This is a genomic window from Fluoribacter dumoffii NY 23, from assembly GCF_000236165.1.
Classification (GTDB): Bacteria; Pseudomonadota; Gammaproteobacteria; order Legionellales; family Legionellaceae; genus Legionella; species Legionella dumoffii.
This window is the reverse complement of sequence record NZ_CM001373.1, coordinates 1-51,300: the sequence shown is the minus strand read 5'-3', so window position 1 is coordinate 51,300 and position 51,300 is coordinate 1. Positions and strand designations below refer to the sequence as shown.

Here is a 51,300-nt window from a genome sequence, read left to right as displayed (position 1 = left end):
GGAATCCCCAGTTCCATTGAGCGTCTAATTCAGTGTCGATAGAAACGCCTGTTGGAGCAAAATCCAGATCTAATGTAACATCGTTATCGGTCATTGTTTGCAATACTAATGCCTGGCCGCCAATGTCCCATCCAGTGCTTGGGCAAGGAACAGTAACATTACCTGGTGTGCAAACAGGACCCATAGTCCCTGCAAACAGTGAACTGCTGCCCAAAGCTAAAATAGCTAAAGTTGTTTTCTTTAAACTTAACATGCTTATGTCTCCGCATAAATTATTATTATTTCCTATTTCATTGATAACTCTCTACTAGGAGTTGTCATTAGCATGCCTTCGTCGCTTCAGGTCGATGCATGCAACAGTGTGAGTATTAGCAGTGGAATAGAATAAGTCAAGAAGATTTAATAAAAAAATTTAATATTTTTCAAGTAGATATGCCTTTTTTATTCATTGGATATCTTTTTTGAGCAGCATGGCAATTCTTTGGATTTTTCTGCACCAGTTGTTCTCATGGCATCTCAATCCAGAAACTTGGGTCACAAAGGGCAGAACAAGGTTTATTACTATAGTGAATATATTAAAACTTGCAAACACTTTTTTTATTAAATTCCTCAATTAACAAAATAAATTGAGTTATTTTCTTCCCCTGCTTATTTCTTAACAAGAGTAATAACGACCCTGCGATTTGCTGCCCGCCCTGCGTCTGTATCATTTCTTGCTATCGGATCCAGCTCACCAACCCAGGTTACATAAAGTTTTTCTTTAGGCACCCCAAGTTTTAGGAGATAATTTTTGACTTCACGGGCTCTTTCTTCAGATATTGCATTGTTATATCCTTTACGACCATTTGCATCAGCATAACCAATCACTCTTATTTCTTTTATTTGAGGATCTGCATCCACATATCGAGCAATCCGACGCAATTGTTCCTTATAAGCATCAGTCAAATCCCTTCCATCTTCTTTATAATGAAACACACTCTCCCTTATTTGTTGATAATCAAATGGCAACAGATTTCCAATACACTCTTGATACCGTGAGTAGGGTTTCTGAAATCCGACTGGTGAGAGGGCAACTGTTGTGGTGAAACCGGTTTCGGCACGATAACTGAAATTTGGTTCATATCCTTTCAATAAAAATGCCAGCAGTTTCAAAGCAGCCTCGCGTTTGAGATAAAGGCCGAATTCGCCCGGTTTGACTACCATTTGCCCTATCAATGCTGGAGGAACTTCCGGTTTCCAGACGGGGGCTTTTATAAAGATTTTTCCAGGGAGAAACCGTTGTACTTCATCCCAAGTACGCAAAATAAAATGAGGCGGTTTTGCCGCATATTGTTCGAAATAGGCGATGCCGTAATTTGGAATAGTAAGTGATAACCCGCATCGGATTGGATTGCGGCTAACACGCCATCCCTTTGCCCCTAATGGGTTTGCAAAATGCATTTGCGTCATTGAATAACCCGAGCTAAGTGTCAGTAAGGCACTCAAGGCAATGCTTGTTAGAAATTGTCCTTTGTGATCTACAAATGCCATCTTTTTTTCATTCCTGCAGCTTTTTTCGTGATATCCTTAGATATCGGCAAAAACGCAGGAATCTTTACTATGCAAACTCTAATAATTACTCGTCCTGACGATTGGCATGTCCATCTGCGGGATAACGAGATGCTGCAACATACGGTACCCGATAGCGCACAACATTTTGCTCGTGCGTTAATCATGCCGAATCTTAAACCGGCTCTGACTACATTACGCTCCCTTGACGAGTACAGAAACAGAATTTTGCAGGCGCTTCCTGAAGGAAATGCTTTTGAACCTTATATGACTTTTTATCTAAACGACTCGGTGCATGCCGAGGAATTTCACCTTGCAGCCGCAATCCCGTACATCCTGGGAGCGAAACTGTATCCTGCGGGGGCGACAACAAACTCGGAAGCCGGGGCAAAATCGCTCAAGGATCTTTATCCGCTCCTTGAAGTCATGCAGAACAATAATCTGGTACTGCAAATCCATGGGGAAGTGACTCATAGTGATATTTTTGAACGTGAATCTTTATTTATTGATGAGTACTTAAAGCCCATTGTCACCAACTTCCCCAAGCTAAGGATTGTCCTGGAGCATATATCGACCCAGGCTGCGGTTGACTATGTAACCGAAGCTCCGGCAACTGTCACCGCGACAATTACCCCTCATCATTTATTATATAATCGAAATAAATTGCTCGCTGGCGGACTCAGGCCGCACTATTACTGTTTACCTGTCTTGAAACATGAAAACGATCAAAAAGCGTTGCAGCATGCTGCCTGCAGCGGCAACCCCAAGTTTTTTGCAGGAACAGACAGTGCACCACACAGTGTAAGTGCAAAAGAGAGTGCCTGTGGCTGTGCCGGAATTTACTCTGCTCCATTCGCGCTCGCTTTATACGCTCAGGTCTTTGATGAAATGGGTCAACTCAAACAACTTAATGATTTTCTCAGTCGTTTTGGCGCTGAATTTTATCAATTACCTATCAATGAACAACGCCTTGAATTGATTAAATCCCCGCAAACGATACCCGATTTCCTACCTTTTGGTTCCAGTCAGGTCGTTCCCATTGCTGCCGGGGAAACCATTCAATGGAGTGTGCATGAACTTGCCTAAAAATTTCCCCTGCATGAACTTAAAAGAACGCTTTCGGGGTTTTCTACCTGTGGTTATCGATGTAGAAACCGCAGGGGTAGATCCCTACAAAAATGCCTTGCTGGAAATGTGTATTGTCCTCATTTTAATGGATGAACAAGGCAATCTTTACCGGGGTGCCAGTTATTTTGAACATATTTTACCTTTTCATGGGGCCGAACTGGATGAGAAATCTCTGGAGTTCAATCAAATTGATCCCTACCAACCGCTACGTTTTGCCATAGATGAAAAATCAGCTTTGGAAAATCTGTTTAAACCTATTTTTGCGGCGCTCAAGAAAACCCAATGCCAGCGCGCCGTCTTGGTCGGCCATAATGCCTGGTTTGATTTATTGTTTATCAAGGAAGCAATTAAAAGAACGGGGGTCAAATCGCCATTCCATGCCTTCACTTGCTTTGATACCGCAACACTTGGTGGATTCATTTTTGGACAAACGGTTTTAGCCAAAGCGGCACAGGCAGCAGGAATCCAATTTGATGCTCAGGAAGCACATTCAGCTATTTATGACGCAGAAAAAACAGCAGATTTGTTCTGCCACATGGTTAACCTGTGGAAAGGTATGCGGGAAAAGAAATAATTTGGATGGAAGAGAGTTAGAAGGCATAACAATAAATTCCCGGGCCACTGCATGCAGCACCCGGGTTTATCAACAGTTTACAATGTTTCAGAATGCTCGGATAAATAAGCAGCAACCCCTTCTGTGGACGCTTTCATCCCGGCTTTACCTTTTTGCCAGCCAGCAGGACACACTTCACCATTCTCTTCAAAGTGTTGTACTGCATCAATAATTCTTATAAGTTCATCCATATTACGGCCAATTGGCAAATCATTAACGATTTGTGAACGAACCATGCCATTCGTATCGATGATGAATGCACCGCGGAAAGCAACACCTGCCGCTGGATGCTCAACACCATAAGATTGGCAAATACTATGGTTTATATCAGCTGCCATAGTAAATCGAACAGGTCCTATACCTCCCTTATTTACAGGAGTATTTCTGTACGCATTATGCGTAAAGTGTGAATCAATAGATACAGCAACCACTTCAACATTACGGCTTTTGAATTCTTCGATACGATGATCCAAAGCAATCAATTCAGAAGGGCATACAAAAGTAAAATCAAGAGGATAAAAAAACACGAGACCATACTTACCTTTTAAATGCTCGTGTAAATTAAATTTATCCATAATTTCACCATTAGCCATAACAGCAGCTACGGTAAAATCAGGGGCTTTGCGTCCCACTAATACACTCATTCTATGATCTCCATCATTATAGTTATATTTATGATATTTTACGCTGTTATCGCATCTCGCAGCATGGTTTCCAATTCGCCTTGTTGGAATAACTCAGCAATGATATCGGAACCACCGATTAACTCTCCCTTCACATACAATTGAGGAAAAGTAGGCCAATCAGAATACTGAGGTAACGTTTGGCGAATATCAGGATTGGCGAGCACATCTACATAGGCAAAATCTACACCACACGCCTCGATGCATTGTACCGCACGCGCAGAAAACCCGCATTGGGGCATTTTCGGCGAGCCTTTCATATAAAGCAGAATCGCATTATCTGCTATTTGCTTTTTAATTTTTTCTAAAGTATCCACGCACACACCTTAAATTGTAAAATGAATTACACCATTATCGCGAAAACCCGTAAGGGCCGCAACCAATAAAATTTTTTAGCAGGATAGAGTAACAGATCCTGCTCTAAAAGCCAACTAATGCTCCATTTGATCTAATAATACACAATAAAAATCTTAAAAAACGTTCCCTGTTGCAAATTAATTCCGCTAATTTTCCGCCAATGAACAGAGTAATTATCCACTGAATACTGCTTTTTTTTACATTATGGATAATCTTCATTGAATATCATAGCCTTCCTGCTACACTTATCCCCCAGAATAAAAAAATTGGAGATTAGGATGACCTTTACATTGCCTGAATTACCTTACGCCAAAGACGCGTTGGAACCCCATATTTCCCGTGAAACACTCGAATATCATTATGGCAAGCATCATCAAGCTTATGTCACTAATTTGAATAAATTAATTCCCGGGACTGAATTCGAGTCCATGAATCTGGAAGAGATCATCAAGAAATCAAAAGGCGGGATCTTTAACAACGCGGCACAAGTTTGGAATCACACATTTTATTGGCATTGCCTAAGCCCTAACGGTGGCAATGAACCCCAAGGCAAATTAGCCGAAGCGCTTAACAAGCATTTTGGCTCGTTTAGTGAGTTTAAAGAAAAATTTACCCAAACTGCGATCTCTACGTTTGGTTCTGGATGGGCTTGGCTTGTACAAGAAGATAATGGCGATCTAAAAATTATCAGCACAAGCAACGCAGGTACACCAATGACTGAGGGCTTAACTGCCTTATTGACTTGCGATGTGTGGGAACATGCGTATTATATCGACTATCGAAATGCACGTCCTGATTACGTCTCAGCATTCTGGAAGTTGGTCAACTGGGATTTTGTATCCAGCAATATGAAATAAATGAATTCTTTTTACTGAGCAACTTGCTGCTCATGTAGCGTGAAAAAGAAAGTTATGGCTATAATGTGCTCTCACCTTATCTCTCCCTTCCGGGAGAGATAATTATGAGTGGAGATCCTTCAGTTTTAAGGAAAATATTATGGCTTTAATTACAAGTTACAATCCCATGCCGATAACTTTTACTCATGGAGAAGGAGTTTGGTTGTATGACGAACAAGGAAAAGCCTATCTTGACGGTTTGAGCGGGATAGCGGTTTGCGGTCTAGGACATGCCCATCCTGAGGTAACAGAAACGATACAGCGGCAAGCGGCTAAACTCATCCATACGTCCAACACCTTCCACATAAAAGAACAAGAATTACTCGCAAAAAAACTCACCGCCATGACGGGAATGGAGCAGGCTTTTTTTGCCAATTCAGGCGCTGAAGCCAACGAAGCAGCCATCAAGCTAACCCGCCTTTTTGGCCATAAAAAGGGAATAGAAACTCCTTCGATCATTGTTATGGAAAGAGCATTTCATGGCCGCACTATGGCAACTTTAACGGCATCAGGAAGCAGAAAAGTACAAGCAGGTTTTGAGCCTCTGGTACCGGGATTTATTCGCGCTCCTTTTAATGATTTAGAAGCCATACACACTATTGCTGCAAATAGAGAAGATGTTGTTGCGGTAATGCTGGAACCGATTCAGGGAGAAGGTGGAATTTATGCTGCAGAAGAAAGTTATCTTCGCGCTCTTGCCAAACTCTGTGAACAACATGACTGGATGCTTATTCTCGATGAGATTCAAACTGGAAATGGCCGGACAGGAAAACTTTTTACCTACATGCACTATGATATACAACCTGATGTCCTTACTACAGCCAAAGGTTTGGGGAACGGGATGCCTATAGGTGCTTGCCTGATGAGTAAGCGGGCAAAAGACTTGTTTAAACCAGGAAATCATGGCTCGACTTTTGGCGGAAATCCCCTGGCGTGCGCGACCGCGCTTACTGTATTGGAGATCATAGAGCGCGATAAAATTTGTGAAAAGGTTACCAAAAATAGTGCCTTGCTCATGGAAAAATTAATCAAGAATCTTGGTGAACATCCAGGTGTAAAAGGAATTCGCGGTAAAGGTTATATGATTGGCATTGAACTCGATCGACCTGCTATGGATGCCCGTTTACTGGGACTTGCCAATGGCATTTTGTTTAATGTGACGGCCGATACTGTAGTACGGCTTTTACCCCCATTGATTATTACCGAAAAGGAAATTGATGAATTGGTTCACCGCTTAACCCTAACCATCAATCAATTTATTCAAAGTTAATGCAGCCTCTCTGGTCTGGGCTCACCACAGCAGAGCCCAGATTCTGCATCCATAAAAAATTAAGCTGCTTTTTCTTAAGTTTTACTGCAAGTTGTCTTGTTGCATCAATTCAAAAAAATCGATAATCGTGTCATGTATTTTTGTCAATGTTTGATTCTGGGACTTAAGATGCAAGCAAGTATCTTGTCCTCCCTCTGCCTTCTTTAATTTTTGGCAAATAAGATCATACATATGAGAATCCAATTTCTTTAATTCCGTCAAACTTTGATTAATTTTTTCAAGGAGCGTTATTTTTTTATTTTTCCTGGAGGCAAGTAACCTGTTCTCCAATCGGTCCATCAATTCATGCAACTCATGTTCCCTGCCACTACAGGTAATACGCATGAAGCCATCGTGTTTGGACAAACCAAAATAAGACAATGGGGTGATCATCACATTGTCTTGGAATAATAAATAATATGCCAATTCCTCATCGGTGCTGACCCTACCTGTTTTCTGTAACACCCGCGCTGCGTCCTTTGGCAAAGATAAACCAAACATGTCGCTAAAATCGGCAAGAACATAGAAAGTGGCTTCTACATGATATAAGGGATCTGGCATTGCAGCCCCCATGTTTTTCAAACGCTCGACTACATATTCCACCTTTTTTTTATAAAACGCGGCGATACTCTTTTTTTCTTCCACTCCAAAATTTGCCATCGTTTCGGCATAGGCTGCTTGTGCCGAGCGGGGCGCATGAATAAAATAGCTGATATTTTTATTAAGCATTTCATTCATCAAACTGGATTCAAATACTAACAGTATTGCCATCCGTTCCCCTGCTGCAGACAAGGCTTTGGTTGCTGAACGCAAGATGACCACGCGTTCTTTTAAATCAGGGGCAATTTTTAAAAAGGAAGGCATCTCTAAAAAGCTCATCTCGGTATAAGCTTCATCAAAAATAATGTACAAATCCGGATACTGGCGCAAAACCTCAGCAATTTTTATTAATTCCCCTTCATCAATGATATTCCCCAAAGGATTTGATGGGTTACAAATCAATAGGGCTTTCGGCCAGCCATGATCCATTTCAGCTAACGTATAAGCCTCTTTGATACTTTCCTCTACGGCTTGGGCCGTGAGTTTATATCCAGGTTCATCCATGACATGAATGGGGTGCAAACAATGGGAAGGATTATTGGAGTATGCACTGTAATAAGGGAATGGAGTGATAATTCGGTATCCTGGCACATCTTCATAATGCGTATTAAAGGTTTCAAATAATACGCGTAAGGCTCCGATACCGCCTACCGTAAACAAAATATTCTCTGCCTTTATTTCCGCTTCATACCACTGCGCCATAATATCAGCCATTAATTTTCGGGGAGCGTAATCGCCTCGTGGATCCCCATAATCAATGGCAATATCCTCTTCGACCTGCTGGGACTCTATTCGCCATTTTTTCGTTAAATCATCCAGCCTTTGCCAATAAGATAGATAGGAGGCAATTGTATGAGAATTTATGGGATAAGTGGGCTTCCCAAGACCTGCGAAGATTAATTTTTTAGCTGCAGGTAAATCCTGGGTTTCATCCTTTAAGGTATTTGCCCAGAGTGCCAACAGCATAACCTTTTCGATTTTATTAGCACAATGTCCATCAGGGGTTAACATAATCTCACCAGATAATAAACGAGCCCTATTATACCAGAATGCAAATAAAACATAGCATCGATTTTCAGAACAGTTTAATCAATAAAAATCCTGTTTTAATAGAAAATTAGAGTTTATTTAACTATGCTATGCTTAAAAATATAAATACTTCTTTGGTTTTATGTGGATTTGAATTCCAATTGGCAAAACCCTGGAATACGTAACTCTGCGTATTTTAAGATTTGGGGATTCGACATGCGCTAAATCAGAAAATATTATTTATGGAAGAAAATGGCCCAGAAAGATATATCCAACTCAACCAATTTGGCAGCTGATTTAGCAGCATTGCAGGAAAAAATCCATCAATTGGAAGCCCAATACATCCAGTTAAAAAATCTGCTTAATGCGTTGCCTGGGGATATCTACTGGAAAGATTTAAATGGTGTATGGGCCGGGATGAACCAACGATGTGTTGAAAGTCTCTACCGCATGAAATTTATTAAAGATTGCAACGAAAATGAGGTGATTGGTAAAACGGATTATGAGCTGTTTAGCCAACAAAGTGCTGATCTTTTTCGTGCTAACGATCTGGAAGTAGTCGAAAAAAATGTTGAATTGTCGCGAGAGGAAAAAACCCTTCTGCCCTCCGGCGAAGAAGTGATTTTACTTTCTACCAAAAGACCTTTGCTGGATAAATACGGAAAAACTGTAGGCATAGTAGGCAATACCATTGATATTACTTACCTAAAAAAAATTGAAATCGAACTCACCAAAGCCAAAGATAAAGCGGAAGCAGCGAATCGTGCCAAGGATGAGTTCATTCGCCATATGAGCCACGATATTCGTACGCCGCTTAGCGGAATAATCGGGATGTCGAATGTTCTGGAGCAAGAGGCACAAAATTTTCAGGAAAAAGAGCATGCCCACATGATCCATATTAGCGGCGAGCGTCTTTTGGCCCTGCTTAACGGAGTCCTCGATATTGTTGCAACAGGTAAGCAGCAGGAAAACGTAGTAAATGAATCCGTATGTAATGTTCATGATTTGATTCGCAGCATCACCGATCTTGAGTTTCCAACTATATCCTTAAAAAAATTGGAATTATTAGTAAGCATTGATCTCAATACTCCCGAATGGATAATTACTGATGCGGAAAAATTGCATCGAATTTTATTAAATTTGTTAGGAAATGCAGTAAAATTCACTGAAAAAGGTTTTGTTGAAATTGGCGTGAAACCAAAATCCTTTGGCCATGGAAAAACATTCCTGGAGTTTTTTGTTAAAGACACGGGGCCAGGTATTAAACCTAAAGACAAGGATAAAATTTTTAAAAGATTTTACCGTGCAGTACCTGCTGATCAGGGAATTTACTCCGGGCATGGCGTAGGTTTGCATATAGTGAAGCGATACACGCAATTATTAAAAGGAAAGATACGCGTCGATTCAATACCTCATACGGGGACTGTATTCACCCTCACAATTCCAGTGCTCCTTACAGAAAAACCCGCAGAGGAGCAGAACCCTACTGCGCTGCCGGTGAAAAAAAATAGTTTGGAGAAAGAAAATAATCCACCTTTTGTACTGCTTATCGAAGATAACGCGATTGCCTTAAAAATGATAGAACATCTTTTGCAACAATTTGGCATTCGGTTTTTATCGGCGGCTACGGGAAGCAAAGCCCTGGAGTTATTCCAGTTGCATCAATTTGACTGGATATTAAGCGACATTGGCCTGCCTGATACCACCGGGATAAATCTGGCAAAACAATTTCGTTTACATGAACAATCCCATAATCGGTCTCGCACGCCAATCATTGGATTGACAGCCCATACGGCAACGGATGTGGAAAATGAATGTTTGCAAGCGGGAATGGACCGGGTGATTACAAAACCTCTTCGCAGCAATATGCTGGAAGAGCTCGTTCGTCATTACAGCAACCCCGAACTATCCCCTCCTGTTTTAACTTCCACCAAGGAAGAGCTCCTGGGGATCAATGAATATCCGTTATTTGATATGGTCCATGGTATAAACAATTTGGGTTCAGAAATCGCCCTCAAGCAAATACTGCCGCTCTTCATTGAAGAAAATACCAAAGATTTAATAAAAACAACGCAAGCGTGGGAAAAACAAGATCTCATCGAGATTCACAAGATAACGCATAAAATGAAAAGTAGCGCCCTTTATTGCGGTACCATTCGTATGCGGCATGCATGTGAGGCCTTGGAAAAACATTTTCAAAATAATCCGAAACTGTATCCGCAAACACTGTACCAGCAATTTCTCCAGATCCATCAGGAAACCATTGCAGCAATAAAGAATTGGATACATCAATGAGCCTATCGCACTTCCCGCAATCCTTGGGTATTAAAAATGGCTTTTTAAAAGCGGAATTTAAAGAAAAAATTGACAGTGACTTCAAACCCGGGATTAATCCGGTTACCATATATCCAAAATGTCTCAAAAGAATGTGCCGCAAATGAATATTCTTGATACTCTTATATACGAAGTGGACAGCGCCTTACGTACTTTATTTCCCCCGGCCAAACGTATGAGTACACGTCCTTCACCCGCAGAACAACTTTCTGATACCCAACTGACCTCAAAAGAAAAAAAACATGTTGCCGGGCTTATGCGTGTCAATCATGCAGGAGAAGTTTGTGCCCAAGCCTTGTACCAAGGTCAAGCGTTAACTGCGCAATTAACCCATATAAAAAAGCAAATGAGTGATGCCGCAGCTGAAGAAATCGATCATTTAGCCTGGTGTGAAGCACGACTGACCGAGTTAGGCTCACAACCGAGCAGATTAAACGCTTTTTGGTATGGGGGATCTCTTCTGCTGGGCGCCATTGCAGGTTTGGCCGGAGATAAAGTCAGTCTGGGTTTTGTCGCAGAAACCGAGCGCCAGGTCTCTGCCCATCTCCAATCTCATTTGGATAAATTGCCCATAGACGATAAAAAATCCCAAGCAATTCTTAGTAAAATGAAAGAAGACGAAGAGCAGCATGCAACTGCTGCATTGAATGCCGGCGCGATTGAACTTCCTTATCTTGTGAAACAGTTAATGGGAGTTGTCTCTAAATTAATGACGCGCAGCAGTTACTATGTATAATAGCCTGATTCATAAAACGGAGCAAAATCCGAAATCAAGAGGTTAAATTCCTGGGAGTTAAGCTTTTTAGACTAGGCAAAGTTTGGACGCAAGGAAAATATCGGATATGGACTCAGCCTTTTTATTTACACTCTTTGTTATCTTGATGGCCTATGTTTTTGATTTTATTAATGGCTTTCATGATGCAGCAAATTCTATTGCAACTATTGTTACCACTAAAGTCCTGACTCCGAGGCAAGCAGTAATCTGGGCTGCTTTTTTCAATTTTATTGCATTTCTAGTTTTCAATCTTACTGTGGCAAAAACCATTGGCAGTGGATTGATTGATAATGATTTTGTTGACGCCCATTTTATTTTAGCTACCCTCATTGGCGCAATATTCTGGAATCTAGTCACCTGGTATTATGGCCTTCCTTCCAGCTCATCGCATGCACTTATTGGGGGATTGGCTGGTGCTGCAATAGCCAAAGGAGGGTTTTCATCACTTAAGCTTACAGGTTTTCTTAAAGTTCTTGGCGGAATTTTCATCTCCCCTGCGCTTGGCTTGTGTATTGCGCTTCTCGTTACCTACTTATTTAAAAAATTGATACGCAATAAAAACAAAACTGAATTCAAACTCTTCAAAGGATTTCAGTTATGTTCCTCTGCATTACTTAGCTTGACCCACGGCAGTAATGATGGACAAAAAACCATGGGGATTATTTCTATACTGCTTTTTTCATCAGCATGGATAGAAGGTCCATTTTATGTCCCCTTCTGGGTAGTCATCACCTGTCAGGCAGCGATTAGCCTTGGTACTTTGGCCGGGGGATGGCGTATCGTACGCACCATGGGCACGAAAATAACCAAACTCGATCCTCTAAAAGGCTGTGCTGCAGAAACGGGGGCGGCCATCTCGCTTTTTATAGCAACTCATTGCGGCATTCCTGTCTCCACCACTCATACTGTGACTGGATCTATTGCGGGAGTCGGTTTAGCTAATGGAGTTGATGGACCTCATTGGCCGGTAATCAAAAAGATTTTCTTCTCCTGGCTAATTACCATTCCCGCAGCAGGAATTATTTCTGCGGCATTGGTATTAAGCCATATTTAATCCTGTTTTTTGGCCAACGCACTGTGGGAGTACCCGTATATAAAATAAAGAACGAGTCCTATAGCCATCCAAATCACAAAACGCATGAGCGTAATAAAAGGCAAATTAATAATTAAATAAAGACAAGTGGCCATTCCCAGAATAGGGACATAGGGTATCGCCGGAGTTTTGAAGGGGCGGTGCATCTCAGGATTTTTGTAACGTAAATACAAAACGCCAGCACAAACAATAAAAAAGGCAAATAAAGTTCCTACATTCACTAACTCGGCCAATACATCCATAGAAATAAATGCAGCCAGTGAGATCATTAGAATACCGCATAAAAAAATAACCCTTACAGGCGTGTGGGTATATGAATTTGTTTTGGAGAAAATTTTGGGTAAAAGACCATCGCGGGTCATCGCTAACACGATTCGGGTTAAACCATAAAACAATACCAGCATGACCGTAGTCAAACCTGCTACGGCACCCACACTGATCAAACTGGCTGCTGATTTATATCCTAAAGCCAATAAAGCATGGCTGATGGGAGAGGCGACATCGAGTGTGCTGTAGTGAGCTATCCCGGTTAATAATCCTGCAACAATAATATATAAAATAGTGCAGATGAATAAGGAGCCAATTATGCCAATAGGTAAATCCCGTTGCGGGTTAATCGCCTCCTCCGCAGCCGTAGAGACTGCATCAAATCCAATATATGCAAAAAATATTAATGATGCCCCTTTAATAACTCCTTCCCAGCCAAAAGGTAAAAATGGCGACCAATTCGGTAGTCGAACCTCTCCTGAGGCAATCACAATAAAAAGTAAAACCACAAAAAGCTTGATCATCACCATCATATTGTTAACCCGCGTACTTGATTTCACACCCCACATCAGTAAAGCGGTTAAAATGGCAATAATCACACACGCCAACAGATTAAAAATCCCGCCTTGTGACGGTCCATACAAGAAGTCTTTAGGGATATGGATTTTTATTGCCAGGAGGAAATCATTGGCATAACTGCTCCATCCAACAGAAACTGCCGAGACCGAAATTGCATATTCCAGCAATAAGTCCCACCCTACAATCCAGGCGATTAATTCACCAAAACCGGCATAAGCATAACCATAAGCACTGCCGCAGCCGCCTATTGATGAAGCCAGTTCAGCGTATGATAAAGCGGAAAAGACGCATGCAAACCCTGCGATTATATAAGAAAAAATAACCCCCGGACCTGCATCCCTGGCTGCCACAATCCCAGTCAAAATAAAGATTCCTGCCCCAATAATGGCGCCTATACCCAGAAGGGTCAAATCAAAAGCTGATAAACACTTAACAAGATGTGATTCACCTTCCAATGATGTATTGATCTCTTTTTTACGAAACAAGTCCATGTTATGCTCACACCTTATATTTTATAAAAAATAAGCAAGAATGCTCCAAATCACAAATAGGAAACCCTGATCTAAATTATATTGGTAGTATAAACCCCGCTTAGGTTTTTAAATTAAATGAAAAACTTTATCTTAGGAATGATCATTATTGATCTATTAACACTGTTTTCTTTTAATGCTTACAGTAGTAATCCATCCCTAATTTCTTCTCAAACTTTATCTTATAACAAAACTCATGAAATACACACCACTGAGGTAAATGCCCCGCAAGAACAAAAAGACCCTAATACGAGTTTGAACCCGGAAGAGCCCAAAGGCTGTAAATATTGGCTTCCTTTGTTTAAGCCTCTTTGTCGTCGCTTACATCAGACCTGGACTGAGGGAAATACCGATCTTTATCTTTCCGGCTATGCCTGGCACAACCGCTTTACCTATTCCCCCGAAAGAATTCGGGAAAAAAAATACAATGAACTTGCCTGGGGGGGAGGACTTGGAAAAGGATTTTTTGATGAAAAGGGAAATTGGCACGGCCTTTATGCATTTGCTTTCCTTGATTCACATCGTAACGTAGAGCCCACCGCGGGCTACGCCTACTTAAAAGTAGCGCATCTGACTAAAGATTTTGGAGCGGGATTGGGATTTTCAGTGTTGGTTACGGCACGTCCCGATATTTTGCATAACATTCCTTTCCCGGGAGCAGTCCCCTGGGCCGGGGTATTTTATAAGAAACTTTCCCTCAAGGCAGCCTACATACCGGGCTCATCCACGAATGGTAATGTGCTTTATATTGTCGGAACTTATTCGTTTGATAAATAAACTTATGGCAGTGGAGCAAAGCGAAACCGGATTTTATTGAATTTCGCCCCCCTTATCGCCATCTGCAGACAACTGCTTTTTTCAAGAGAATGTGCTATGTTTTAATAACTTCTATCAGAATCTTTTTAAAATGAAATCATTTATTGAACAAGCACAGTTTTATGCAGCCTATCATCAAAACGTCAAAACCCGTTATACTCACATGGCTGGAGTTCCTCTAATTATTTTATCTTTGATGATTTTGCTAGGCTTCATAAAAATCATTATGCCAGGTGTTTTTGCAACGGACCTTGCCTGCTTGGGGACCTTAATCGCTTTAATTTACTATTTTCGTTTAAATTGGCAGCTCGCTTTGGCACTAACGCCCATCATGATCCTTCTCCTGATGATCGCTAATTGGTTTAGCCAGGACGGTCCTACAACCCTGGGCATATGGGCTTTTGTAGTTTTTTTTGTCATAGGTTGGGGATTGCAATTTTATGGTCATTACCTGGAAGGCAAAAAGCCGGCATTTATGGATAATCTAAGCCAGGCCCTCATTGCACCTTTGTTTCTGGTCGCAGAACTGTTTTTCATGGCTGGACTCATGCACTCTCTAAAGGTGCAAATATACGGTACTGAAAAAGATACTTTATAGTTCTCTCGGTTGGATTTGAAACTGCTTAAGGGTCGGTCGAAACTCAGCGTACCTCCCTTACCGCATTCCATCCAAATTCAACCGTTTTACGAAAAATCGCGGACGCAATCTTTATTCCTGCCCTTCAGAGTAGATCGTTTTACTTTCCAAATGAATCTTACGAAAAAACTGGTGGATAAGCGGAGAAAGGATTATTACCATAATCGCAATAAATGCCAGCCCGCTAAATAAGGCATAACATCCCGCAAAGATTTTTCCAGAAATGGTGACCAAGCTGGAGGCAGGTCCCATCCCGGAAAGTATCATGGCAGCGTTCATGAACGAATCGACCCACGACATTTTTTCCCAATGATGATATCCCAACATCCCTACAAAGAGTGCTGCAGCCGTCATCAATAACCCAAAGAATGCATTACGCATCATATGCTGGTATACATTAGCGGGTGTCAAGATATTCTTTTTCCTTCTCTTTTTCATGTTTACTCCCTGTATGCGAATCCAGTTCAAGTAGGGGCAAATTGCGTCATCATTATTTTAAAACAGTGATGAATTTTTTGGTTTCGCTTAAAGTCCTGATCTATAGTTTGCGCACTGATATCTTGAACCGAATACTTTTCCTTGAGTAGCGGCTCCAGTTTAAATTGCCGCAAATTGGTTGAAAAATACAAAACACCATTAGGATTTAACAATCGCATTGCCGAGTTCACCAAAACAACATGATCCCGTTGAATGTCCAAGGTATCAGTCATACGTTTGGAATTGGAAAAACTGGGGGGATCTAGAAAAATAACATCAAAACGCTCGCGGGTCACTCTCATCCATTCACGACAATCAGCCTGCACAAACTGGTGTTTGGATAAATCAAGATGATTGAGTTTGAAATTGTCTTCAGCCCAGCGTAAATAAGTATTGGAAAGATCGACATTGGTGGTTAATGCGCCAGCTAATGCGGCATGTACACTGGCGCTGGCGGTATAACAAAAACAATTAAGAAAACGTGTTCCAGGTTTTAATTGGGCGAAATTTAAGCGCATAATGCGATGGTCTAAAAATAAACCTGTATCCAGATAATCGTATAAATTAACTTTTAATTTGGCTTGACCTTCAGTAACAACCATCGATTTTTGACTTTGTCCTAATTTTTGATATTGCTCACGGCCCTTTTGTGGCTTCCGTTGTTTTACTATTAAATGATTGGGTTCTAATTTTAATAACCTGGGAACAACTTGCATTACTTCCAGACTACGTTTCTCTGCTTTATGAGCTGGAATGCTTGCAGGAGCAGCGTATTCCTGAAGCACGGCATAATCATTATACACGTCAATTGCATAGGCATATTCAGGTAAATCTGCATCATATATACGAAAGCAGGAAATATTGTTTTTTGTTGCCCATTTTTGCAGATGACGGTAATTTTTTTCCAGTCGGTTAAGAAGCATCTGGGCACTCTCAGACAAAGCAGCATTGCTCAACCCCCCTTTAAGTTCATTGGCGCTATGAATGTCCAAACAATAAAGCTTGCATTCCAGGGCTCCGTTATAAAGGGTATATTGTTTACTGGCACGTAATCCTAAAGACTTTGCTAGAATAGGGTTTGAAGTCAAAACGGCTGCCTTCCAGCCCTGATAATGTGCATGCAAAACTTTACCCAGCTGCTGATAGAGAGGAACCAGATGGGTTACATCGCTTAGACGCTCACCATAAGGTGGATTACATACGACCAGTCCTTTGGTTGTTGACGCTTCAATTTCTTTTAGTGCTTGCGTTTTGAATTCTACCAGGGGGGCAACACCTGCACGTTCGGCATTTGCCCGCGCTATGGTAATGATTTGGTGGTCTGCATCAGTACCTAATAAAGTTACTGGTACAGGTTTAACTTGTTGCAAGGCTTCTACCCGCATTTTTTCCCATAATGAGGATTGATGCTGCGCCCAATACTGCAAGGACTGATCTTGCCGCAATAAACCAGGGGCAATATGCGCTGCCATCATTGCTGCTTCAATCACCAAAGTTCCGGCACCACAAAAAGGATCATGCAACGCATATCCTTTAGCAGCCAATTCTGGCCATTTGGCCCGCATCAGTAGTGCAGCCGCGACATTTTCCTTTAAAGGAGCAGCCCCTGCTTTGCGGCGATATCCCCTTTGATGCAAGCTGTATCCCGTAAGGTCAAAACTTACGGTGACGACGTCATTTTTTAAATAAGCATGAATAAGGATTTGCGGGTTTTCCTTATCCACAGACGGACGGCTATGATTGAGCCGGCGGAAATGATCAACGATTCCGTCTTTGACTACCTGCGCGCCAAACATGGTATTGCGAATCTGCTCGGAGGAGCCATGGAACTCGATGGCAATGGTTTTATCCTGTGAAAACACGGTTTGCCAATGAAATTGGGTACACAGCTGGTGGAGTGCTTGTTCATTACCAGCATATCCACTAAAAAGAATTAATTGCACCCGATTGGCTATTCTTGACCAGAGACATAATTTATATAGAGTCAATAAATTAGCTTCCCCATAAACCCCTTGCGGATTGACGCGGGTAACCATCAAGCCTAAAGCTTTTAATTCTTCTTCTAATAAATATTCAAGCCCGCGGGGGCAACTTATGAATAAAGAATAGTTCATTCTATGGATGACCTCAAATAGCGGAATAATGCTTTAGCAGCGCCGGAGTTTTTTTCTTTCTGTTGATCATCAACAGCTTTTTTGATGAGTTGTCTTAAATGCTGAACATCTTCCGGATGATAAGCTTCTACAAATGCAGTTAAAGCGTCTTTACCGCCGTTGATCAATCGATCACGCCAATGCTCCACTTCATGGAAAGATGCAGTTTGGGCACTTTCTTCCGCAAGCAAACTCTCATAGGCAGCTAAAATTTCTTCATAATCGGCAGCACGCATCAATTTTCCAATTAATTGAGCTTGCCTTCTTTTAGCACCATGACTCTTAATTGCCTTAGCTTCAATAATTGCTTTGTATAAATTTTCGGGAAGGGGCAGTAAATCAAGTTTGGCTAAACTTAAGTCAATCATTTTTACGCCCATTTTCTGCAAAAAATCGGCTTCTCTTTTTTTCTGTGATTTACTAACTGGTTCGTCCATAGGGAATTCTTTAACCTTAAAATGTGGCCATCATACTATATACTTTACACCCTCACCAAATGAGCGTGTAAAGTAGGGATTATTATTCTGCAGCTACAAGAGGGGATGGTCTTGGAGTTTGAACAAAATTTTTGCTGGGTCTTGATTGCAAATAGCTGCGGCCTACAGCAAAGAAATTATAAATCAGGATGAATAGCAAAAGTAGATGCAGCCAGGTAATGGTTAACTGCATAAAGACTGGGATAGTGATCAGAACGCCTAAACAACCGGAAAGACTCAGAATCAAGGTTTTCTTTAACGGGATTTTATTGTGTTTTAAAAACACCAAAGTAGTTAAGGGTTGCTGCATGGCTCCAGCAGTGGTCATAATTGGGAAAGCTACTGCAGGGGAAATATTCATCAGGAAGAGCACCCCTTGTACCATTACAAATAATCCCACACCTACTGAAGTTAAAGCACCGCAAACCACCATTGCCAGGAAACCTATTATTAATTTCCAGGAGCTTAATTCCGTTAACTCACCTCCAACAGGTAATAAACGGAACTGGTGTGAAATTAAGAGGAGGATAATCAGCGCAAAACAGCAAATCATCGCCAACCGAATCGCTTGCTTACTTAAGTGACTCACGACAAAACCACCCAGTAGGCCGCCGACACAGGTCCCCATAACTAGAGTGAGGAGGGTTGTTAAATCCACATCAATCAAACCCATGAAAAACAAGGACTCGATAGTACCGGGAATAACCTGTGCTCCATTATTCACAGCAGGCATTTCATCATCGCGGAAGGTACCCATCATTTTTGCCAGGGTGACATTCACAGCAAAACTACCGATACCCAAAGTGTCGGCGATAAAAGCAATTACTCCGCTGATGCCTAGTTTCAGGTATTGCATTAAAGATAAAGGTTCAGCGGGCTGACGAAAGAGCTTGAAAACCATCACGGCTACGCAAAGCAGGCTTAACACCAAAATGCTTAGAGTGATAAAAAAGATGACCATTTAGCTCCCAACCTAAATAAATATTGAACCGATAATTATATACTAATTCCACTGTCCAGCAAATAACATGCAGAGCAAAAAAAGCGCTTTGTGAATTAAGCAGAGACAGAAATTCGGCTGCACCCTATTCTTAAAAAAAAATGACGCATTTATGCATCGAAAGAGCCGGCTAAATTCAGAAGCCAGGCATAAACCTCGCTGCTGAATTTCCCTGGCGAAAGAGATATTAAATCATCCGGCAACTGTGAGTATCCACTCCGACTTGATCAAATACGGATTTGACCATTTTGTGATTTACATTTAAATCCTTTGCAGCATAAAGTACTCCACAAGCACCTTTAATAAAGTTGGTTGTCGGCGTCCAATATTTACTATTGGCAATAATCATCATCTGATATGCCTGTTTGATCCCTATGTTCTTGGCCAATAAATAAAACGCTTTATTAAATATTCCACTTGCTGTGTGCACAATAAAACTTTGTCTTTCTTGAGGATTAGGAATACGGGATTTAGCATAGGCAACCAATTCAGGATAACTAATGGCGCAATAGGCCCCATGACTTTGGGCCAAATTCTTGTCCAAACAATCAGCGGAACTGCCATCTGAAGATGGAAAATCCATAAAGCGTAATGCTTTGCCAAAAGAATCGCGGACTATAGTTTCGCCAATTCCCCATGTTACCGTATCTGGCTCCAAATAAAGTTTATTATAAAGTTGGGGAAATTTTTCCAGAAGATAAGCACGTGCTGCTTGCCCGGCCATATCAGATAGGGATTCATTTAGGGCTCCGGACTCATCATGGTATTCAAGACCCGAATGTTGTTCGGTAAAACCATGGGTGACTTCATGCCCTGCTACGTCTAGAGAAACCAGGGGATAAAAGTCCTCCCCATCGCCAAAAGACATGAACTGTCCGTCCCAAAATGCATTATCATAATGTTGTCCAAAATGTACACGCATAACTAACTGCATTGATGTACCATCGGGATTTTGTAATGCATTGATCCCATACCAGTCCTTATACATATCCACGATAGTCTGGCCAAAATAATAGGCATCATTGGTTGGGGAAAACGCCCCATTAATGTTTTCTTCTACATTATTGCTGCAGGGATATTGAAAAGGCGTGCTCAAAAGATCATTCCAATCCCAGGCAAATTCCAGATTAACCAGTTTTACCTTGCTTGTATTCATGATGCATTGGCTTCCCTGCTGGAACACTTCCAAAAAAGGTAAGCCATCTTTTCCATACCAATACTCGTGGACCTTTTCATTTCCACCAGGACCAGCATCCAGATAATTTTTTATATTATTCCATTGCTCGAGGATATCGCCAGTGTGTGCATCGATGATAAAAATTGGCAGTGCCGGCTTATTATCGCCCTGGTTTGTTTTAAATGATACTTGGTAAACCAGCTTCAATTCATTCTGATTTGCCCTGATTTGCAGCTCGCCTAACTCCTCATAAACAGGCATGGGGGAATTAAAACTAAACCAGGATTTTTTAGCCAGTTCAATGGCCTGATTTGGACTCAGCGCGGGTTGAATATTCAGTTGAATGTCATTGAGCAAATGTCCGTTAACTTGTGCATCCTCTTTAGTGACCATAATTTGCGCACCCACAACAGGGATTCCCCGATACATCTGTTGGTAGCGCATGATGGTTTTTGCGTGCTCCTGGGTCTGATTGATTTGCCGCAAAGTATTTTTTTCTTCTTTTGAAATCGCTGCAAAAGGTGCAGTCATTTTAGTTGTTTTTTTTAGTGAAAATTGCTTCAAACTGCTTAAGGGAGCCTGATATAAATCCAACTCGGTTACCGCAAATGCATCATAAGTGATAAAAACAAGAGAAATACCCAGAAGTTTTTTTATCATAAAAAGCACCAAAAAAATTACAATAGCAGCATAATGGCATGAAAATAAACAACCCACAAGCTAAGTGTGTGAATTTTGTTCTACTGAGAACCTGATAAAATAAACGTTTATTTTTCAATAAATCAATCACTATAAACCATACTCTTGCAAAATGGACGGGGCCTGTATATGGTTGCATAATCTACGCGCCTGTTACTTATAAGGATAAAATTCATGCGTTGCTTTATATCAAAACGACTCTATTTTGCTCTGCTTTTCATTTTGCCTTTACACCTCATATGGGCTGCGGCTACGGCAGGAGAACTGGCCACCCTAAGCATTAATAGCGAAGATACCGTTGGGGTTTGCGCTACTTCCCTGCAAAATTGCGTCATCCAGATTAGCCTGAATCGCCCTCAGTGCCTTCCTAAACCAGGTGCAGTTACCATAACGAACAATTCCAAAATCGTCGCCAAGAATATCCGGGCTTCTTCTTCAGACAGTAACTTTATTAATTATGTTATACAAAATAATGGCTGCCCTTCCTCGTTATCGCCGGGACAAAGTTGTACGATTTCCTTCTTTACCAATACTTCCATAGCTTTTTTAATTTCGAATGTATTAGTTAAAGGTACAAACACTAGCTCGACCTTTTTCGATATGCGGGCATTGACCTGTGTTAGCTCCCAGGCAAGATTGAGCGCCTCGCCAACTTCCGTCAATTTAACCTACGCTGGTGCCTCCAAAAGCGTTACGGTGACCAATAGTGGAAATGCAGGTGCAAATAATGTACAGGCTACATTCAATTCCCCCAGTCTTGGCATTTCAGTAACCAGTAATTGTCCTTCTGTCTTGGCTCCCAATGCCTCTTGCCAATTCACATTCACCCCCGGACCCAATGCAGGCAGTACTTCAGTAACTATTGCAGGCTCTAACACCGTAAACTCAGTAACGATAGGGATTACTGAAACAATTCCGCAAGCAACCCTCAGCGTCTCCCCCACAACACTGAATATCCACGCAGGAGGTGAAACGCAATCCGTAACCGTAACCAATATTGGTACTCTAGATGCATCAGTGGTGCAGGCCTCTCTAGCACCTTCGCCTTCTCTAAATATCGTCGTCACCAATAGCTGTCCAAGCTCCCTAGCCCCAAACACTTCATGCCAAATTACCTTTCAATCAGGCAATGTTACAGGAACTACCACAGCAACAATTTTTGGCGCGAACACCTCAAACTCCATTCCGGTTACCATCAATGTTATCCCGGTTGCTGCCACCACAATCTCTGTGCCTACGACTGCTATTATCCCCCTGGATGATCCTGCGGGGATTAATGTTACCGTTTTGAACCTAACCAGCAATCCAGCCTATAACGTGAAAATAAATTTACCTTCAGCCTGGACAACGGTCAGTAGTACAACGTGTCCTGTTATCGGAGGTAATGGTTCATGTACTATAAACATTGCTTCCAACGCTTTTTCACCTGCTGTTGCCCAAGGCGGAATATTAGTTGATGGAGATAATATCAGTTCTCCCCCTAGCATCGCCTTAGCATTTTCTTATTTTGATTATTTAATTTATTCTGTACAAGGCCTATTCAATATTTATGTAGTAAAGGATGTTGATGAGAGTTCTGGCTATGTCTGGAGTCTAAATACAACTTCTATTCCTGGCATCACCGAAACGTCTACTGTAAGTGGGGGCGATGTATGCGATGGCGCCACGGATGGATCCTGTGATACCAATCAAATTTTCTCTTTTTATCAACCCCCCGCCACACCTCCTGATAATGCCGCTACGTTATGTTATCAAATTACAAACGACAATAGCGGCTCAGTAATGCAAGGGACGTGGTATTTACCGGCAATCTGTGAGCTGGGAATATATACTCCAAGTTTACCAAACAGCTCAAATGCGGGTTGTCCCAGCGGCATAGAAAATATTTTTTCAAACCTATATAGTTTAGGATTTTTGACGGACTTGACGGGCCGATATTGGAGCTCTACGGAATACAGCAGCCCCCAAAGCAATGCCTGGTATCAGGAGTTTTTTGGCAATCAACAAAGTACCCAGGGAGTTGAAGTCAGGCCTAGCCTCCACCGTGTGCGCTGTGTTCGGGCGTTTCTCACGGTTTAATCGGAAAATAACTTTAGGATCAACAGGATGATTATTAAATGCATAACCCTCTTTTTTCTTAGCCTATATGCTTTTTTTTCTCCAGCTCAGGCAGGGATGATCGAACGATATCTACAAAAGATAAATGAAGAAAAAACTCCTTTGCTTGCGGAGCAAACCATTAAGCTCGGTTACTTCAAACAATTAATTGATCATAATAATCCTGGAACAGGTAATTTTTACCAGCGTTACTATATAGATGAATCCTATGGACCTGAAATGGATGCGCCGGTGTTTTTTTATATTTGCGGTGAAGCTGCGTGTAGCAAACGTGCTTTAAATGGTGCAATCAGAAATTACGCACAGAAATTCCATGCCAAACTGGTTGCCCTCGAACATCGTTATTATGGGGATAGTTTACCTTTTAATACCTTGTCCACGGAACACTTGCGTTTTTTAACTACAGAAGCAGCTTTAGATGATCTGGCTGCTTTTCAACGTCATTTAAAAAATGAAAGAAACTGGAATGGAAAATGGGTTGCCTTTGGCGGTTCTTACCCTGGCTCATTATCAGCTTATTATCGTTTAAAATTTCCCTATCTGGTTGTAGGTGCCTTAGCCTCATCAGCCCCTGTAATGGCAAAAGAAGATTTTATTGAATATGACGCCCATGTCACCCAGGTTGCCGGCCTCAAATGCGCCGCTCAAATGCGCGAGGCAGTCAACGAAGTAGAGGCAAGCTTGTCGGATGCAGCGAAATGGAAAGAAATGAAGGAACTATTTGAGGCATCCGCCGTGGATGATCCAGTGGATTTTTTATATTTAATTGCCGATACAGGTGCGGCCGCAGTGCAATATGGGATGCGTGACGAATTTTGTACCCGTCTGGCAACAAGCCCCACTCCGCTTCAAGGCTATGCTGAATTTGCTAAAAATTTATATAAAGCCATGCATATTAATGCAGTAGAGATGACAGCACAAGGAGCCATGAGTGAAAATCCAGCTGCTTATAAGGACGGTTTGGGAATGCGCCAATGGTACTATCAATCGTGCAAAGAGTATGGTTATTGGCAAAATGCCCATCCCAATCCTGCTTTTTCTACCCGCTCTTCATTAATAAACCTGGACTACCATCATAAAATATGTGAGCGCTTGTTTGGCCTAACCCAACCGGTTAACACCGAAGAAATCAATAATACTTTATACATCCCTTTAATGGACACTTTAACTTCCAATATTTATTTTACGAACGGGGAAAACGATCCGTGGTCTACTTTGTCTTTGGCAGAAAAAAATGGGAATGCGATTAATCCCAAATTAACTTATCACTTAATCCAGGGAGCAGCTCATTGCGATGATTTACATTCTCCCTCTGCGATTGACTCAGATTCATTAAGGGAGGCTCGCAAAACAATGGAGATATTATTAGCCAACTGGCTTAAAAAAGATTGAAATCCACATTTCCCCAGCATTTTCTTCAAGGGAGTAAAACAATTTAGAGATGTTTTACTCCCTAATTTTAGCGAGTAAGCAAGAACAATCCTTCGTGCGCTGGAGAAACATTTCCAAGAGACAGGGATCTAGGTTTCTGTTCCACCAAATTAGAATCTGCCACTACGAAAATCGTCCATAGCCTGAATTATTTCTTCCTGGGTATTCATAACAAAAGGACCATGACGGGTTATCGGTTCATGAATTCTTGCTGCCGCGATTAAAATGCATTGGCTTGCTGTCTCACTCTTCAACTGCAAAACATCACCGGCACCCAGTTTTGCCAATGTCTCATGTTGTACTAATTGTTCTCCTATACGGACAGTTCCTGAAACAACAAAAAGAATGGCTTGATAATCATTGGGGATATGTTGCTGGATGCCCGCAGCCGGTGGCAAAATAATATCAAACAATAAAGGTCGCGTGGCAATTCCAGAGATGGGTGAAGCCGTTCCCTTATCGGTCTGCCCGGCAATAACTTTAATTTGTCCACCACATTCATGTATTTCTACTGGCAATTGACTACTTTGCATTTCTTGATAACGGGGAGCTGTCATTTTCTCTGATGCAGGTAAATTTAACCAAAGTTGAAATCCATGCAACCGACCATTGGCTGAAGGCATTTCTGAATGGATAATACCCTTGCCCGCAGTCATCCATTGTACATCTCCTGCACTAATAACCCCTTTATGCCCTTTATTATCTTCATGAGTAATGCTGCCTTCGAGCAAATAAGTTATGGTTTCAAAGCCACGATGGGGGTGAGCAGGAAATCCAGCCATATAATCTAAAGGCTCTGCACTGTTAAAATAATCAAGCAAGAGAAAGGGCTCAAAATCATTAGTCCTCTCAATTCCGATATAGCGATGTAATTTCACCCCCGCACCCTCGCGCACCAGAATCCCTTTGATTAATCGCTCTACTTTAATCTCGCTCATGAGCATACTCCATGTTAACTTGCGAACAAGCTAAATTCTCCGCCATTGCACTATAGCATAGTCCAAAATTTATTAGGGGTATAGAAAGCAAATTTGTTCCCCATACTCACTGTTTATTTTAATTCCCGTAATAATCATTTTAAACCTCTTCATGAGTATATCTACAAGGTCATTTCCATGCATAAGGAGAAACATGACTTGTTTTATCCTCAAGCCTGGCCTTGATTTTATGAAAAAAAATTTTCCTTTTTTGAACAAAATTTTTCCTGTACTATGCTTATAAAACAAGCAGATTTTTCAAAAATCTTGCGTTTACCTAAAGCATAATATGAGGAACTCAAATCATGAGGAGCATACTCAGTCTTCGCTCAAGTGCATTAAGTCAAACTATTCTAAGAGAAATTAATCCTGCGCAGCAGGTCGGTAAATATGGGTCAATCTTTAGTTCTCCCAAAACATCAATGCAAATCCCGAAGACCATTGAAGTACCAGTACACAGGGAAAATGCAGGCTTTAAGCAGTTGCTTGGCAGTTTAATCAGTGATGAGGATATCGTCCATCGAGGAATGGCAAGCTTTAGTGAACTCAATAGTATTGCCCTTCATGGGAAATTGGGAGGAGGGGATTACGCGAAAAGGCCAGCATCTTTAAATATCGCTGAATTCATAGAAAATCCGAAGAGCAGTTTGTTACTCTCGACCTCGCCCGATCCACATACCGTCAAGGAATACATGATAGGGTTTCAACTTATCCGTGCGAAAGGTGCCATTACCTCCATGGGTTTACCCTTCGTATTTATTCGGCCCCAAATTGCAAGTCATATTGATGTAGAGCAGTTTAATTATCAGCAAAATATAATTGAGGAAGACTTAAAATTGGGGAACCGTACACGAAGCGAAGATATTTTTGATTTGGCTCAAGGAAATAATGAAACCACTGTAGTTTTGGGGGCAACACCCGAAGATGATTGGCATCCAACCCATAGACATCTTCATACCTTAAAGCTGGTGAAAAATGCTTCCGGACGCATCTTGCAGGGCTTTATGAGAACTGAAGGGGAAACATTTGATATAGTAACTATTACAAATCCCGAATTTTGTAAAAGTTTAATGTCGTTACAACTGTTCACAACAGCCTTCGGGAAAGGCGAGAAGTTTTTGGAGTATCTCGAGAGAATGAACAAACGAGCCCAAGAATTAGGGTTGATCACCGGAGAGCAAAGAATTTTAACCATGGAAGATGTTTGTGTGCTGATGAGATCCCCTCAATATCGGGAAACTTTGGAAACATTTACCACAACCGGCCAAACCAAAGTATTGGAAGGTATCCCTAGTGATATTCCTGTTGGTGATCCTAAAAAACTTCTGGAATATGCGGTCCATGTAATGGATTCAATTCCAGAAAAAATGCCAATACCCGAAGCTCTTTCCGAAAATACCCTGCATTTAAAGTCATAATCAGGTCCCTGAAATCTTTAAAGCCTCTGGAATATCGGAGGCTAGGATATTTTATCACTTGCAGGTAATCAAGGTTCTTTAACCCCTTTAAACGCGCTCTGTCAATGGTTCTTTTATAACTCGATTAAGCCCCGGTTCTCTGAGCTTAAAATGCTTTCTACAGGTTGAAGAATACATATCATTACCTCCGATAACGACTTGTTCCCCTTCCGTGATCACCTCACCATTGGCGTTTAAGCGTAAAATCATTGTCGCTTTCCGACCGCAATGACAGATAGTTTTCAATTCAACGAGCTCATCTGCCCATGCCAGTAGATACTGACTTCCTTCAAATAATTCTCCACGAAAATCGGTACGTAATCCGTAAGCAAGGACGGGAATTCGAAGTTGGTCAGTAATTTCTGTCAATTGATGAACTTGTGCACGGGTTAAAAATTGCGCTTCATCGACCAGGAGGCAAGCGTATTTTTTCTCTTGTGCCAAGACTTGTTGGTACAGATCATCCGTTGGATTAAATATCAGCGCTTGCTCGGAAAGTCCAATGCGTGAATGAACTATTCCCTGCTGGTAGCGGTTATCTATTGAGGGCGTAAATAATAATGTATTCATTCCCCGTTCGCGATAATTATAACTCGATTGTAAGAGAACGGTACTTTTTCCAGCATTCATTGCTGCAAAATAAAAATAGAGTTTTGCCATGGAAATTAAAGTTTTTTAAAATAAACTCATCATACCTAAATTTGCTATTCTTAATCTACTCTGTAGACCTAATTCATTAAATCCAGTGATTTTGCATCAAATTTTTTATATAGTACCCCAATAAATATTTTTTCCCCTCAGCACTTACCTATAGAATAAAGTAGTGCTGAAATATGGCATGAGATAACAATGAATTCAAAAATAAAAAACTTATTACGCGCATTTGTTTTAATGAGCCTAGCCCCGTTAAGCCAAGCTGACGTCCTGCTTAAAGATACTCTGGGGAATACCATCCCTTTTTCATCTTTGAAAGGTAAATGGGTACTCATTAATTATTGGGCAGGATGGTGTAAAACCTGTATCGATGAAATTCCTGAGTTGAATCGTTTTTATGAAAAGCATGAGAAAGACCCTGTCGTGTTATTTGCGGTAAATTATGATGGGCTTCCGCTACATAAACAAAAAAAACTCATTCAAAAATTTAATATCCGCTATCCTTCTCTGGCGACAGATCCAGCCTTTGCTTTAGGATTGGGTGATATTATTGGCGTGCCGGTTACTTTTGTTATCAATCCCCAGGGAGAGCTCGCTAATACCCTTTACGGTGGTCAGGACCTTAAAACCCTGGATATGGAAATAGGAAAGGGATAGTGGGGGCTAATCCCTCTTACAGAGCCAGCCATGTACCTACTGCCGCTCGCAGGGGGCTGGCGCGCAGACAAAATTAATGCTTCTCCTCTGCGAACAGCCGATGTTTTTGTTCCTGGGTAATGCGAATTTTCAACAACCAATCCCCATCTTCAGTATGTGATTCACTTAAAACCGCTCCTAAATCGTAGAGTTGTGCGCGTAATTTTGCTTGGGTTGCTCTAAGTACCACATCTTCAATAAGGATAGCCCCATGCAACTGACTACTAATTGTTTCTTTGAGTAAATCCAGACCAAAATTTGATGCGGCAGAGATCCATACTTTACATTTGCCTTCCTGACAATCTGCCTTGGGCGTATATCCTTCTTTCAAGTCAATTTTATTGAATACCAGAATTACAGGGATATCATGCACTCCCAATTCATCGAGTACCTGTTCAACTGAGAAAACATTATCCCGCCAATGAGGATCCGAAATATCGATTACGTGCAATAATAAATCTGCCTGTTGAGTCTCTTCTAGTGTGGCACGAAACGCTTCTACCAATTGATGGGGTAAATCCCGAATAAACCCTACAGTATCCGTTAAAATCACCGAGGAAGAACCCGGCAAATTGAGTTGACGCATGGTAGGATCCAGGGTAGCAAACAACTGATTTGCCACGTAAATGTTTTCACCAGTCAATGCATTAAACAAAGTGGACTTTCCAGCATTGGTATAACCGACTAAAGAGACGGTAAGCAAAGAGGCTTTACGCCTGGCCTGGCGGTTTTGATCCCTATTGCCGCGCACTTTTTCCAAACGTTTATTAATGTATTTAATGCGCTCTCGCAATAAACGACGGTCTGTTTCCAACTGCGTTTCCCCAGGGCCGCGCAATCCAATTCCCCCTTTTTGCCGCTCCAGATGAGTCCAGCCGCGAACCAGTCGAGTTGATAAGTGCTGTAATTGAGCCAACTCGACTTGCAGTTTTCCTTCAAATGTTCGCGCCCGTTGAGCAAAAATATCGAGAATCAATCCGCTTCGGTCCACTACACGACATTCAAATAAACGTTCCAGATTGCGTTCCTGGGAGGGGGATAACTCATGGTTGACAAGCACCAGTTCCGCATCTAGCGCTTTAACAAGTTGGGCTATCTCTTCCGCCTTTCCTTTGCCTATATAATATTTGGCATCCGGAGTTGCCCGTGTACCTAAAACACAATCCAGTATTTCTGCATTTGCCGAAAGCGCTAACTCTTCAAATTCCTGTAATGCCTTGTCTGCATCAATTCCTGGTAGTGCTAATTGCACCAATACCGCTCGCTCACCACCTTGAGGACGTTCAAACACTAAGCTTTTCTCCAAAAAAATGTTTTTATTACTTCAGGTTGTAATAAAATGGAACATAACCAATCTCTGTGATAATAAATTGGAGGTCCCTTCTCCTTAATTCACTTTAGAAGTTGACTAACCAACGAAGTATTATCTCAAAAGCGGCGAAAAAACACCATGAGGAACATTTGGACATAAAATCCGCCTGGAAAAGACAAAAATTTGCCGATTCAATTAAAAAATAAACAAAATAATTAATGTTAAATTAATGTACAAGATTTATAATATGAATATCTGGATATAGTGGTGCAGGAAAAACCAGACCGTTAATTAATAGTGAAAGGTAAATTATGAGCAATATATTCCAGTTAATTAAAAAACTAGAAACTGATTTAAGAACTATTAATAGAGGTCATGCATTACAGGTCAACACTAAGTTGTTAAATCAGGAACTCTCCGATCAAGTGTTTGTAAATCCTGCTCTTTTGCCCAAATCAATAAAGGCACCTGAATCAGGCTCGGTAGCATCCGCAGAGCAACTGGATGAATATTCAGCCTTAGTATTACAAGCGGTGTGGAACATTGCCGCATCCAGTAGCGGCGGGTATGCACCAGCAATCATGAACCAATCAACCATAAGTTCTTCTTTTTCATTTTTGGATGATAGTTGGGTTCCCAAAATTGTGGATCAACGTACCTATGAGGTGGGAAAAGCCTTACAAAATTTTCTGGTAGAAGCGCTCAAACCCGAAATACTGGAACAAATTCCAGGGAAGGTTATCACTACAGAAGTGCGGAAACCTGCTGAAAGACTTTTAGGGAATTTAAAAAAAATACTGGATCGCCGCTTACAAATTTACGAAATCCATAAAGACCCCAATGAAGTTGAGCAAAGTGTGGCTTTTTTAAAGATAAAACAGGAAAGAAGAAAGCTTTGGGAGCAACAGGAGGACTCGTTAAAGACAAAAATCCGGGAAGTGGAAAAAATTTTTCAAACAGTAAGCCCGCTTTTAAACATAAATCTTTCTAATGACCCGGCAGAGCTGGAAAAATACCTGCAAAAACTGCAAGAACAACTCGAAAAAGTAGACCGCATGCTTAAAGAGCTCCAACAAGCAGTACAACAATTTGCTGAGTTCAATGAGCAATGGCATGAAGAAAACTCAAAGTTGGGTTTACCCCCTGAAATAAAAACCTCCCCCCTAATCAGAGCTCTAGCTGAAGGGGCGCAAGAGGAAAAAATTGTTGCCCTCTGGAGAGGATTGTATAACCAACACATAGACTCTACAGATATCTATAATGAGAGAATTGGCAATGCTCTGCAATCCAATTATCAATTCCGTCAAATCTATTTTGATAATGCTAAGATTGCGGCTCAACTTACTTCCAGCCTCTCTGATAAGGAGAATGGACTACTTCACATGCAAATTAAAGAAGTCACTTTATTAAAGCAGTATGTTGAGAGTATGAAGGATGCTCCAGTAGTGACACCAGTCCAAAAACCAGCTTCACTAGTCGGTGAGCCGCCTGAAATGGACTTGCACATTGTGCCTTCGAATCTGGCAACGCCTAACGAGCGCTTATCCGCGGATCGAGAATCTTATAAAAGTGCTATTGGTGAACTTCGCATGTATCTGCAAGGGTTAGAAAAACAAAAACAAGAGCTCGAATCCTTATACCCGATTCCTGAAGGGGTTGAACTTAGCCGCTTTCATGAAAACTTTATTAGAGCTCGTCGGGAAAAACTATCTCCTCTTATTGAAGAAAAAGAAGTTCAAATCAAGGCCACCCAGGAGTTAATACAAAATGCAACACGGGAAGTGAAGAGACTGGAGCGCGAAATCACTAAATTAAACAGGGGCCAAGCTTTAGACAAAGCCAGTCAGCGCATCAATCAGTCCTTCAATGAAAGCTCCACTCTCGGGCGAGATTTGGTTCGCAAGAGTTTTGCAGACTCTAAATTTAAAATGCGATACGAGCAGGAGACTGCCGGTATTATTAAAACCTATGCCCCACAGTTTGAAGATATAGAGAAAAAAATTGGGAAAACCGAAGCGGTAATTGAGGATATAACAGAATCTATCGATAGTCTTCACGCGAAAAAAAGAAACCGGGAGAGTTTTCTAAGACAGGCCAGGGACGAATTAAAACAATTTAAGAGTGCATTAGAAGAGGATAAAGGTTTTTATATTCCTTCTGCGAAAATTCCCAAAGACAGGTTATTGAAAAACCTGGAGTGTACTAACCCTGAACTCATTAAATTCTTTGATGACTTATATCAAAGGGAACAAAAAGGCAACGCCTGGCGCGGTTTTAATCGTTCCTACTTGAGCGATCTGGTGACTCATTATACGAGTTATATGGCAGAAAGCGATTTAGAGTTTGATTTGTCCACAACCATCGATTACATCACCCGCAAAATGGAACTCATCGATATGGAGCTTAACGGTAAAGAAGAAGCACCGCAAAGTAACTTTATTCCTGATGAAACCCTTTGGACTCTCCAGGTAGATTCTCAAACAATCACTGACCAGAAACGTGTACATGAAGAGACTCTCCAACAACTTAAAACCCAAAAAACTGAATTACAGGCAGAGAAAGAAGAAAAATTAAAACCTTGGGAAACAGAAAAAACAACACGGGGACAAATACTTAGCAAAGCACAATTAGAAAAGCACATGAGTGAGGTAATTAACCGGCAAGCAGTTTTGGCGTTAACAATGCTCAAACTGGAATTTGCTCTCGGTGATATTGAGGATAATGAGAAACTTTTGGATAGAGAATTCCAGGAATTTGCTCAAAGTGAAAATGAAGCGCTGATAGAACGCGCAGATGCTTTTGGTGAGAAACTTAAAGAAATTAGCAGCTCCCTAACAATGGGGAAAAGGAATGAAACTGTTGATGGTTGGGTGAGCCAAATTGGAGCCAGCCTCCCCTCCTTGCAGAAGGACTGGGAAAGTATTCTTGCAAGGGCAAAAACCACAGTCCCACCTACAGAAATAGATCCCGATTTGCCTTTCGAACTCCAGGAACTAATCAAAACGTACACTTTAGAAGAACAAGGGCTCAAAAATGTTTACACCCGATTGTCCACCAGTTTTGATGATAAGAGGACTTCCTGGCCTCAACTCAAATCCCTTGCCCAAATTCAAATAAAAAGCGCTGAATTATTGCAAAAGACAGCCTCTTTAGAAAATTATACTTCCGAAGAAAGAACTCAATTGGATATAGAAATCCAGAGCTTTCAAAGTGAGATAGAAAGCGTCATGAGAGAAATTGCCGGCAATAAAAATCCTTTGGTCAAGGATAAATATGATGCAACGGTCCTCTTGACTGAAGAACTCTCCCAAGTAAGCAGATCCATTCATGATTTGAAAGACTTGGCACAAATCAATCACATCTATTCCGGATTAGCAGAGCGAATAAAACTACTTAAACCAGAGAGCGTCTTAGCCCGCCGGCAATTACTGAAAGAAATCAATGCCTTGCCAAAAGAGTTGCAAGAAACTGTAGAGAACATTCATCAAAATAAGAATCCTGTTGTCCACAAAGCACTTGTCGAGGTACGCAAAAACCTTGACCGGCTTAATATATTTAAAGAGATCCATACACCGAGCCAATCTACCCTTTTTGGGAGAAACGTTACCCTATCAAGACCCGTTAATCCCTTTGCGGAAAAAGATGATATGCCTATCCCCCAAGAGGAATTTGCTCAAGATGCCCAAAGTATCTCTCAAGCCACCATAGAAAAACGTGTTGATGAAGTTCAAGCAAAACAACCTAGTCTCGATGAGCAATTTGCACAGGAAGATAAAGGGTACATAGTAAAGCACCTAAATCAGGTCATTGAGGGATATACAAAACTTAAAGATACCTTAACTTTAACAGCAAAGGCCAGACAAGCTTTTTATCAGCAAATTATTCAATTTGAACAAAGCGAACTGGTTACTCTTGTAGAAGATTTTCGTTCCAGCAATGATCCGGAACTTGAAGATTCTATGGTGATAGAAAAGCTTGCTCAAATTAAAAAACTAGCGGATGCGCTTACTCCGTTTAAAGAGCAATATGACGACGCAGCCACCAGAAGAGAAATTGAGTTTGACGAAAAACGGGCACAAGTCGGCGCCAAATACTTTGGAAAAGGCGCTATTTATGACAATTATCTCGAGGAGCGCAGGGAAACATACTGGTTTAAGGATCTTATAAGTTCTGCAGCTGCTTTAGTATTAGGATGCTTTGGTTATAAAACCGAGGCCCAGGAACGCGAAGAATATCTTCAGGAATTAAAAGCAGATTATCAGCAATATAAAAACAATCCCAATGAGGAAAATCTCAAGAGATTACAGGGCAAAATTCAGGAAGGACTTGATAAGTTCTCGCCAAGAAGCAGCAAAAACGGCGCCGAGGCTAAATCACTAAAAGCCAAGCTGCAGCAAATGCAGGCTGACGTTTACGAGGTGGCCAACAAATTCGCTGTTAAAGAAGAAAAATTGGAATTACCTTCAGTAGCGGAAACTTTCTCGAATGTTTAGTGAATGTTTTCATCATGAATAAACCTCTCTGAAACTCAATTCCTTTATCCTGTCATAGATGGGGGGGAATTGAGCTTCAGTGCCAATCTAAGTTTGCCTCCCCCTTGTTTAAAAGTTCCGTGGAATCAGAAACTGTTGCAGAATAAACTGCAATTAGGGAAAAGAAAGGTTTCTCACGAGTAAATAATGTAGTGCTCTCTGATAGAGCACCGTGTTAATTAGCCTTTTTTCATTTCAGGAGCAGATTCATCTGTATTCTCGTCTCTGCTCGCAGCCAACTCTTGTTTGTAGTCGTTCATGATCTGCTGAGGTTCAGTTAATGATTCATGTAAATTTCGCATTTCTTGTCCCGAGGTGGTCCTTGAAAAAAAGGTTGTTCCTTTAATGGCACGGCTTAGGCCGGTAAAGGTAAGAGCATTCAAGGCTTCTGCCAGAGTTTCTACGATTGCTATTATCAAGGAGCGCCTACGCACATCGACGACATCCAGCATATTCCTGGAAACCTTTTCTATTTTCGCCTCGAAATCCTTTTTTAATGTGGGTTGATTTTGACCGTCAAAAACAGTTTCATATAAACCTGTCCGATATGAATGTTCTGCCGCTGCAAATGACTGTGCTTTGGCTTTAGCATCTTCTGATTGATCTTTCTTCCAGCGGTTTGTTATTTTCATGCATGCGTCTTCAATTTTAAAGAGGGAATACCTAAATTTTTCATTATTTAGAAACATGCTGAACACGTCCCTGGCTTTTATGCCCTTTGTATCATCGCCAAGCTGCAGTAAACAGAGGGTTTCAATCATTTTTGCGCGTGCTTCTGGAACGAGTTTTTTATTTCCATCAATTGCAAACAAAACTTTTCTAAAGTTTTCTGCAGTAGGAGTATCTATAACAGCCCATTGCAAAGCCACTTTCTTTTGCTCACTTAAAGCCAGAGGCATTAATATATTTATCGCCTTCGATTTCTCACTTACTGGGTCTAATAATCTTTCAATTTGTGCCCTGGAAATAAAAATACGTTCTTCAATAAAATTATGCCATATCTTGTTATTTAATATCCCTGTTAGCGCCCCAAAATCGTTAGCCTTAAGTTTTTCTAACATCAGCTCTCTTAGGATAGGATACTCAATTAATTTAACAAATGAAGATGCTAATTGGGTATCAAAAGCAAAGCGATCATATTGATTTAAAAACCCATGTGTTTTTAGTTTTCCTGCTAATTCAACCAAAACTTTATTGTGCTGACGGATAGGCGCATTATCTGTAAGTAGTTTAAATTGATCACTGTTTAATGAAGTGACTGTTTGTGGAAATTGTTCTTTTAATTTTTGCAGTTGCAATGCTTCAAGATTAATCTTTTGCAGTGTATTGCTGTGTTTGTTGTAGTAAAACAGTTCCTTTGCAGTAAGAATATAATTGGAATTCCTTTTTTGCTTCAACTCTTCGAAATCAGGACATTCATCTGCTGTAATGAGTCCGCAATCTTTATCGGCACTCATAGGAGGAAGAGCTTGGACAATTGCTTTAAAATGTTGATCTTGTATAGCTAATCCATATATCTCATTTCCAACCCCAATTGCATTTAATAGTTTATAAACTACCGTTGCTTCAGTAAGTGACGCTTTGTCAGTATACTTATCAGATAAAAACTCCACCATTTGGCCTTTGTGGGCACTACTTTTAGGGGTATTTTTCAAAAACTCCAGTACGTCCCTGAATGCCAGCTTCTCTACATCAGGTTGTTTAAATAAAAAATCCAAGGCCATGGAAGTGATTTCTCTGGAGTATGTATTTTGGACTCGCCTACCTTCAAGCCATTTCAGCAACTCAATCACATTTGGCTGTGGATTTTTTAAAAGGTTGGGAAAGCTCTCTCCGGGATAATCGTTATAACCTAGTACTCTTAGAGCAGGAAGTCCAGGTGCAAGCTGAGCCTCCGCCAACTGCTCTTTTAATAATTTCTCACTCCCGGCAACAGCACACCACTTATGAATTAATTTCAGGAAGTCAGTGGTGTCAGCTGTAAACTCCTCAAATGAACGCAGAACGCCTAATTCATCCAAATCTACAGCTAATTGATATAAGGCATTTTTTCGTAATGGATCTTGTTCTGAGCTTTCTAAAATCTCCTGCAGCTTCGCTGAGAGTCTCCCTTGTGGCGCAAGGATTCTCTCACCCAAAGATTTGGTCACTTTTATATTCGCAGCAAGTAAGGCATTTAATATGGGGTTTTTAAGTATTTGTGCAATGGCTTCTGCGCCTTCCTGATTTATTTTTTCATGCAAAATTGCTTGTAATCCTTCACTTTTTACAAACTGATTAAATGCTTTTACTGAATTTAAATCATTAGATAAGGCAGAGTAATTAGCTATTAAACCCAGCTTATCAAGATTAATTGCCAATTCGATGTATTGCCCACTTTCTTGATTTTTAGTAGGATCCCCATCCTGCAAAGCAGCCACTATCGTTCTAAACTCTTGAGAATGAAGAGCTAAAGTAAAAGCTGCAGGATTGGTTATTTTCAGGGAATCAAGTGCTGCAAAAGCGTCCTGAATGGGTTTAAATAATTCCGCTAAGTGATCCTGTTCAAAGTTTGCAGCTAAAAATTGATGCAAAAGTTCCGGTTTAATTTGTTCAATTCCTGGCACCTGATTTAAAAACTCAAGCAGTTTTTCAGAGGGGTACGCTGGATTTCTTAGTATGAGTTCCATGGCTAAGGGCAAAATATTTGCTTTAATGTTGGCCTTAGGTTGGGTCAGCTCATGTAATCGCTGAATAAGCGGCCCCGGATCGCCCGCATCCAATAACAGGGTAAATAGCTGCCTTCCATTGGAAGATTTTTGGATTGATTTATGGACTTCACGTACTACATTTAGATTGTCTAAAATCTCTTTCAACACGTCAGTAGATTTTGTTTTAACCACCAGTTGGTCAATAAAATAAAAGAAGTCCTTGTTACTGGGATAATTTACAATCTTGGGTATCATCTCTATATTTCCGGATTTATAGAGATGATGTATTAAACGGTATAATTCTTTTTTAACTTGTGGCTCATTTCTCAACGATTCACTATTCTGCACATTTAAAAGCGCTAATGCCAAAACACTGCCTTCAATAAGGCAATCACTGATTTCTTCCTTACTTAATTCATCGGGACTTTCTAAGGATGCGTGCAGGGTTGAGACAAGTGGATTTTCCATTATCTTTTGGGTGTTGTTCTCCAAAAGCGCCATCCATTGTTCATCATCATCAAATAGTTTCTTCGGGTACATGCGTCCCGTAAACAGATCGTGAAGTAATTCCGGATTTTTTTTAATTGTTCCATCAGAATTTAAAATATTTCCGATGATTTTCCCTATAGCCGCTGAGTCCGCAATCTGCTGCATTTCCTTTATTTTGTTTGGCAATGAACTTTGGTCAACATCTGTAACTTCTACTGGTTTATCGAGCATAAACGCTCTTGGATCAACTGAAGACAAAATGTGAACTTCATGTTGCTCTTTAGGTAAGTGAACATTTTTTGTTACGATAATTATCCATTGCTCCGGTTTATCAGCTCGATAGAAAAAAGAAAAACCTGCCGGTTTTCCATGGGAGTCCAGATATGCGCCTCGTGCATCTTTTGCATTAACAAAAGCGGTTTCCACCCGATCCTCGGGATCATTCTCATCGAAAAACGGTACAGATCCTAATATTAACTTTAAGCCCGAGCCTTCCATGTCCCCTTGCAGGTAGTATTCGCTAACCGGTGTCGTCTCTGCAGACGCTTGAACTGGATGTGTAAAACCTCCATTGTCGGTGACTAACTGCTTGATTTGTTCTTGATTGAGCAATACTGGATTTTGTTTATGTTTGTTATAACTATCAAGCTTTTGCTCAAATACAACCATATTCTTAATGAGAACATGTTCAGCAGTTCCCTCTGTATTTACATAATAAAGAGATTTAGTCTCACCATTATCGCAATAAATATAGTTTCCTTTATATGGTGCGAGATCCTTAGGTAGTTGGGGCATTAAATAAAAGACGGGATCGGGTAAAAAATAGTGCTCCAATTGTTCCTGAATCCCAGGGATACGAAAAGTCGGGGTACGTGCATAGAGATCCCTTTCTATTTCAGAAGGACCTACTCCCTTCCTTATTTGCACCATAGACTCTAAGCCACAAGCAGTAAAAATTTCAGCAAAGGAACCTTGAAGATAATAAAACTTAGATTCAGATTTCGACATAGTCATAGGCGGGATCCTGAACAAATGAAGTCAAAAATGACTAATTTATAACTTATTATAGAATATTTTTTATTAACTCTGCCTTAAGTCCCCTTCAAAAGGAAAAAATTTTATCATCTAACCATCCATCCTAGGAGCGTAACACTCCATTCTTCCTAATTAAAAAACCTGGAGATGATTCCATGAACCAGGCTCCAGGTTTTTAAAAAGTCTATTTTTAGTCGGCAGGTGAATCTTCGTTTCCAGAAGCATCCTCTTCCACAGGCATTTTTATTGCTCTTGAAGGAACTACCGTAGATATGGCATGTTTATAAACCATTTGTGTAATTGAATTTTTCAGCATCACCACATACTGATCAAAAGAATCCACAATGCCATGCAATTTAATTCCATTTACCAGAAAAATGGACACCGGCACCTTTTCTTTACGTAACTCGTTTAAGAAAGGGTCTTGTAATAAATGAGTTTTAGACATTGCCCACTCCTTATTGTTATTGTATTTTTTAAAGGCAAAACATGCATCTGATCAGTTCTTCGACATTTTTTCATAAAACTTTAGATTAATTTCATGACAGTTCGATTTTAATCCGTTACTATAGTTTGGAAATTTAACTCTGTAGTCGATAAACGGATTTTCGGTTATGCCTATGCCGAAAGAGTACAAAGGAGCTTCCTTCCTTTGTTTAATTGTGCAGTACCCTTTCACATCTTTATTTTAAGGAGGATTAAATGGCATTTACTTATGAAGAATTAATTGCACTAGACAATCCCTATGAAGAACTTAGCACAGGTGATGCATTAGCAGAAAATGCTAAGGTACTCAATTCATTGAGCAATCAAGAACAAGTGATGCTCGCTACCAAGATGATAGCCGCTTGTCCTGAAACACGGTTTAAAGAATACAGTCATCATATTGAAGCTTTGGGAAGATTAGCCCATAATGAGTCTACATTCCATGCAGTACTTACTGCAGCATATGAAGTAAGACATCGCATCTCGTCCTTACTTGACCCGCGTAATAAAACTCCCCATACTTTATTTTCAAAGGAGTTTAATCCCGGGCTGTTCCATCGGTTTAGCGCCCTTGCAAACCTCACTCTGGAGAGCAATGAATCCGCTATTGCAGAACGGTTAGCTTTATGTGCACCAGAGGATGAGCGCAGTAAAATAGCTCATAATTTAAGTATTGCATTCCCTAAACATATACTTGCAGAAAAAACTCGACTGGCTTTCACGCTGAGACGAAACGTGGAGACATTTTTATTAAGCGACAACCCCGAGAAATTCTTTATCAGCCGCGATTACAGTTCAGATACCTGCAACATGTTTGTCAATATGTTTCGTAGCTTACTTGCAGGGCATGAACAAACTATCGGCAAAAAATTGTGTGGTTTGGATGCGGAAAGTCGCTCATCAATCACACGCCGTCTGGAATTACTGCATACTGAAGTGTTTGATGAGACCAATCCATTCAAACTTATTGCTGATTCGATGAACGCAAAACTGGAGCAAAACCGTTCGCAAGCATCTAATGCTCATGGTTTATTTAACCATGGAAAATCCAAAGATAAGGAAGAGTGCCCAGGCAATAATAAATTGGATGAAGAGAAGGAACTTTCATGCTGTAACCTCTGATAAAAAAAGAAGTGGATCATGAAATCTGTTTGATTTCATAATGATTTAAGAAGCTCGCCCTTACTCAGTAAGGGCGTTTTATTTTGAGCTAAAATTTCAAGAGAGATATTAATGACGCAAGAAAAACTCATAGTTGCATTAGTGCAGGAAAAATGGCATGAAAACCCCCACGAACACCTGGATAAACTGGCTTCCGGAATTCATAATGCCGCACAGCAAGGGGCAGTTGTTGTTTGTTTACAAGAGCTTACGCTTAGTCCCTATTTTTGTACCCGTTCGAATGTAGATCCTGCTCCATTTATGGAAGAGATTCATACCGGCCCTACTGCCCAGTTTGTCAGTAAAATGGCAAAGGCCCATAATATTTGTATTACAGCCTCACTGTTTGAAAAAGCAGGGTATAACACTGCCGTGGCTTATAACAATAAAGGAGAGCTTATTGGGATAACCCGAAAACAACATATTCCTAGCGGGGAAAAATACCATGAAAATTTTTACTTTAAACCTGGAGATTCTAATTACCCTATCCATCAGATAGCGGACCACAAATGGGGTTTACCTACTTGCTATGATCAATGGTTTCCGGAATTGTCGCGAATATATGGTTTAAAAGGGACAGAAATTCTAGTCTATCCGACCGCAATCGGCGGCGAACCTACTGCCCCGGAAATCGATACACAGCCCATGTGGCAAAAAGTTATGGTCGCCCAGGGGATTATGAGTAATACTTTTATCATTGCAGCCAATAGAATTGGTTGTGAAGATGGATTGGAATTTTATGGCAGCAGCTTTATTAGTACCCCTATGGGTGAAATTTTAGCACAAGCACCGCGCGATAAACCTGCAGTTTTGGTAGCCGAACTCGACTTTAGCCAACGTGCTTTATGGGGAAGATTATTTCCTTTTGCACAACAGCGGGAGCCGTCAACTTACCAAGATCTAGTTAAACCACGTTAATCCCTTGGAATATCAATATATGAACATCAGTGCACCATCTGAAGAAAACTTATATAACATCAACAACTGGGGCGAAGGATACTTCAGTATTAATGCCGAAGGGAATATCGAAATAAGCAAGGCACCCGGCAAGCCTGGTGTCGAACTGCAAGCTATTGTTAATGCCGCGAGTAGAACAGGCCTTCATTTACCCCTGCTCATCCGTTGTTCTGATATTTTACATGACCGGGTGCATCGGATTTATGAAGCATTTTCCCAGGCTATATCAGAAAATGACTACACAGGTCACTACAAGCTCGTTTATCCCATTAAAGTAAACCAGGAGCAAAGTGTTGTTCGCGAGCTATTAAAAGCACCCAATCATTCCATAGGCCTGGAAGCGGGTTCCAAACCTGAGCTGATGGCTGTAATTGGCATGCTGAGCAATCACCAAAACAGCACCATTGTGTGTAACGGGTATAAAGACACCTACTACATCCGTACGGCATTAATCGCCCAGCAGATGGGTCATAAGGTTTTTATTGTTATCGAGAAAATATCGGAACTGGAAATTATTTTAAAAGAATCTGCGCGTTTAAAAATAAAACCCACTCTAGGTGTTCGCATCCGCTTAATCAGTAAAAGTGCAGGGAAATGGGAACACACCGGCGGCGTTAAATCCAAGTTTGGTCTTACCGCAAAACAGGTACTCGAGCTGGTGAATCAATTAAAAGACCATAATATGCTCGATTGTTTGCAACTCATGCACTGTCATCTGGGCTCGCAAATCGCCAATATCCATGATATCCGCCATTGCATGCAGGAAGTGTCCCGATATTATGTCGAGTTACGCCAATTAAATGCCCCTATAGATACTATTGACGTGGGCGGCGGACTTAGTGTGGATTACGAAGGAACCCATTCCAATCAGGGTTGCTCCATGAATTACAGCTTGCATGAATATGCCACCCATATTCTTCTTGCCATTCAATACCTTTGTCAGGAGGCAAATGTCCCTGAGCCTAATATAATTTCAGAATCAGGAAGGGCACTGACAGCTCATCACGCTGTTTTAATTTCTGATATCAGTGATATAGAAATAACCAATAAATCACCCTCTCTTCCGGAAATAACCGAGGAAGATTCGCATGTAATTCGTGATATCTATGATACCTATCGCTCAATCACCGCAAGCTCCCCTATTGAAATATATAATTATGCTGAACATTCATTGAATGAAGCCCATTCCCTGTTTAAGCATGGGGTTATCAGTCTACAGGAAAAAGCTAAAGTTGAGGCGTTTTATACTAATATTTGCATGGAACTCAAAGAGCGGCTCAATGCGGAAAACCCTAGCGAAGAAACTTTATTGGCAAAAATTAATGAAAAGATGGCAGTAAAGGTTTTTTGCAACGTTTCATTTTTTCAATCCATCCCGGATGCTTGGGCTATAGGTCAAATCTTTCCAATCGCGCCTATTTCACAGCTTAAAGAAACACCGGCGATGCATAGTGTATTGCAAGATTTAACCTGTGATTCAGATGGTACTATTAAAGAATATCTGGGAAGTTCTTGCGTCAACTCAACATTAATGCTTCCGCCATATGACAACAACAATCCTTATTCACTGGGATTTTTCCTGGTAGGGGCGTACCAGGAGATATTGGGTAATTTGCATAACTTGTTTGGCGATACCAATTCCCTCGATGTCAAACTTTTTGACGATGGACAATTTGAACTTAATGATTTGGTGAGTGGTGATACGGTCACCAATGTCCTGAATCTTGCCCATTTCGATACCAAAAAATTGGTTCAATCCTATGAGAAACAATTAATTCAAGCGGAGTTACCCAAGGAAACAGCACTTTTGTATTTAACTGAATTAAGAAGTATTTTTTCTCAATTGACCTATTTAGATGAAAATATCCGGAGAAAATAAGATGACCCCGAAACAAAGCGGATTTCATATGCCAGCTGAGTGGCATCCCCATGAGCGTTGCTGGATGGCATGGCCTTGTCATCTGCAAACCTGGTCTAAAATTGGCTTACAAAAAGCTCGAGTCGCTTACGCACGTGTCGCCCAAGCCATAGCACAATATGAACCAGTTACCATGCTGGTTAACCCAGGAGATGAAGAATCAGCTAAAAGTCTATGTGGTGATACGATTACATTAATTAGCCTGCCTATCAATGATTCATGGACCCGCGATACCGGCCCCACTTTCCTGTTAAATAATCAAGCCCAATTAGCTGGGGTTGATTGGATTCATAATGCTTGGGGGGGCAATTATCAAGAGTGTGCTCTGGATAACCAGATTGCAGGTGCAATTTTAAAGCGAACTCATGCATTGAGATTTTCAGCACCATTGGTGATGGAGGGCGGTTCATTCCATGTTGATGGCGAAGGGACGTTGCTAACTAGCCGCGAATGCCTGCTTAATGAAAATCGTAATCCCACCCTCAGCCAGCAGGAAATTGAAAATTACTTATATGATTTTCTTGGCTGCGAAAAAATTATTTGGTTAAACAAAGGCTTAGTTGGTGATGAGACCGATGGTCATATTGATGAAATCGCCTGTTTTGTCGCTCCAGGAAAAGTATTATGCCTCATAACTCATGATAAGGATGATCCCAACTATGCAATCTTGCATGAGAACCTGGAAACTCTTAAGTCTGCAACTGATGCCCAGGGGCGCAAGCTGGAAGTCTATACTGTGGAGCAACCACCTGCAACCTATATGCATGGTGAACGGTTAACTTTATCCTACATTAATTTTTATTTGGCCAACCAAGGGATCGTCATGCCAGCTTTTGGTTATGAGCAACAGGACAAAGCCGCCTACCAGTTATTCACCCAGTTATATCCAGGATATCATATTTCGCAAATTGACGCCTTGGATGTATTTGCCGGAGGGGGCGGGATCCATTGCATTACCCAACAGCAACCCAAGACGACACAAGCAACGCTTTGAGATATTTCTTACATTCTGTTGCTCTAACCACCCAATGACAACAGCAACCAAAAGACTATACTCTAAGTCAAAGGGATGACACGGATTCGTCTGACAGGAAGTCAAACTTAAGGGACCAGTACATAGGATGTACTCCGCTGCAAGGATGCAGCACACTAAACGCTTAATATATCTTATTTCTCCATAAGAAAATCTCTCTTCGTTCCAGACTGTTATGAAGAGAGATTATCCTGCACTTATGACGAGCTCAATTACCGCAACAATTTTATGAAAGTTCATACGGGGTCGCGCAACAACTTACCTTATTGTGGAGGATCTATATTAAGAGCCGGCGTTCGTTACCGTATAATTGCGCGGACAAGCGCATACCCATGGTGTATGACTGAATCTCTGCAATTAAGCGGCTTGTCGCTATAAGATGCTGCGTGGGGCGAACCCTTTTTGATTTGTACCGTACTTATTAACAGATGTCATTAACAACAAATGAACCTAACTTAAAATGCATTGCCTGCCGGTGATTTTAAAGAGGAACGCAGAGAATCCTTGATGAAACTCTAAGAGTTACTTCTTGAGGGGAAACAGCCATTTAATTTGTTGGAGTCATCCTTGCAGCAGGGCAATAATCTTCTTGGTAATGGTATATACAGGAAAATAGTTTATCCTGAATAATCGCGTGAGCGTTTGGATAAACGCTCATGCGCAATATATCTTATACGTCGATGTTTTCAGCCTCTAAGGCGTTAAACTCAATAAACTCTCTCCGAGGTTCCACATTGTCGCCCATTAAGGTAGTGAAAATAGCATCTGCAGCAACCGCATCTTCAATATTAACTTGCAACATGCGCCGTACTGCGGGATCCATTGTTGTCTCCCAGAGTTGATCCGGATTCATTTCTCCCAGACCTTTGTAGCGCTGGATACTCTGCCCTTTTTTCGCTTCTTCCATTAACCAGTCTAAGGCCTGTTCAAAGTTTTCAACAGCAAGTTCTTTTTCACCGCGTTTAATGTAGGCACCTTCTTCCATTAGATTAGCCAATTTAGAGCCTAGATTAACCAATTCTTTATAGTCTTTAGAATAGAAGAATTCGGCATTCATTGGAATATAATGCTCCATACCATGCTGAGTCACAATGATTCGCGGTATGTACTGGTTTGTTTCCGCTATAGAATGGACTTCAACTTGATATTGCTCTGTCTTGCTTCCAAGCTGTTGCATACTTAAATGCAATTGTTTACACCAGCCGGCTATTTTCTCTTGCTGGTTAAAGTCCTCATTGTGGAGAATGGGTAAATAAGCGACTCGCTTGAGAATATCAGCAGGGTATCTGCGTTTATACCGTTTGATAATTTTTTCAACACGGCGATACTGTTGGACCAGCTCTTCCAAAGCCATAGCGGTGATGGGAGGGACATCTCTTCCGGGATGAAAAGCAGCACCATCCAGGGCACTTTGTGTTAAATATTCAAACAAAGCTTCATCATCTTTTACATATTGCTCTTGTTTTCCGCGCTTGACTTTATATAAAGGTGGTTGGGCAATATAGATGTAGCCACGCTCCAGCAATTCAGGTGTCTGTCTGTAGAAGAAAGTAAGCAGTAAGGTTCTGATGTGCGATCCGTCGACGTCGGCATCAGTCATGATGATAATGCGATGATAACGAACTTTATCTGGATCGTATTCATCAGGTCCTATACCACAACCTAAAGCCGTAATCAGGGTAGCAACCTCTTGCGAGGAAAGCATTTTATCAAAACGTGCTTTCTCCACGTTCAAGATTTTTCCCTTGAGGGGTAAAATTGCCTGGAACTTTCTGTCCCGTCCTTGTTTCGCTGAGCCTCCCGCTGAATCCCCCTCTACTAAATAAAGTTCGGATAATGCGGGGTCTTTTTCCTGGCAATCAGCAAGTTTGCCGGGCAATCCAGCGACATCTAATGCACCTTTACGACGGGTCATTTCCCGCGCACGGCGGGCAGCTTCCCTTGCGCGTGCCGCATCAATGATTTTAGCAACAATGGCTTTTGCACTGGATGGATTTTCCAGAAGAAAATCGTTGAATTTTTCAGCAACGCTGGATTCAACCACTGATTTTACTTCGGAGGAAACAAGTTTATCTTTAGTTTGTGAAGAAAATTTAGGATCAGGTACTTTAACCGACAGAACTGCAGTTAATCCTTCGCGGGCATCATCTCCCGTAGGGGATACTTTAGCTTTTTTGGCATAACCTTCGTTTTCAATGTAGTTATTCAGAGTACGGGTTAATGCCGCTCTGAAGCCGGCCATATGAGTTCCACCGTCGCGTTGGGGGATATTGTTTGTAAAACAATAAAGGGTTTCCTGGTACGAATCATTCCACTGCATTGATAACTCAACAACAATATTATCCTTTTCAGCAGACATAGAAAAAACTGTCGGTATAATGACATTTTTATTTTTATTGAGATGTTCCACGAATGCCTTTATTCCACCTTCGTAATGAAAGGTGTCTTGTCTTTGTGAGCGCTCATCAAATAAGTGAATGCATACACCCGAATTTAAATAGGATAACTCTCTCAATCTTTTGGCTAAAATATCGTAGTGAAATTCAATATTGGAGAATGTTTCTGCACTGGGTTTGAACCAGATTTGCGTTCCAGTGGTTGTTGCATCCCCTGTTTCTACCATAGGTGCTTCAGGAACCCCATTACGATAATGCTGCTCATGAATTTTGCCGTGACGGCGTACTGTCAGGTGGAGTTCTTCCGATAAAGCATTAACTACCGACACACCCACACCATGTAATCCACCGGATACTTTATATGAATTATCATCAAATTTACCTCCGGCGTGCAGTACGGTCATAATTACTTCGGCAGCAGAACGCCCTTCTTCTTTATGGATATCTACTGGTATTCCCCGCCCATCATCTTTCACCGTGATTGATTCATCAGAATGAATGGTAACGAAAATTTCTTTGCAATGGCCCGCCAGTGCTTCATCTATAGAGTTATCAACAACTTCAAAAACCATATGGTGCAGACCGGTACCATCATCTGTATCACCGATATACATTCCTGGCCTTTTTCTTACTGCATCTAAACCCTTTAAGACTTTAATATTATTTGAATCATAACTGGCATCAACGCTCATTAGGTGGTCCTCTTAACCCTGGTGTGGATTTCTAAATACGACATCATAGCATATTTTGCGCTACGTTTATATGTCATCCAGGCAGGAACTTTACGATATTCTGACTGTATGAAAATGAAATTAATTCTCTTTAAATTATAGACTCTTATTCTTTGGATTTTGTTCCACGTGAAACATTTATTGTTGATTTACCAGCCCCTCATGGAGGTTAAAAAGAAGATGGTCTTGATGGGAAACATTTGCAACAAGTGAGGAGGGATATACAGTGGATGTAATCACATATTGTCCTTTTGTCTGTGCAAGATAAGTCATCAACTTCAATTGATGTGCCTCGTCGAGTTCAGCCGGTAGATCATCTATCAAAAAAAGACAATCGTTTGCTAATAACCTGGCTTGTGCCAGACGCAAGGCAATGAGAATAATTTTTTGCTGCCCACGTGATAAAATGTGCCGCGCTTTATTTTGATTTACTTGAATGAGAATATCTGCCTGATGAGCCCCTTGTTGCGTATAGCCTTTTTGCATATCAGCAACAAAACTCTCAACTAATACCTGCTCTAATTCTTTACCTGTATTTTTTTTATCCCAGCCCTTATAATAGAGGATCTTGCAGTCGAGCTGACTTAATTTTTGAAGCACACTCGTAAATGAAATTTCCCATTGCGCAAAATATTCCTCTCTAAGTACGTGCAGTTGCTGAGCAAGCTGGCTCAATTGTTTATCCCAGGGAATAAAATGCGGGTAGGGAGCATGTTGTCGCAACAGGGCATTACGCTGTTTCAGCACTTTTTTATACTCTTTTAGCAGTGAAAGATATGTATGTTTCACGTGAAACAATCCCCAATCCAATAGACTTCGGCGGACCGAAGGGCCTGCATCGATAATTTGAAAAATATCAGAATAAAATACCAGACAAGGTAAAGCGTATGCCAATTGGCTGGTGGTAGAGCAAAACTGATTGTTCAGCTTGATTTGGGTGGGATCAGAATATGATTTTTGAATACTTATTGTTTCCTGATTTTGCCCGCGGGCAAATACTGTCAGCGAGGGTGCTTCATAAGCAATAATTGGAGAAATTTCACGGGACCGAAATGAATGGCCGCAGCTTAAAAGATAAAGGGCTTCGAGAATGGAAGTTTTACCACTTCCATTTGCTCCGAAAATAAAGTTAAATCTGGAACTTAAGCCTAGATGTGCCGTAGAGATATTGCGTAAATGGTGAATCTTTAATTCAGAAAGGATCATATCTTCATGGGCATAATAATATATTGATAATTATCATCATCTAATGATTCAATTAAGATACTGCTATCCGTATTCGATAAAGACAAACGGATTTGTCCTTCCCCAAAGTGCGACAACACATCAAGCAGATACGTGGCATTAAGGCCAATTTTTAATTCATCGCCTTGAGTTTCAGCAATTAAAGATTCTACAGCTTCTTCCTGTTCATTGTTATTGGCGATTAAAGTAAGCATACCTGGTTGTAAATGCAACATCACCGCTCGCGATTTTTCATGAGCGAGAATAACAATACGAGAAAGAGCGCGTTTGAAAACGGCACAGTCAATAATAATTTGTTTGTCCTGATGCTTGGGAATTGCTTTAGTATAAGGAGGAAAACGTGCCTCGATTAATTTTGATAGAAAAACAAACTGGCGAGAGATCAATTTAAAATGCGATTTACCAGCAGCCAATAACACTTCCTCATCATCGATGCTATTAAGAAGCCGCAACAGTTCCTGGATTCCCTTTTTGGGGAGCAACAGTTTTTTTTCATTAGAATTGGCGCATTGATGACGACAAATCGCCATTCGATGACCATCCGTGGCGACCGCAGAAATAAGGTTGGGTTCGAAATCTAGGAACAAACCATTGAGGAAAACCCTTACATCTTGTTGTGCCATTGCAAAATGTGTTGATTGCAATAATTTCAATAAAACCAAACGGGGGATCGTTAATTCAACCTCATTACATTCATCTTCGCTCAGAGGAAAACTGTCAGCCGGTAAAGTCGCCAGTTTAAATGAACTGCGCCCCTGTTTAATCGTTAGAAGACCATTATTTACTATCACATTAGGAATAGCTTCATCATCTAAAGAACGAATAATGTCAATAAATTTCTTGGCAGGCACCGTAATACTGCCTGCTTCTTGTACGGATTCACAAGCAACTTGTGCAGAAATTTCGATTTCTAAATCGGTAGCAGTGATATGTAATAAACCCTCTGTTATTTTAAAATAAAAATTCGACAAAATAGCCAGGGATTGTTTTTTATCTACAGCACCAGCAACTGTTAGTATTGGCGCAAGCAAGTTTTCTTTTTTAATAGCGAATTCGAACAAGATAAAACTCCATATTCACCCAAGAAAAGTGATATCAAAATTATGTATAAGTTGCTTTCAATGCATCATCCATGACCTTGTAGAAAATAATTTAATTTGGCGAAAAACTGCATTTCAAGGTCATGAACAGCTGTTGAGAAAGCGTCTTCCGTACTATAAAAAAATACCGGCGTTTAGCTGCTTATTAAGAAGACAAAATACGCATTAAATTTTTATAATCTTCAGCAAAATCACTGTCATCCTGAATTAACTCTTTAACCTTTCTGCATGCATGAATCACAGTGGTATGATCACGCCCACCAAAATGGTCACCAATTTCAGGCAAGCTGTGGTTGGTTAATTCTTTACTTAAAGCCATAGCCATTTGTCGGGGGCGGGCAATAGAGCGACTGCGCCGCTTTGACAATATATCAGCCACCTTGACCTTATAGTACTCAGCAACAGTCTTTTGAATGTTTTCGATAGTAACCAATTTATCCTGTAAAGCCAAAAGATCACGCAAAGCTTCATGGACAAATTCAATGGTAATCGGTTTGCCAGTAAAATGAGCATTGGCAATTACCCGGCGTAAAGCGCCCTCGAGTTCGCGGACGTTCGAACGAATGCGCTTTGCAATAAAAAATGCCACTTCATAGGGTAATTCGATATTTGACTGTTCCGCTTTACTAATTAAAATGGCAACCCGGGTTTCCAGCTCAGGAGGCTCAACTGCCACAGTTAATCCCCAACCAAACCTCGATTTTAGACGTTCCTCCATACCTTCAATTTCTTTAGGGTAGCGGTCGCTGGTTAAGATAATTTGCTGTTGTCCTTCCAATAAAGCATTAAAAGTATGGAAAAACTCCTCTTGTGATCTGTCTTTACCGGCAAAAAACTGGATGTCGTCAATAAGCAATGCATTTAAGGAGCGATAAAACCGTTTAAACTCATTAATTGAATTGGTTTGAATGGCCTTAACCATATCTGCAACAAAACGTTCTGAATGCAGGTATAGAATTTTGGCATCAGGGTTATTTTTTAATATAGCATTGCCAATAGCATGCATCAGATGGGTTTTTCCTAAACCTACCCCCCCATAAATAAACAAGGGATTGTAGGCATCGCCAGGGCGTTCAGCTACCTGCATGGATGCAGCCCGTGCAAGCTGGTTGGAGTTACCTTCGACAAAACTTTCAAAAACAAATTTTTTATTCAAGTGGCTGCTCTTATAATCAACCGCTTTTTTGGGTGCGGCCTTTAGGACAGCAGCGCTTGATGGAGCAGACGCATTAGCTTCGGCGGAAAAGGTATTAGAAGAACTTGTATCAGGTTCAATACTGGAAGTTTTGCTTCCGATCTCAATAGAGATGGATTTAATCTCATCGCCACAGAATTGTTTAATCAATTCCTCAATTCGAGAAAAAAAATGTTTTTTGACCCAATCAACAACAAAACGGTTGGGCGCAAATAAAATTAAACGTTGCTCTTCTGTATGAGCTTGCAAAGGACGCAACCAGGTATTAAATTGTTGAGCAGAATATTCATCTTGTAATAGACCTAAACATTTTTGCCAAACAGATGCTGACACAACATAACTCCTCATCAGAAGGGTGGTAAAAAGAATATAAAACTAATTATCCACAGCATTTAAATATGCCACTGAAAGTACCTGGACAGCAAGATAATTAAGCATGAAATTATTTCGCAGGAAGTGGGCAAGTAAAAACTTCTTCAGTCCACCAAGATGCTGCTGCAGGCAAATTATA

General features: G+C 40.9%; 38 protein-coding genes. 18 read left to right on the top strand and 20 right to left on the bottom strand.

Features of this window, described 5'->3' with window-relative positions; translation table 11 throughout:
* Both KYQ_RS18090 and KYQ_RS00210 read right to left on the bottom strand, forming a co-directional pair.
* Positions 1 to 253 (bottom strand): Lpg1974 family pore-forming outer membrane protein (locus KYQ_RS18090; RefSeq protein ID WP_035748814.1); only part of this gene is annotated, 253 nt, incomplete at its 3' end.
* Positions 254 to 648: 395 nt separating this feature from the next.
* Positions 649 to 1,530 (bottom strand): flagellar protein MotY, encoded by an 882-nt coding sequence (locus tag KYQ_RS00210; RefSeq protein ID WP_010652167.1) that lies wholly within the window; start codon positions 1,528 to 1,530, stop codon positions 649 to 651.
* Positions 1,531 to 1,599: 69 nt separating this feature from the next.
* On the opposite strand from KYQ_RS00210, the gene pyrC reads away from it, so the two are divergent.
* Positions 1,600 to 2,634, top strand: a complete 1,035-nt coding sequence (gene pyrC, locus KYQ_RS00205) for a dihydroorotase (protein ID WP_019349427.1) — start codon at positions 1,600 to 1,602, stop codon at positions 2,632 to 2,634.
* A complete protein-coding gene (gene rnt, locus KYQ_RS00200; protein WP_019349426.1) occupies positions 2,621 to 3,250 on the top strand; it encodes a ribonuclease T in 630 nt (209 codons plus the stop codon). Before pyrC ends, rnt begins: the two co-directional genes overlap by 14 nt.
* Before the next feature lie 77 nt (positions 3,251 to 3,327).
* On the opposite strand, the gene KYQ_RS00195 is transcribed toward rnt, so the two are convergent.
* Both KYQ_RS00195 and grxD read right to left on the bottom strand, forming a co-directional pair.
* Positions 3,328 to 3,933, bottom strand: a complete 606-nt coding sequence (locus KYQ_RS00195; protein WP_010652160.1) for a peroxiredoxin — start codon at positions 3,931 to 3,933, stop codon at positions 3,328 to 3,330.
* Between the two features lie 38 nt (positions 3,934 to 3,971).
* The gene (gene grxD / locus KYQ_RS00190) at positions 3,972 to 4,289 is read right to left on the bottom strand and encodes a Grx4 family monothiol glutaredoxin (RefSeq protein ID WP_010652159.1); all 318 of its coding nucleotides are present in this window, start codon (positions 4,287 to 4,289) and stop codon (positions 3,972 to 3,974) included.
* 318 nt (positions 4,290 to 4,607) lie between these two features.
* Here grxD and sodB point away from each other — a divergent pair, with 318 nt between their 5' ends.
* Positions 4,608 to 5,186, top strand: coding sequence for a superoxide dismutase [Fe] (gene sodB, locus KYQ_RS00180; RefSeq protein WP_010652157.1), 579 nt, complete (start codon positions 4,608 to 4,610; stop codon positions 5,184 to 5,186).
* 139 nt (positions 5,187 to 5,325) lie between these two features.
* On the top strand, positions 5,326 to 6,495 hold the full coding sequence (locus tag KYQ_RS00175; RefSeq protein ID WP_019349424.1) for an aspartate aminotransferase family protein: 1,170 nt from the start codon (positions 5,326 to 5,328) through the stop codon (positions 6,493 to 6,495).
* Positions 6,496 to 6,576: 81 nt separating this feature from the next.
* On the opposite strand, the gene KYQ_RS00170 is transcribed toward KYQ_RS00175, so the two are convergent.
* On the bottom strand, positions 6,577 to 8,145 hold the full coding sequence (locus tag KYQ_RS00170) for a pyridoxal phosphate-dependent aminotransferase (protein WP_019349423.1): 1,569 nt from the start codon (positions 8,143 to 8,145) through the stop codon (positions 6,577 to 6,579).
* A gap of 270 nt (positions 8,146 to 8,415) precedes the next feature.
* On the opposite strand from KYQ_RS00170, the gene KYQ_RS00165 reads away from it, so the two are divergent.
* The 3 genes from KYQ_RS00165 to KYQ_RS00150 all read left to right on the top strand — a co-directional run bounded on the left by KYQ_RS00165 (position 8,416) and on the right by KYQ_RS00150 (position 12,326).
* Entirely contained in the window at positions 8,416 to 10,458 is a 2,043-nt protein-coding gene (locus tag KYQ_RS00165; protein ID WP_010652153.1) for an ATP-binding protein, read from the top strand.
* Positions 10,459 to 10,600: 142 nt separating this feature from the next.
* Positions 10,601 to 11,233, top strand: coding sequence for a 2-polyprenyl-3-methyl-6-methoxy-1,4-benzoquinone monooxygenase (gene coq7 / locus KYQ_RS00155; protein WP_010652152.1), 633 nt, complete (start codon positions 10,601 to 10,603; stop codon positions 11,231 to 11,233).
* Between the two features lie 106 nt (positions 11,234 to 11,339).
* Positions 11,340 to 12,326 carry an inorganic phosphate transporter gene (locus KYQ_RS00150; RefSeq protein ID WP_010652151.1) on the top strand — a complete coding sequence of 329 codons (987 nt, stop codon included), beginning with the start codon at positions 11,340 to 11,342 and terminating at the stop codon, positions 12,324 to 12,326.
* Here the strand turns inward: KYQ_RS00150 and KYQ_RS00145 are convergent.
* Positions 12,323 to 13,702, bottom strand: a complete 1,380-nt coding sequence (locus tag KYQ_RS00145; protein WP_010652150.1) for an amino acid permease — start codon at positions 13,700 to 13,702, stop codon at positions 12,323 to 12,325. The genes KYQ_RS00150 and KYQ_RS00145 overlap by 4 nt on opposite strands.
* Positions 13,703 to 13,819: 117 nt before the next feature.
* Here KYQ_RS00145 and pagP point away from each other — a divergent pair, with 117 nt between their 5' ends.
* Both pagP and KYQ_RS00135 read left to right on the top strand, forming a co-directional pair.
* Positions 13,820 to 14,518: a lipid IV(A) palmitoyltransferase PagP gene (pagP, locus tag KYQ_RS00140; protein WP_010652149.1), complete on the top strand. Its 699-nt coding sequence runs from the start codon at positions 13,820 to 13,822 to the stop codon at positions 14,516 to 14,518.
* A gap of 130 nt (positions 14,519 to 14,648) precedes the next feature.
* The gene (locus tag KYQ_RS00135; protein WP_010652147.1) at positions 14,649 to 15,155 is read left to right on the top strand and encodes an Mpo1 family 2-hydroxy fatty acid dioxygenase; all 507 of its coding nucleotides are present in this window, start codon (positions 14,649 to 14,651) and stop codon (positions 15,153 to 15,155) included.
* A 111-nt stretch (positions 15,156 to 15,266) separates the two neighbouring features.
* Here KYQ_RS00135 and KYQ_RS00130 read toward each other — a convergent pair whose 3' ends face one another.
* The 5 genes from KYQ_RS00130 to KYQ_RS00110 form a co-directional block, all read right to left on the bottom strand.
* On the bottom strand, positions 15,267 to 15,632 hold the full coding sequence (locus KYQ_RS00130; RefSeq protein ID WP_010652145.1) for a hypothetical protein: 366 nt from the start codon (positions 15,630 to 15,632) through the stop codon (positions 15,267 to 15,269).
* A gap of 26 nt (positions 15,633 to 15,658) precedes the next feature.
* Positions 15,659 to 17,785 carry a bifunctional 23S rRNA (guanine(2069)-N(7))-methyltransferase RlmK/23S rRNA (guanine(2445)-N(2))-methyltransferase RlmL gene (gene rlmKL / locus KYQ_RS00125; RefSeq protein WP_010652143.1) on the bottom strand — a complete coding sequence of 709 codons (2,127 nt, stop codon included), beginning with the start codon at positions 17,783 to 17,785 and terminating at the stop codon, positions 15,659 to 15,661.
* Positions 17,782 to 18,261, bottom strand: coding sequence for a ribosome biogenesis factor YjgA (yjgA, locus tag KYQ_RS00120; RefSeq protein ID WP_010652141.1), 480 nt, complete (start codon positions 18,259 to 18,261; stop codon positions 17,782 to 17,784). Before yjgA ends, rlmKL begins: the two co-directional genes overlap by 4 nt.
* 82 nt (positions 18,262 to 18,343) lie before the next feature.
* Positions 18,344 to 19,261 carry a sulfite exporter TauE/SafE family protein gene (locus KYQ_RS00115; RefSeq protein WP_010652140.1) on the bottom strand — a complete coding sequence of 306 codons (918 nt, stop codon included), beginning with the start codon at positions 19,259 to 19,261 and terminating at the stop codon, positions 18,344 to 18,346.
* 226 nt (positions 19,262 to 19,487) lie between these two features.
* On the bottom strand, positions 19,488 to 21,137 hold the full coding sequence (locus KYQ_RS00110) for a M4 family metallopeptidase (protein ID WP_010652138.1): 1,650 nt from the start codon (positions 21,135 to 21,137) through the stop codon (positions 19,488 to 19,490).
* Positions 21,138 to 21,350: 213 nt separating this feature from the next.
* Between KYQ_RS00110 and KYQ_RS18620 the strand changes: the two genes are divergently transcribed.
* Entirely contained in the window at positions 21,351 to 23,255 is a 1,905-nt protein-coding gene (locus tag KYQ_RS18620) for a DUF1566 domain-containing protein (RefSeq protein ID WP_019349421.1), read from the top strand.
* Positions 23,256 to 23,282: 27 nt separating this feature from the next.
* Complete coding sequence (locus KYQ_RS00100) at positions 23,283 to 24,686, top strand: S28 family serine protease (RefSeq protein ID WP_010652136.1); 1,404 nt, start codon at positions 23,283 to 23,285, stop codon at positions 24,684 to 24,686.
* Between the two features lie 149 nt (positions 24,687 to 24,835).
* Here KYQ_RS00100 and KYQ_RS00095 read toward each other — a convergent pair whose 3' ends face one another.
* The gene (locus KYQ_RS00095; protein WP_010652135.1) at positions 24,836 to 25,663 is read right to left on the bottom strand and encodes a pirin family protein; all 828 of its coding nucleotides are present in this window, start codon (positions 25,661 to 25,663) and stop codon (positions 24,836 to 24,838) included.
* A 344-nt stretch (positions 25,664 to 26,007) separates the two neighbouring features.
* On the opposite strand from KYQ_RS00095, the gene KYQ_RS00080 reads away from it, so the two are divergent.
* Positions 26,008 to 27,120 (top strand): hypothetical protein, encoded by a 1,113-nt coding sequence (locus tag KYQ_RS00080; RefSeq protein ID WP_010652133.1) that lies wholly within the window; start codon positions 26,008 to 26,010, stop codon positions 27,118 to 27,120.
* 87 nt (positions 27,121 to 27,207) lie between these two features.
* Here the strand turns inward: KYQ_RS00080 and KYQ_RS00075 are convergent, their stop codons facing one another.
* Positions 27,208 to 27,819: a thymidine kinase gene (locus tag KYQ_RS00075; protein ID WP_010652131.1), complete on the bottom strand. Its 612-nt coding sequence runs from the start codon at positions 27,817 to 27,819 to the stop codon at positions 27,208 to 27,210.
* 189 nt (positions 27,820 to 28,008) lie between these two features.
* Here KYQ_RS00075 and KYQ_RS00070 point away from each other — a divergent pair, with 189 nt between their 5' ends.
* Entirely contained in the window at positions 28,009 to 28,470 is a 462-nt protein-coding gene (locus KYQ_RS00070; protein ID WP_010652129.1) for a TlpA disulfide reductase family protein, read from the top strand.
* Between the two features lie 73 nt (positions 28,471 to 28,543).
* Here the strand turns inward: KYQ_RS00070 and hflX are convergent, their stop codons facing one another.
* Positions 28,544 to 29,800: a ribosome rescue GTPase HflX gene (gene hflX, locus KYQ_RS00065; RefSeq protein WP_010652128.1), complete on the bottom strand. Its 1,257-nt coding sequence runs from the start codon at positions 29,798 to 29,800 to the stop codon at positions 28,544 to 28,546.
* A gap of 332 nt (positions 29,801 to 30,132) precedes the next feature.
* Here hflX and KYQ_RS00060 point away from each other — a divergent pair, with 332 nt between their 5' ends.
* Positions 30,133 to 34,314 (top strand): coiled-coil domain-containing protein, encoded by a 4,182-nt coding sequence (locus KYQ_RS00060; RefSeq protein WP_010652126.1) that lies wholly within the window; start codon positions 30,133 to 30,135, stop codon positions 34,312 to 34,314.
* A 218-nt stretch (positions 34,315 to 34,532) separates the two neighbouring features.
* Here KYQ_RS00060 and KYQ_RS00055 read toward each other — a convergent pair whose 3' ends face one another.
* Positions 34,533 to 38,546 carry a hypothetical protein gene (locus tag KYQ_RS00055; protein ID WP_010652124.1) on the bottom strand — a complete coding sequence of 1,338 codons (4,014 nt, stop codon included), beginning with the start codon at positions 38,544 to 38,546 and terminating at the stop codon, positions 34,533 to 34,535.
* Between the two features lie 211 nt (positions 38,547 to 38,757).
* On the bottom strand, positions 38,758 to 39,015 hold the full coding sequence (gene hfq, locus KYQ_RS00050) for an RNA chaperone Hfq (RefSeq protein ID WP_010652123.1): 258 nt from the start codon (positions 39,013 to 39,015) through the stop codon (positions 38,758 to 38,760).
* Positions 39,016 to 39,269: 254 nt separating this feature from the next.
* On the opposite strand from hfq, the gene KYQ_RS00045 reads away from it, so the two are divergent.
* The 4 genes from KYQ_RS00045 (at position 39,270) to KYQ_RS00030 (ending at position 44,083) form a co-directional block, all read left to right on the top strand.
* Positions 39,270 to 40,175 (top strand): lpg0008 family Dot/Icm T4SS effector, encoded by a 906-nt coding sequence (locus KYQ_RS00045; protein WP_010652121.1) that lies wholly within the window; start codon positions 39,270 to 39,272, stop codon positions 40,173 to 40,175.
* 111 nt (positions 40,176 to 40,286) lie between these two features.
* Entirely contained in the window at positions 40,287 to 41,132 is an 846-nt protein-coding gene (locus KYQ_RS00040) for a carbon-nitrogen hydrolase (RefSeq protein ID WP_010652119.1), read from the top strand.
* Between the two features lie 19 nt (positions 41,133 to 41,151).
* Positions 41,152 to 43,050 carry a biosynthetic arginine decarboxylase gene (gene speA, locus KYQ_RS00035; protein WP_019349418.1) on the top strand — a complete coding sequence of 633 codons (1,899 nt, stop codon included), beginning with the start codon at positions 41,152 to 41,154 and terminating at the stop codon, positions 43,048 to 43,050.
* 1 nt (position 43,051) lies between these two features.
* The gene (locus KYQ_RS00030; RefSeq protein ID WP_010652115.1) at positions 43,052 to 44,083 is read left to right on the top strand and encodes an agmatine deiminase family protein; all 1,032 of its coding nucleotides are present in this window, start codon (positions 43,052 to 43,054) and stop codon (positions 44,081 to 44,083) included.
* A 709-nt stretch (positions 44,084 to 44,792) separates the two neighbouring features.
* Here the strand turns inward: KYQ_RS00030 and gyrB are convergent.
* From gyrB to dnaA, 4 genes are all read right to left on the bottom strand, one after another.
* Positions 44,793 to 47,210, bottom strand: coding sequence for a DNA topoisomerase (ATP-hydrolyzing) subunit B (gene gyrB / locus KYQ_RS00025; RefSeq protein WP_010652114.1), 2,418 nt, complete (start codon positions 47,208 to 47,210; stop codon positions 44,793 to 44,795).
* Between the two features lie 177 nt (positions 47,211 to 47,387).
* Positions 47,388 to 48,455 (bottom strand): DNA replication/repair protein RecF, encoded by a 1,068-nt coding sequence (recF, locus tag KYQ_RS00020; protein WP_010652113.1) that lies wholly within the window; start codon positions 48,453 to 48,455, stop codon positions 47,388 to 47,390.
* Complete coding sequence (dnaN, locus tag KYQ_RS00015; RefSeq protein ID WP_010652112.1) at positions 48,452 to 49,555, bottom strand: DNA polymerase III subunit beta; 1,104 nt, start codon at positions 49,553 to 49,555, stop codon at positions 48,452 to 48,454. The genes recF and dnaN overlap by 4 nt, the downstream gene beginning before the upstream one ends.
* A gap of 184 nt (positions 49,556 to 49,739) precedes the next feature.
* Positions 49,740 to 51,122: a chromosomal replication initiator protein DnaA gene (gene dnaA / locus KYQ_RS00010; RefSeq protein WP_010652111.1), complete on the bottom strand. Its 1,383-nt coding sequence runs from the start codon at positions 51,120 to 51,122 to the stop codon at positions 49,740 to 49,742.
* Between the last annotated feature and the right edge of the window lie 178 nt (positions 51,123 to 51,300).

Coding starts and splice junctions, on each gene's coding strand:
- pagP (WP_010652149.1), top strand. CDS start 13,820: ATGAAAAACTTTATCTTAGGAATGATCATTATTGATCTATTAACACTG.
- KYQ_RS00095 (WP_010652135.1), bottom strand. CDS start 25,663: ATGAGCGAGATTAAAGTAGAGCGATTAATCAAAGGGATTCTGGTGCGC.
- KYQ_RS00175 (WP_019349424.1), top strand. CDS start 5,326: ATGGCTTTAATTACAAGTTACAATCCCATGCCGATAACTTTTACTCAT.
- KYQ_RS00170 (WP_019349423.1), bottom strand. CDS start 8,145: ATGTTAACCCCTGATGGACATTGTGCTAATAAAATCGAAAAGGTTATG.
- coq7 (WP_010652152.1), top strand. CDS start 10,601: ATGAATATTCTTGATACTCTTATATACGAAGTGGACAGCGCCTTACGT.
- KYQ_RS00195 (WP_010652160.1), bottom strand. CDS start 3,933: ATGAGTGTATTAGTGGGACGCAAAGCCCCTGATTTTACCGTAGCTGCT.
- KYQ_RS00075 (WP_010652131.1), bottom strand. CDS start 27,819: ATGGCAAAACTCTATTTTTATTTTGCAGCAATGAATGCTGGAAAAAGT.
- rlmKL (WP_010652143.1), bottom strand. CDS start 17,785: ATGAACTATTCTTTATTCATAAGTTGCCCCCGCGGGCTTGAATATTTA.
- KYQ_RS00055 (WP_010652124.1), bottom strand. CDS start 38,546: ATGACTATGTCGAAATCTGAATCTAAGTTTTATTATCTTCAAGGTTCC.
- KYQ_RS00145 (WP_010652150.1), bottom strand. CDS start 13,702: ATGGACTTGTTTCGTAAAAAAGAGATCAATACATCATTGGAAGGTGAA.
- KYQ_RS00045 (WP_010652121.1), top strand. CDS start 39,270: ATGGCATTTACTTATGAAGAATTAATTGCACTAGACAATCCCTATGAA.
- KYQ_RS00165 (WP_010652153.1), top strand. CDS start 8,416: ATGGCCCAGAAAGATATATCCAACTCAACCAATTTGGCAGCTGATTTA.
- recF (WP_010652113.1), bottom strand. CDS start 48,455: ATGATCCTTTCTGAATTAAAGATTCACCATTTACGCAATATCTCTACG.
- pyrC (WP_019349427.1), top strand. CDS start 1,600: ATGCAAACTCTAATAATTACTCGTCCTGACGATTGGCATGTCCATCTG.
- KYQ_RS00070 (WP_010652129.1), top strand. CDS start 28,009: ATGAATTCAAAAATAAAAAACTTATTACGCGCATTTGTTTTAATGAGC.
- KYQ_RS00110 (WP_010652138.1), bottom strand. CDS start 21,137: ATGATAAAAAAACTTCTGGGTATTTCTCTTGTTTTTATCACTTATGAT.
- KYQ_RS00060 (WP_010652126.1), top strand. CDS start 30,133: ATGAGCAATATATTCCAGTTAATTAAAAAACTAGAAACTGATTTAAGA.
- KYQ_RS00080 (WP_010652133.1), top strand. CDS start 26,008: ATGAGGAGCATACTCAGTCTTCGCTCAAGTGCATTAAGTCAAACTATT.
- hfq (WP_010652123.1), bottom strand. CDS start 39,015: ATGTCTAAAACTCATTTATTACAAGACCCTTTCTTAAACGAGTTACGT.
- KYQ_RS00130 (WP_010652145.1), bottom strand. CDS start 15,632: ATGAAAAAGAGAAGGAAAAAGAATATCTTGACACCCGCTAATGTATAC.
- KYQ_RS00030 (WP_010652115.1), top strand. CDS start 43,052: ATGACCCCGAAACAAAGCGGATTTCATATGCCAGCTGAGTGGCATCCC.
- KYQ_RS00100 (WP_010652136.1), top strand. CDS start 23,283: ATGATTATTAAATGCATAACCCTCTTTTTTCTTAGCCTATATGCTTTT.
- gyrB (WP_010652114.1), bottom strand. CDS start 47,210: ATGAGCGTTGATGCCAGTTATGATTCAAATAATATTAAAGTCTTAAAG.
- rnt (WP_019349426.1), top strand. CDS start 2,621: ATGAACTTGCCTAAAAATTTCCCCTGCATGAACTTAAAAGAACGCTTT.
- yjgA (WP_010652141.1), bottom strand. CDS start 18,261: ATGGACGAACCAGTTAGTAAATCACAGAAAAAAAGAGAAGCCGATTTT.
- KYQ_RS00135 (WP_010652147.1), top strand. CDS start 14,649: ATGAAATCATTTATTGAACAAGCACAGTTTTATGCAGCCTATCATCAA.
- speA (WP_019349418.1), top strand. CDS start 41,152: ATGAACATCAGTGCACCATCTGAAGAAAACTTATATAACATCAACAAC.
- KYQ_RS18620 (WP_019349421.1), top strand. CDS start 21,351: ATGCGTTGCTTTATATCAAAACGACTCTATTTTGCTCTGCTTTTCATT.
- KYQ_RS00210 (WP_010652167.1), bottom strand. CDS start 1,530: ATGGCATTTGTAGATCACAAAGGACAATTTCTAACAAGCATTGCCTTG.
- sodB (WP_010652157.1), top strand. CDS start 4,608: ATGACCTTTACATTGCCTGAATTACCTTACGCCAAAGACGCGTTGGAA.
- KYQ_RS00040 (WP_010652119.1), top strand. CDS start 40,287: ATGACGCAAGAAAAACTCATAGTTGCATTAGTGCAGGAAAAATGGCAT.
- KYQ_RS00150 (WP_010652151.1), top strand. CDS start 11,340: ATGGACTCAGCCTTTTTATTTACACTCTTTGTTATCTTGATGGCCTAT.
- KYQ_RS00115 (WP_010652140.1), bottom strand. CDS start 19,261: ATGGTCATCTTTTTTATCACTCTAAGCATTTTGGTGTTAAGCCTGCTT.